Genomic DNA, 56,733 nt, shown 5'->3' with positions numbered 1-56,733 from the left:
GCAGGCGATTTGCGCCGCTTCGATCGGGATGGTGCCGCTGCCGCAGCAGGGGTCGTACAGGGGCACGGTGGCGTCCCAGCCGCTGGCCGCGATCATGGCGGCGGCCAGGGTTTCTTTCAAAGGCGCATCGCCCTTGTCGGTGCGCCAGCCGCGCTTGAACAGCGGCTCGCCCGAGGTGTCGATGTAGAGCGTGGCCGTTTCGGGGGTCAGGTGCGCGTAGATGCGCACGTCGGGCCAGCTGGTGTCGACGCTGGGACGCTCGCCGCGCTTGGCGCGAAAGCGGTCGGCTACCGCGTCTTTGATTTTGAGCGCCGCAAAGTTCAGGCTGGTCAGTGGGCTGTGCTGCGCCGTGATGTCGATCTTGAAGGTTTGCTTGGGCGTGAACCAGATTTCCCAAGCCACTTCGCTGGCTGCGCGGTACAGGTCGTTTTCGTTGCGGTAATCGGTGACCGACAGCTGCACCAGCACGCGCTGGGTCAGGCGGCTGTGCAGGTTGATGCGCAGGGCGTCGCGCCACGAGGCGCGGGCCATCACGCCGCCGCGCCCGGTCATCAGGTCGTGGCCCGTGAGGCCGGTGATGGCGTGGACCTCGTCGGCCAAAAAGCCCTCAACGCCAGCGGCGCAGGGCATGAACAGGTTCAATGAATTCACGGGGAAAGTCTTCTCAAAGGGTTTTGCGCAGGTTGGCGGGCGCGATCTTCAGGGCTTCGCGGTACTTGGCCACCGTGCGACGTGCGCAGTCGATGCCTTGCTCTTTCAGCATCTCGGAAATTTGGTTGTCCGACAGGGGTTTGGCGGGTTTTTCAGCCGCAACAAACTGCTTGATGAGCGCCCGCACGGCGGTGCTCGACGCGGCGCTGCCGCTGTCGGTGCCCAGGCCCGAGCCAAAGAAATACTTCAACTCAAACGTGCCTTGCGGCGTGGACATGTATTTGGCCGTGGTCACACGGCTGATGGTGGACTCGTGCATGCCCAGCTCGTCGGCAATTTCGCGCAGCACCAGTGGGCGCATGGCCAGAGCGCCGTGCGTCAAAAAGTTCTTTTGTCGCTCGACGATGGCGGTGGACACGCGCAAGATGGTGTCAAAGCGCTGCTGGATGTTCTTGATGAACCAGCGGGCTTCTTGCAGACGTTGCTGCAAGCCCGCGTGGCTGTCGCCCTTGCCGCCGCGCAGGGCGTTGGCATAGATGTCGTGTACACGCAGCTTGGGCATCACGTCGGGGTTGAGCTGGATTCGAAATTTGGGTGTGCCGGTTTTGCTGGTGTTGACCACCAGCACATCGGGAATGATGATGTTGCGCTCGGCCTGCACAAAGGGCCGGCCCGGTTTGGGTTCAAGCCGGGCAATGAAGGGAATGGCGGCTTTGACCACGGCTTCGCTCAAGCCACAGGCCAGCGCCAAACGCTTGTAGTCGCGCTTGGCCAGCATGTCCAGCGGCTGGGCGCAGATGGCCAGTGCCGCTTGGGCCACTTCGTCGTCGGGGGAGTCCTGCAGACAGGCTTTGACCTGGATGCGCAGGCATTCGGCCAAGTCGCGTGCACCCACGCCCACGGGTTCGAGCGATTGCAGCAAGCCCAGCGCCACCGTGAATCGGTGCACCAGCTCGTCGATTTGTTCAAGGTCGTCAGTGCCGGCCAGGCTGGCGGCCAGTTCGGGCAGGGTGTCGGTCAGGTAGCCATCGTCGTTGAGCGACTCGATCAAAAAGCGCAGCGCAGCGCGGTCAATCTCGGACAAGCGCAACGACAAGGCCTGGCGGTGCAAAAAGTCGGTCAGAGAGCCGCTGCTGCCGGCCAGGTCGATGGCGTCGGCGGTTTCTTCGCCGTTGTTTTGGCGTGGGGTGGCGTCGCCGCCCCATTCGCTGTCGTCGGGGCGCATGTCCACGCTGCCGTCGCCGTCCCAGCTTTCGGCCACATCGGTCACGGCTTCGTCACGGGCTTCGTTGGCGTTGTCCTCGCTGCTGCTGGCGCTGCTGGCGCTTTCGCTCACGCGGTCGCCCAAACTGACGTGGGTGTCGGCCTGGTCCAGACCAAAGGCTTCGGCAGGCGCTTCTTCCTCGGTGCGTTCAAGAAACGGGTTCTCGTCCAGCATCTGGTCCACCTCTTGCGACAGCTCCAGCGTGGACAGTTGCAGCAGGCGGATCGATTGTTGCAGCTGGGGCGTGAGCGCCAAGTGCTGGGACATGCGCAGCGACAGGCCGGGCTTCATGGCTGTGCTTTCGTGTCAAGGCGTTGGGATGGGTGCATCACATGCGGAAGTGTTCGCCCAGGTACACCCGGCGCACATCGGCATTGGCCACGATTTCCTCGGGTGTGCCTTCGGCCAGCACGCGGCCTTCACTGATGATGAACGCGTGATCGCAAATGCCCAGGGTCTCGCGCACATTGTGGTCGGTGATGAGCACGCCAATGCCGCGTTGCTTGAGGAAGGCGATGATGCGCTGGATCTCGATCACGGCGATCGGGTCGATGCCGGCAAAAGGCTCATCCAGCAAAATAAAGCGCGGGTCGGTGGCCAAGGCGCGGGCAATTTCGACGCGGCGGCGCTCGCCGCCCGACAGCGCCACCGAGGGGGAGTCGCGCAGGTGGTCCACCCGCAAATCGGCCAGCAGTTCGCTCAGGCGTTTTTCGATTTCGGCATGGGCCAAAGGGCGGCCTTGGCCATCGGTTTGCAGCTCAAGAATGGCCCGCACGTTGTCGGCCACGGACAGTTTTCTAAAAATCGAGGCTTCTTGTGGCAAATAAGACAAGCCCATGCGTGAGCGCTTGTGAATCGGCATGCGCGTGACGTCTTGCCCATCGATCAGAATTTGCCCCCCGTCGGCGCTGACCAAGCCCACGATCATGTAAAACGAAGTGGTTTTGCCTGCGCCATTGGGGCCCAGCAAACCGACCACTTCACCTTTGTCGACTTGCACCGACACGTCGTGCACCACTTTGCGACTGCCGTAAGCTTTTTTGAGGTGCCGGGCTTCCAGGCGGCTGGTGAACGGGGCCTGGCTCATGGTTTGGATGGCGTGGCAAGGCCAGGGCTGTTGCGCAAAACGGGACGCGGTGCGGTCTGGGCTGGAGCGGCCGCAGGGGCCGATGGGTTTTGACGAGGCGTCAAGGTGGCCCGCACACGCTGGTCCCGGGCGTTCGGGCTGTCTTGTGTCCGGCCATCCACCTGAATCACTTCGGTGGTGTTGTTGAACACAATGGTTTGCCCCTGAATTTGGTCTGCCACCACGGTGCCACGAAGCATGCGCACTTCGGCGCGTTTGACCAGGGTGACCACATCGGCTTGGTTGTCATAGGTGAGGGTTTCGGCCTCGCCTTCGGTGAATTCCTCCAGACCTTCGCGTTTTTGACGAAAGAACACCCGTTCATTGGGGGCCGCCCACAAGCGGGCCACTTGTTTGCCTTGGCTGTCTTGCTGAACTTCCATGCGGTCGGCCCGCAACACCAGGGTGCCTTTGGTGGCGACCACTTGGCCGTTGAATTGCGTCAGTTGTTTGTTGTCGTCGTGCCGCATGCTGTCGGCTTCAATGTGCATGGGCTTGTCGCGGTCAGCTTTCTCAGCCCATGCAGGCAGGCTCAACCCGCCCAGGCCCATGAGCATGGCGCTCAAGACGACGGTCAAAAAAGGGGTGTGGAATGTGGAGGGCATGAATCTTGCTGGACAATCGTTCGATTGTAGGCCCAAGCCTTGACGATCGGCTGCCAGCACGCCCGTGGCCCAAGAAAAACCCGGGATGGATGCTGTGCGAGCACCCATCCTCAGGCTGGGGGCGGCCTCAGCGTGCCGTGCGGGTTTGGGCGATGAGGGATTCGGCCACCTTCAGGGCGCGGTCCATGCTGCCAGCCAAGGTGCCATCAACGTAATAGCGACCCGCTACGCCCAAAGAGGGCACGCCTTCGATTTTGAAGTCGTTTTGCAGTTGCACCGCCCGTTTGCATTTGGTCGCCACGCCAAATGATTTGTAAATTTCATTGAACTTGGCTTTGTCGATGCCTTGCTTTTCAATCCAGGACAGCACCGCCGCGTCGGTGTTCAGCATGAGTTTTTCGCCGTGGATGGCGGTGAACACGCGCACATGCATTTTTTCAACCAAATCCATGGCCTCGAGCGTGAAGTAAAGGCGTTGTTGCGGGGCGAAGTCTTCGCGAAAGGCCACTGGAATGCGACGCACGGCCACGTCTTTGGGGGCATTTTTTGCCCATTGCGCAAATTGGGGCTCAAAAGCGTTGCAGTGAGGGCAGCTGTACCAGAAGAATTCAAGCACTTCAATTTTGCCGGCACCCGCATCGGTGGCCAATGGCTTGTCGAGCGTGATGTAGTCCTTGCCCGATTTGAAAGCTTGCTGCGCCCAGGCAGGCAAGCTGCCCAAGAACGCGGCTGTGGACAGCAAGGCGGTGGAAAAAAAGCGACGTTTCATCAAGGCTCCTTGGGTTTCAGCGACCCTTTGGGCGCTGGTGTTCATGTCATGTCAACGCTGCAATCGCACAAGCGTGTTGTCAATGCCGTTGGCATCCATTTTGGCCCGTGCGCGTTCTGCAGCATTTTTGTCTTCAAAAGGCCCCATCCGGACGCGGTAAACGATGCGTCCGCCTTGATCGCGCTCAGACACTTTGGCATCCATGCCCAACATGGCGAGTTTGGCTTTTTGCGCATCGGCGTCGGCACTGGTGCGGTAGGCCCCGGCCTGGACCAAGTAGTCAAAAGGTTCATTGGCACTGGCTTTGGTGACGGGGGTGCTCAAGGTGGTTTTGGCTTTGGCCAGATCACCCAGGGGGTCGGCAGTCACGGCGGCAGGGCGGGGCTCGGCTTTGGGCGTGTCTGCGGGAGCTTTGTCGGCAGGTTTTTCGGCCAGCTTGTCTTTGGGCTGGTCGTCCACCACAGGTGCTTTGGTTTCAGGCAGGGGCGCAATCTCTTCGGCGGCTTTGGGCTGCAACACGCTGTTGGGGTTCCAGTCCTTGTTTTTGCGCGTTTCCTGCACGTCCTGGTCGCTGGTGCGTGGTTGGTTTTTGTTGGAAAACGGTGTGGGCACCTTGGTCACGTAAATGGCCACAGCCATGGCCACGGACAAGCCCAGGACCAATCCGATGATGAAACCCAGAAAAGTACCGCCGCGTTGAGATTGAGCAATCATGGCAAATCCATTCACATTTTTTGGGGGGCAGACACGCCCAAAACCTTCAAACCATTGCGCAGCACCTGAGCGGTGGCCGCCACCAGTGCCAGACGTGCTTTTTTAACCGCTTCGTCGTCGACCAAAATGCGCTCGGCGTCGTAGTAGCTGTGGTACTGCGAGGCCAGGTCGCGCAAATAGAAGGTCACGTCGTGCGGCGCGAAGTCGTTGGCGGCCGAGGTCAACATCTCGGGGTACTTGGCCAGGGCCAGCATCAGCGCGTGGGCTTGCGGGCTTTGCAGGGCCGAAAGGTCGGCGTGCGTCAGGCTGGCGGTGTCACCACCGTCTTTTTCTTTCCAGGCTGCCAGCACCGAGCAGATGCGGGCGTGGGCGTATTGCACGTAGTACACCGGGTTGTCGTTGTTTTGCGCCAGCGCCAGGTCGATGTCGAAGATGTATTCGGTGTCGGGCTTGCGCGAGAGCAAAAAGAACCGCACCGCGTCTTTGCTGGTCCACTCGATCAGGTCGCGCAGGGTGACGTAGCTGCCCGCACGCTTGGAGATCTTGACCTCTTCACCGCCGCGCATCACGCGCACCATGGTGTGCAGCACGTAGTCGGGATAGCCCTCGGGAATGCCCACGTTGGCCGCTTGCAAGCCCGCACGCACGCGGGCAATGGTGCCGTGGTGGTCGGTGCCCTGGATGTTCACCACGCGCGAAAAGCCTCGCTCCCATTTGGCGATGTGGTACGCCACATCGGGCACAAAGTAGGTGTAGGTGCCGTCGCCCTTGCGCATGACGCGGTCTTTGTCGTCGCCGTAATCGGTCGATTTGAGCCACAGGGCACCGTCTTGTTCGTAGGTTTTGCCTGCGTCCTTGAGTTTTTGCACGGCGGCGTCGACCTTGCCGCTGGTGTACAGGCTCGACTCCAGGTAGTAGTTGTCAAAGCGCACGTCAAATGCCTTCAAGTCCAGGTCTTGTTCGCGGCGCAAATAGGCCACGGCGAACTCGCGCATGCCGTCCAGGTCGTTCACATTGCCGCTGGCCGTGCAGCTGCGGTCGTCGGACTGCACGGTTTTGCCCGCTAGAAAGTCGTTGGCAATGTCCTGGATGTAGTCGCCGTTGTAGAAAGCCTTGCTTTCGGGGTTGTCGGGGTCGGTGGGCCAAGTGGCATCACCGGGTTTGACGCCCTGCGCCCGCATGTGCGTGCTCTTGGCCAGCGTGCCAATCTGCACGCCTGCGTCGTTGTAGTAGAACTCGCGGTAGACCTGCTGGCCTTGTGTGGCCAGCAAGTTGCAGATGGCGTCGCCCAGTGCGGCCTGGCGGCCGTGGCCCACATGCAGTGGGCCTGTGGGGTTGGCCGAAACGAATTCGACCAGCACCTTGCCCGCTTGTGCGGGCTGCTGACCAAAGCAGTCGGCCGCTTGCAAGACTTCGTGCACCACGGCTTGTTTGGCGGTGTCTTTGAGGCGGATGTTGATGAAGCCCGGCCCCGCCAGCTCGATGGCGTCCACCCAACGCTCAAAGGCGGGGGTGGTCAGCAAGGCGGCTCGCAGCGTTTCACCCAGTTGCCGGGGGTTTTGTTTGAGGGCCTTGGCCAGCTGCATGGCAGCGGTGCAGGCCAGGTCGCCGTGGGCGGCGACCTTGGGGGATTCAAAGGCCGCCCGTGCGCCTGCGCCGGGTTGGAGTTTGTCGAGCTCAGTGGCCAAGGCCGCGAGCAAATGTTGTTTGGCAGAAAGCATAGGGCGCGATTTTACGGGGATGGGGGCATGACTGGCTTTGAACAGGCCCTGTGCGTGTTTTGAGGGGCCGCAATTACAGTTGGTCACAACTGCTGTCGCCGGGTGGTCACCATGGCGCGTTAATCTGAGAACTGCACAGTTCTGTGCGGTGTTTTTTGTCCTTGCATCATTTATTGGGAGTTCACACATGCGCCACACCATTTCTATCACTGCTTTGGGTTTTGCCTTGGTTTGCGGCTCGGCTTTCGCTGCCGACCCCGTCAAACCCGCTGCTGCAGCCCCTGCCGCGGCCGCCCCAACCCCCGCAGCGTCTGCGCCTGCGGCTGAAAAAACAGCTCAACAAAGCAAAATGGCCACTTGCAACAAAGAAGCCGAAGGCAAAAAAGGCGATGAGCGCAAAGCTTTCATGAAAGACTGCCTGAGCGCCAGCAAGCAAGAAAAGCAGCAAAACAAAATGAAGACCTGCAACGCAGACGCTGCTGGCAAAAAAGGCGATGAGCGCAAGGCCTTCATGTCGGAATGCCTCAAGAAGTAATCCGAAAGCGAGCTCCTGTGGGAGCTCACCCCGTGGGCGATTGGGCGTCGCCCACGCCCACGCCCCCAAAGCCTTGACCGAGCGCTAAACCTTGGCCGCTTGCCAGTAACCCGGTTGTGCGTAGTGGTGTTTGAGGTGGTCAATCCACAAGCGCACGCGCAAGGGCAAGTGTTTGCGCTGCGGAAACACCACAAAAATCCCGTTGGGTGGTGCGGCAAAGTCTTCCAGCACCGCCACCAATTGCCCGGAATGAATTTCGCTTTCCACCTCCCAAGTGCTGCGCCAGGCAATGCCGTAGCCGGCCAGGCACCAGTCGTGCAGCACCTGTCCATCCGAGCAGTCGAGGGGGCCGCCTGGCCGAAGGTGCGTCACCTCGTGGCCGATGTCCGTGGGGGTGCGAAAGGCCCAGCCTCTTGTTTGTGAGGCGTCGCTCGACAAAGTCAGGCAATCGTGTTGAAGCAAGTCCGACGGCTGTTTGGGGGCGCCCCGCCGCGCCAAATAGCCGGGTGTGGCCACGCACAAACGCCGGTTGTCAGCCATGCGCACACTCACCAAAGAAGAGTCAGGCAGGTCGCCCACGCGCACGGCGCAGTCAAAGCCTTCTGCCGCCAGATCGACGACCCGGTCGCTCAGATTCAGGGAAATGGTCACATCGGGGTGCAGTTCGCGAAAGCGCGGCACCAAGGGTGCCACATGGCGGCGACCAAAACCGGCTGGGGCGGTGATGCGCAAATGGCCGCTGGCCTTGACACCGCCCGCCGAGACACTGGCCTCGGCGTTGGCCACATCGGACAGCAAGCGTTGGCAATCTTCCAAAAATGCGCTGCCTTCATGCGTGAGGGTGATGCGCCGTGTGGTGCGCACCAGCAGTTTTACCCCCAAGCTTTCCTCCAGTGCATCCAGCCTGCGGCCGATGATGGCCGGGGCCACGCCCTCGGCCCGGGCTGCGGCGGTCAGGCTGCCTTTGGTGGCAACCGCGACAAAGGTTTCAAAGGCTTTGAGCTTGTCCATGCGGCCCGATTATGCGGGTTCAAGGTTGGAATTTTTGCAGATTTTGCTGAATTGATGTTGTTTTTGTGGGTGCCTACAAAACCGAGGGCCAGCCCTTGGGCAGTCCCGCCTCAGGGGTCATGCCATACAGCGGCTCGCCGGGCAGCCCGGCTTTGAGCGGCTCGCGGGCGGCCATGAGGCGGTTCAGATCGACCCCGGTGGACACGCCCATGGCCTCGAACATGAACACCAGATCTTCGGTGACCACATTGCCCGATGCACCCGGCGCATAAGGGCAGCCGCCCAGGCCACCCAGCGAGCTGTCGAAGGTGCGCACCCCCACCTCGTAAGCGGCCAGGCAATTGGCCAAGCCCAGGCCTCGGGTGTTGTGCATGTGGGCTGCGCCCGTCAAGGTGCCAATTTCGCTGAACAGCGCCTTGAACAAGCGGCTAACCTGTGCCGGGTTGCCCATGCCGGTCGTGTCCGACAGGCCGATTTCGTCTACCCCCGCTTGTGCCAGTTGCGCCGCCAGACGCAGCACATCGTCCTCGGGCACCAAGCCCTGCAAAGTGCAGCCAAAGGCGGTGGACATGCCCACCTCGACCGGCACATGGGGCGCGATGTCGTCCCGCAGGCGCAAAACGGCATGCACCTCATCCACCATGGCTTGGGGTGTTTTGCGCACATTGGCCAGCGAATGGGCAGGGCTGGCCGAGACGGGCAGGGTGAGCTTTTGAGCGCCTGCAGCCAGCGCGGCTTGGGCACCGCGCAAGTTGGGCACCAGCGCCATCACCCGCACACCGCTGTGGCGCAGCGCGTGCTGCACCACCTGCGCGGCGTCGGCCATTTGCGGCAACAGTTGGGCTGGCACAAACGAGGCCACTTCGATTTCGCGCAGACCGGCCACGGCCAGCGCGTCGATCCAGCGCAGTTTGTTCGCCGTGGGCATGGTGGCTTTGACCGATTGCAGGCCATCGCGCGGGCCGACTTCGCTGATCAAAACGGATGGAGTAAGGGCAGGTGTCATGGCTGAATTAAACCGCAGTGCTCAGAGCGGCTGATGCGCTCAATCCCGACTTGTATTTGTGTTTAAAAGTCATGGGTCTATGCAGTTTGGGCAGGTTTATCTGCGTCTAAATTTAGAATAGAGTGCTTGACGATGTTGGCCGACCGTTGTCGCTGTGGATGCGCATGGCGGCCTTCCCCCATTTTTTGACTTGACCCCAGAGGTTTTTATGACTGAACGCACCGCGATCCACAACCTGCAAGTGGCCAACCCACTGCTGAGTTTCATCAACGACCAGATGCTGCCCGCCACCGGCGTGGACCAGGACAAGTTCTGGAAAGGCTTCAACGACATCGTGGCCGACTTGGCCCCGAAAAACATCGCCCTGCTGGCCGAGCGTGACCGCATCCAGACCGCCATGGACGAGTGGCACACCGCCAACCCTGGCCCTGTGGCTGAGGGCAAGGCCATGAAGGCCTACCGCAAATACCTGAGCCAAATCGGCTACCTGGTGCCCGAGCCCCGCAACGCGCAAGCCACCACCGCCAACGTGGACGCCGAACTGGCCAAGCTGGCGGGCCCTCAGTTGGTCGTGCCGATCTTGAACGCCCGCTACGCCCTGAATGCGGCCAACGCCCGTTGGGGCAGCTTGTATGACGCGTTGTACGGAACCGACGCGATCAGCGAGGCCGACGGCTGCGAAAAAGGCTCGGGCTACAACCCCAAGCGCGGCGCCAAAGTCATCGACTACTGCCGCCATGTGCTCGACCGCACGGCCCCTCTGAAAACCGGCTCACACGTCGGCAGCAAGGGCTACATCGTCAAAGCGGGCAAGCTGGTCGTGACCCTGGCCAACGGCAAAAACTCCACCTTGGCCGATGCCAAGCAGTTCGTGGGCTACACCGGCGATGCCAAGGCCCCAGCCTCGGTGCTGTTCGTGCACAACGGCATCCACCTCGACCTGCAAATCAACAAGACCACCCCCATCGGCAAGACCGACCCCGCTGGTGTGTCCGACCTGATCGCTGAAAGCGCGCTGTCCACCATCCTTGATTTGGAAGACTCGGTGGCCGCGGTGGACGCCGACGACAAAGTGCTGGCCTATGCCAACTGGTTGGGCATTTTGCAAGGCACCCTGAGCGAAGAAGTGCAAAAGGGCGGCAAAACGTTCACCCGCACCATGAACGGTGACCGCGAATACACCAAGCCCACTGGCAAAGGCACCGTCAAGCTGCACGGCCGCTCACTCATGTTTGTGCGCAACGTCGGTCACCTGATGACCAACCCCGCCATCCTCTACAAAGCCGCCGACGGCAGCACCCAAGAGATCCCAGAAGGCATCCTGGACGCCATGGTCACCGTGACCTGCGCCCTGGTCGACTTGCAGAAAAAGTCTTCGCACCCCCTGCGCAATAGCCGCACCGGCAGCGTCTACATCGTCAAGCCCAAGATGCACGGTCCCAAAGAAGTCGCCTTTGCCGACGAGCTGTTTGGCCGTGTCGAAAAAGTCATCGGCATGAAGCCTTCCACCGTCAAGCTGGGAATCATGGACGAAGAACGCCGCACCAGCGCCAACTTGAAAGCCTGTATCGCTGCCGCCAAGAGCCGCGTGGCCTTCATCAACACCGGTTTCCTGGACCGCACAGGCGACGAAATGCACACCTGCATGCTTGCCGGCCCCGTCATGCGCAAGGGCGACATCAAGAACAGCACTTGGCTGGCCGCTTACGAAAAGAACAACGTCAACGTGGGCCTGGCCTGCGGCTTGCGCGGTCGCGCCCAGATTGGCAAAGGCATGTGGGCCATGCCCGACCTGATGGCCGACATGCTCAAGGCCAAAATCGGCCACCCCCTGGCCGGTGCCAACACCGCTTGGGTGCCCAGCCCCACCGCCGCCACGCTGCACGCCATGCACTACCACCAGGTGGACGTGCCTGCCTTGCAAAAGCAGATGGAAAAGGCTGTGGCCAAGCAGGACCCCAAAGAACTGCGCGAAACCACCCTTAACGCTTTGCTGCAGTTCCCTGTGGTGGCCCCCGACGCGGCCAATTGGTCTGAAGAAGACAAGCAAAAAGAACTCGACAACAACGCCCAAGGCATCTTGGGTTATGTGGTGCGCTGGGTTGACCAAGGCGTGGGCTGCTCCAAAGTGCCCGACATCAACGGCGTGGGCCTGATGGAAGACCGCGCCACCTTGCGCATCAGCAGCCAGCACATGGCCAACTGGATGCAGCACGGCGTGGTGACCGAAGCGCAAGTGCAAGCCACCATGGAGCGCATGGCCGCTGTGGTGGACGCGCAAAACGCGGGCGACGCGGCTTACCAGCCCATGGCTGGCAACTTCGCCAAGTCGGCAGCGTACCAAGCGGCTTGCGACCTGGTCTTCAAGGGCAAGGCGCAACCTTCCGGTTACACCGAGCCGCTGCTGCACGCTTGGCGTTTGAAGGTCAAGGCGGCCTGATTTTGGGCAGTTCTGGCACTTGAAAAGACGGCTCCTTCGGGAGCCGTTTTTGCTGGGCAATGTGCTTTGCCCGTGATCCGACCCGATGGGTTTTGCGTGAACGTTTTTTTGTGGGAGCGACGCCCTCGTAGCGATAGCGCCTTGCAGACCACCGACCTTGCCTCCAAGGCGTGGCTCCCACAAAAGAGAAGATGTTTGCTGTGCTGGTGTGGCTTTCAAGCTGCCCAGGCTGGCATGCCCGAAAATAGAGGTTTTCAGGAGGTGTGAAATGCGCTGGATTGACCGGATTCCGATGTTGTGGCTGGTGGGCATTGCCCTTTACCTGGCTGGAGCCCCGTTTGTGCCCGAGCCGCACTTGACCGAAAAATGGCGCATGCTGTTGGACGGCGCCTTGAGCAAACCCATCGACATCTTTGATTTCTTCTTGCACACCGTGCCCATGGTGGTGCTGGCCATTCGCCTGTGGCGTGACGCGCAGCGGCGTCGCCAAGGCAAAAACTGAGGTTTCACCTTCATGACGCAGCTTGTGCTTGACCCCTGCCGTTGTCCCTTGTGTGGGCAGCCCAATGCCTGCGCCATGGCCACGCCCAACACCGGGGCCGCAGCGCCCGGGCCGTGCTGGTGCACGCTGGTTCAGTTCAGCGCCGATTTGCTGAAGCAAGTGCCCGAAGCGGCACGCAACAAAGCTTGCATTTGCGCAGCCTGTGTGGCGGCGTCCGAGCAGCCATCCCAAGGCACAAGCCAAGGCCAAAACGAAGGCCAAAACGAAGGCGAACACGCATGAGCCTGGCCCAAGGCCCCCACAGCCTGCAGGCGCTGCAAGCGCGTTATGGCGAGCGGCACCGTTGGTTGTTGCTGTTGTCGGTGATGCTGGGCTCCATGGCGGCGGTCATGTCGTCCACCATCATGAACGTGGCCATCCCGGACATGAGCCAACACTTCACTTTGGGGCAAAGCCGGGTGCAGTGGGTCACCTCGGGCTTCATGGTCGCCATGACCGTGTCCATGCTCACCACGCCTTGGCTGCTCTCGCGTTACGGCTACCGCCGGGTGTACGAGGTGTGCATGTGGCTGCTGCTGGGCGGTGGGGTGGTGGGCGGTTTGGCCAATGACTTTCCGCTGGTCATGGCCGCACGCGTGGCCGAGGGCTTGGCCGCAGGTGTGGTGCAGCCCATCCCGGCGATCATCATCTTGCGGGCTTTTGCTTCAGAAGAGCAGGGCCGCGCCAGTGGGCTGTTTGGCATGGGTGTGGTGCTGGCCCCGGCCATTGGCCCCAGCATTGGCGGGGTGCTTGTCGATGTGTTCGGCTGGCGTTCCATCTTTTTCATGGTGGTGCCGCTGGCCATGGTGGCGCTGTGGCTGTCGCGCCGCTATGTGCCCACTTCGGCCCCGGGCGGTGTGCAGGCCGATGCCGACAGCCCGGGCCTGGACTGGATCGGGCTGGCGCTGGCCAGCGCTTCTACGCTGATGCTGCTCAACGGCCTGGTGCAGCTGCGTGGCGATGACAGCACGGTGGCTGTAGCCCTGCTGGTGCTGGCAGGCTTGGGCATGGCGGTGTTTGTGGCTTGGCAGCGGCATTTGTTGCAGCCGGGGCGGCGCTCGCGCCGCGCCTCTTCGGGCCGAAAAGGCCAAGTTCGCCAAGCCCACCAAGCCCACCAAGCCCGGCGTGGTCCGCTCATGAACCTGCAGGTGTTTGGTCACCGCCATTTCGCCATGGGGGCTCTGGTGTCTTTCACTTACGGCATTGCGCTGTTTGGCTCCACCTATTTGCTGCCGGTTTACATGCAGATGGGCCTGGGCCTGTCGCCGTCCTACATCGGCGCAGCCTTGTTGCCGGCGGGCATTTTGCTGGCCGTGACCATCGCGGCCGTGGGGCGTTTGTCGCACCACATGCCACCCGCCCGTTGGGTGAGCTGTGGCCTGGCTTTGCTGGCGCTGTCGTTTGCGCTCATGCCCTTGGTTCACCCGGCGGCGGGCTTGGCGCTGCTGTGGATTTTGGTGATCCTCGGGCGCATTGGCCTGGGCTTCATCTTGCCTTCGCTCAACCTGGGCGCCATGCGGGGCTTGCCCAAAGACTTGATCCCGCAGGCGTCGAGCGTGATTGGTTTTGTGCGCATGCTGGGCGGTGCGGCAGGCGTGAGCATTTGCGCCATCGTGCTGGAGTGGCGTTTGGCAGTGTACGCCTTGGCTTCAAGCAGCCCGGGCAGCGCCGATTTGCGGGCCTTCAATGAGACCTTTGTGTTTCTGGCCACCATGACCGCCTTGGCCTTGTTGGCCGCCTGGAAAATGGGTGGGGCCGAAGAGCCCCCCAAGAAAGACTGAACCATGTGCCAACTGCTCGGCATGAACTGCAACACCCCCACCGATGTGACCTTCAGCTTCAGCGGCTTTGCGCAGCGTGGTGGCATCACTGACCACCACAGTGACGGTTGGGGCATTGCCTTTTTTGAAGGGCAGGGCGTGCGCCACTTTGTGGACCACCAAAGCGCCAGCACCTCACCCATTGCCGACCTGATTCGGCGCTACCCGATCCAAAGCCAGAACGTCATCGCCCACATCCGCAAAGCCACGCAGGGCGAGGTGACCCTGGAAAACTGTCACCCCTTTGTGCGTGAGCTGTGGGGCCGCTACTGGGTGTTTGCGCACAACGGCAATTTGGTGGACTACGCGCCGCGCCTGCACGGCAGCTTCAAGCCCGTGGGGCAGACCGACAGCGAGCGGGCGTTTTGCTGGCTCATGCAGGAGCTGGCCAAGTCACACGCCAGCGTGCCCAGTGTGCAAGAGCTGTCATTGACGCTGCGCGAGCTGGTGCCGCAGATCGCCCGCTTTGGCACCTTCAATTTCTTGCTGTCCAACGGCCAGGCCTTGTGGGCGCACGCCAGCACAAACCTGCACTACGTGCTGCGCAAGCACCCCTTCAACCGAGCGACCTTGAGCGATGAGGACTTGAGTGTGAACTTTGCCGAGCACACCCGAGAGACCGACCGGGTGGCGGTGGTGGTGACCGCGCCCTTGACCACCGACGAGGTCTGGGTGGCGTTCGAGCCGGGGCGCTTGTACACCTTTGAGGGCGGAGATTTGACCGTGAGCCGTTGATGCTGCGCTGCGCTGCGATCAATCTGGGAGCCCCGCCCTCGGGGCGATGAGTGGTGGTCTGCGAGGCTGATCGCGACGAGGGCGTCGCTCCTGCAGGGGGAATGCCTGCATTTTGTAGGAGCCCCGCCCTTGGGGCGATGGGTCGTGGTCTGCGAGGCTTTTCGCGACGGGGGCGTCGCTCCTACAGGGGGAATGCCTGCATTTTGTAGGAGCCCCGCCCTTGGGGCGATGGGTCGTGGTCTGCGAGGCTTTTCGCGACGAGGGCGTCGCTCCTACAGGGGGGGATGCCTGCATTTTGTGGGAGCCCCGCCCTCGGGGCGATGATTGGTGGTCTGCGAGGCTGATCGCGACGGGGGCGTCGCTCCTACAGGGGGAATGCCTGCATTTTGTAGGAGCCCCGCCCTCGGGGCGATGGGTCGTGGTCTGCGAAGCTTGATCGCGACGGGGGCGTCGCTCCTACAGGGGGAATGCCTGCATTTTGTAGGAGCCCCGCCCTCGGGGCGATGGGTGGTGGTCTGCGAGGCTTTTCGCGACGAGGGCGTCGCTCCTACAGGGGGAATGCCTGCATTTTGTGGGAGCCCCGCCCTCGGGGCGATGAGTGGTGGTCTGCGAGGCTGATTGCGACGGGGGCGTCGCTCCCACAAAAAAGCTGGAAGCCAACTTCATCGGGCCGGATCAACAGTTTGGCACATTCAGGTCCGACGTTTGCAGGCTGAAGCCGCTGATTGACAGAGCGTTCTTAAAGCGCCGCTTCCACCGCGTCCATGAACAGCGCGGCCACGTCACAGCCCATCTGGTCGGTGATTTCTTGAAAGCAGGTGGGGCTGGTCACGTTGATCTCGGTCAGGTTGTCGCCAATGATGTCCAGGCCCACCAGCATCAAGCCGCGTGCAAACAAAATCGGACCCAGCGCTTCGGCGATTTCGCGGTCACGCGCCGAAATCGGTTGCGCCACGCCCTTGCCCCCTGCGGCCAGGTTGCCGCGCACTTCACCACCTTGGGGAATGCGGGCCAAGCAAAAGGGCACGGGCTTGCCGCCGATCAAAAGCACACGCTTGTCGCCTTGTGCGATGCCGGGCAAAAACTTTTGCACCATCACGGTTTGTGCACCGCCCCGGTTCAGTGTCTCGATGATCACGCCCAAATTCAGGCCGTCGGCCCCCACCTTGAAGATGCCTGTGCCGCCCATGCCGTCCAGCGGTTTCAAGATGATGGTGCCGTGCGTGGCGTGGAACTCGCGGATGTCCGCTTCGTTGCGCGTGACCAGCGTGGGCGCGATGAACTGGGGAAACTCCAGAATGGCCAGCTTCTCGGGGTGGTTGCGCAAGGCAGCTGGGCTGTTGAAGACCTTGGCACCTTCGCGCTCGGCTTGGCTCAGCAGGTGCGTGGCGTAAAAGTATTCGCTGTCAAAGGGCGGGTCGGTACGCATGATGACCGCGCCAAAGTCCTTGAGATTGGCGCGGCGCGTGGCGGTCTGGGTGAACCAGGTGTCGGGCTGGCCCGTGAGCGTGATGTCGCGCACCTGGGCCGACACGGCTTCGCCCTGCTGCCAGCGCACATCGGTCATCTGACAGGCCGTGACTTGGTGGCCGCGCTTTTGCGCTTCGCGCATCATCGAAAACGTGGTGTCCTTGTAAATCTTGAAGGACTCGAGGGGGTCGGCAATGAAGAGGATGTTCATAAGAGGGCAGTGTTCAGATTCAATGGGCGCACTGTGACACAGAACGACCCAAAAGGGTGGCATCCAGCAGACATCAATGGCACACCACTTGCAGGCTGGCGGCCTGGCAGCGCACGGACGCGTGCTGTGCTTGACCCAAGTATTCTCCATCAGCGGCCAGGGGCACGCCCTGCGGGCAATCAATCGCCAAGTGCCCATAAGGCCAACTGTTCACGCGTGGGTGGCTCAGGTGCTGGCCGACCAACAGTCTGGGCAGCATGAGCAAGACGCCCAGACGGTCAAACGTGCCCGCCAGCAGGGCGTCAAGCTGGCCGTCGTTCAACTGCGCGTGGGGAACGGCCGGCATGCCCGAGCCGAAGGTGGGTGTGTTCAGGCTGGAGGCAAAGAGGCAGGGGCCTTGGTGTTGGAGTTGCCCATCGCTGTGCACGGTCAGGTGCCAGGTGCGCAGGTGCATCAGCTCGCCCAATGTGGCCCACAGGTAGCGGGGCAAGCCGCGCAGCCACGTTGGCCCATTCAGGGCGCGCCATCCGACGGCGGAGTCAAAGCCCGCCGTCAGGCTGGACAAAAATGGCGTTTCATGGGTCCGGCCCTGCAAGTCGCGCCAGCAGGCCCATCCTGTGTCGATGCTTTGCGCGGGAGCATTCAGTGCCAGGCTCAGGGCTTGCGCCCAGGGCAGACCTAATAGGCCCCAGGCTCGCGCACTGTCGTTGCCGCTGCCCATGGGCACCAGACCCACCGTCAGACGCCGCGCCAGCAAGCTGGGCAGCCAGCGGTTGAGCGTGCCGTCGCCACCCACCACCACCACGCGGCTGCCTTCGGGCAGTGATTGCAGCAGGGTCAGGCTGTCGTTCAAGTTGGTGGGGGCTGCCAAGTGCACGCCCGGGGCATGTGCTGCCAGCCATGCCCGAAGGGCTGGAACGCGTCGTGCCGCACGGCCGCCTTGCGCGTGGGGGTTGAGCAGGACCAGCGTCATGGCTTACTGAAACGCCACTTCGGCAAAGCTGCGCAGCTTGCGGCTGTGCAGTTGTTCGGGGCCTGCGTCGCGCAGCAGCGTCACGGCGCGGATGCCGATTTGCAGGTGCTGGTTGACGCGTTCGCGGTAAAAGTGGTTGGCCATGCCGGGCAGCTTGATCTCGCCGTGCAGCGGCTTGTCGCTCACGCACAGCAAGGTGCCGTAGGGCACCCGAAAGCGAAAACCGTTGGCGGCAATGGTGGCGCTTTCCATGTCGAGGGCCACGGCGCGGCTTTGGCTAAAACGCCTTTGCGGTTTGTTGTCCGGCAGCAGTTCCCAGTTCCGGTTGTCGGTGCTGGCCACGGTGCCGGTGCGCATCAGGCGTTTGAGGTCTGCACCATGACAGCCCGTGACCTCGGACACGGCCTGCTCCAACGCCACCTGCACCTCGGCCAGCGCCGGGATGGGCACCCACAGCGGCAGCTCTTCGTCCAGCACATGGTCTTCGCGCACATAGGCGTGGGCCAGCACGTAGTCGCCCAGCTGCTGCGTGGTGCGCAGGCCCGCGCAGTGGCCCAGCATCAGCCAGGCGTGCGGGCGCAGCACGGCAATGTGGTCGGTGATGGTTTTGGCGTTGGCCGGACCCACACCGATGTTGACCATGGTGATGCCGCTGTGGCCCTTGCGCACCAGGTGGTAGCCGGGCATTTGCGGCAGGCGCGGTGGGGTCTGACCCTGCGCGTCCACGTCCTCGGGTGTCAGGCCCACACGGCGCGTGACCATGTTGCCGGGCTCGACAAAGGCGACGTATTCACTGTCCGGGTTGTGCATCTCGGCACGGCCCAGCGCGATGAACTCGTCGATGTAGAACTGGTAATTGGTGAACAGCACGTAGTTCTGAAACCAGCGGGGTGAGGTGCCGGTGTAGTGGCGCAGGCGTTGCAACGAATAGTCGATGCGTGGCGCGGTGAACAGCGACAGCGGCCGCGCCTCGCTGGCTGCAGGCTCGTGTGTGCCGTTGGCAATGCCGTCGTCCATGGCGGCCAGGTCCGGCAGGTCAAAGACCTCGCGCATCAGGGCCTGGCGCTCGGGGCTCAGGCTGCCTTCCATGTGCTCGTCGTCGGCCCAGGAAAAGTGAATCGGAATCGGTTGGTTGCTGGTGCCCACCTGCAGGCTCACGCCGTGGTTTTGCAGCAGCAGCGCCAGTTGCTGGCGGATGTAGAAAGCAAACAGGTCTGGCCGGGTGAGGGTGGTTTCAAAGCGGCCCGGCTCGGCCACAAAGCCGTAGCTCAGGCGACTGTCCAGCCCCGCGCTTTTGCGGCTGGCGCTGCTGACCTGCACCCGCACAAAGGGGTAAAACGCCCGCACCCGGGTGTCGGTCATGTCCGCGCCCGCCACAAACTCGCGCATGGCCTGGCGCAGGTGGTTCACGCTGTGCTGGTAGATGTGCTGAATTTGCGCCAAGGCGCTGTCGGCATCGTGGTGCTCGGAAGGGGCAATGAAGGGCGGCAGAAGCTGCATGGGGTGTCCTGAAAGGGTCCGTTGAGTTGAGTGGCTCACTGGACATTCTCGGACAGATTCATGACGGGGGTGTGGCCGGCCTCCAATGCCTGTCAGAACTGTCCTGGAGCGCCGCGTGTTGCCTTGGTGGCCCCAAGAGGCCGAGGGCTTGGGCAAGCTGAGGCGCCTCCAAGGGGGTTTCGCTCAACATGGGCTCCAACGTGCTTGTGGGCTTCGAGGACTCGTTGTGGATGGGACCAAGCCAACTGGTCCAGTCGAGCGCACAGCAAGTGCAGCGCATCTGCACCGTGCTGGCGCTCAAGGGCGGGGATCGGGTGAACTTTTGAGGTTCAGTGGGCGTTGACCCAGTTTTCGATGCGAAGGCCGTTAAATCCTCGGAAATCGGCCTCGTTGTTGGTAACAAGGGTTGTGCCCAGCGACAGGGCATGCGCAGCGATCAGTTTGTCCAGCGCGTCTTTTTGGCGTTCTTTGTGGGCGGCACGCAGCGGCCCATAAATGCGTGCAGCGTGGCCTTCAAAAGGGGCTGCTGGAATGTCTTCGAGCAGGCTGTCCAATAAAGCTTGGTTGTGGGCTTTAGCGTCGCCAGAGCAAGCCACACCGAATTCCAATTCAGCCAGCGTGATGGCTGACATCACCACGTCACCCACAAAGCATTCGGCAAATCGGGCTTGCACTTGCGGGGGCTGGTGCTTCATCAAGTAGATGCAGATGTTGGTGTCCAGCATGTATTTGGGTTTCATAAGGCCTCGCGTTGGCCTTCGGTGCTGATGCCTCGACCCTCAGTCATGAAATCTGGTGAAAACCGTGCCAGCTTGCCCAGCACGTCGCCCATGCGCTTGCGGGCCGGGCGAATGCGCAATTCGTCACCGATGCGCTCAATGTCCAAGTCGATGTCCCAACTCCCATAAGCCAGTTCGGCTGGAATGCGCACGGCTTGGGAGTTGCCGTTTTTGAAGAGTTTGGTGTTGGCCATATTTTCCTTTTGTTAGGATGTACAGGTACATCTTAGCAAAAAAGAAACGGCTTGTACATCCGTGGATGTACAAGCCGTTGGGCCTAAGCGGTGATCAAACCGCCGAGCACCTCACATATTGCGTCGGTACTGCCCACCCACCTCGAACAGCGCGTTGGTGATCTGACCGAGCGAGCACACGCGCACCGCGTCCATCAGCACTTCAAACACGTTGCCGTTGTCGATCACGGCTTGTTGCAGGCGTTTGAGCATGGCGGGCGATTCCTTCGCGTGCAGGGCGTGGAAGTCGTTCAGGCGCTTGAGTTGGCTCTGCTTTTCTTCCTCGGTCGAGCGGGCCAGCTCCAGCGTTTCTATGACTTCGTCGCCCTTGGGGTTGCGGAAGGTGTTGACGCCGATGATGGGCAGCTCGCCGGTGTGCTTGAGCATCTCGTAGTGCATGGATTCGTCTTGGATCTTGCCGCGTTGGTAGCCGGTTTCCATCGCGCCCAGCACGCCGCCGCGCTCGGCGATTTTTTCGAACTCGGCCAGAACGGCTTCTTCCAGCAACTCGGTCAACTCTTCGATGATGAAGGCGCCTTGGCTCGGGTTCTCGTTCTTGGCCAGGCCCCACTCGCGGTTGATGATCATCTGGATCGCCATGGCGCGGCGCACCGAGTCTTCGGTGGGCGTGGTGATGGCTTCGTCAAACGCGTTCGTATGGAGTGAGTTGCAGTTGTCGTAGATCGCGATCAGCGCTTGCAGCGTGGTGCGGATGTCGTTGAACTGGATCTCTTGCGCGTGAAGCGAGCGGCCCGAAGTCTGGATGTGGTACTTGAGCTTTTGGCTGCGCTCGTTCGCGCCGTATTTTTCTTTCATGGCCACAGCCCAGATGCGACGTGCTACGCGGCCGAGCACGGTGTATTCCGGGTCCATGCCGTTGCTGAAGAAGAAGCTCAAGTTCGGCGCGAAGTCGTCGATGTGCATGCCACGCGCCAGGTACGCTTCCACAAAGGTGAAGCCGTTGGACAGCGTGAAGGCCAGCTGGCTGATCGGGTTGGCCCCGGCTTCGGCGATGTGGTAACCCGAGATGGACACCGAGTAGAAGTTGCGCACGTCGTGGTGCACAAAATACTGTGCGATGTCGCCCATCACTTTGAGTGAAAACTCGGTCGAGAAGATGCAGGTGTTCTGGCCCTGGTCTTCTTTCAAGATGTCGGCCTGCACCGTGCCACGCACATTGGCCAACACCCATTCGCGGATCTTGGCGGCTTCGGTCTCGGTCGGCTCGCGGCCGTTGTCGGCTGTGAATTTGTCGAGGTTCTGGTCGATGGCCGTGTTCATGAACATGGCCAGGATGGACGGCGCGGGGCCGTTGATGGTCATCGACACGCTGGTGGTCGGGTTGCACAGGTCAAAGCCCGAGTACAGCACCTTCATATCGTCCAGCGTGGCCACGTTCACGCCCGAGTTGCCGATCTTGCCGTAGATGTCGGGGCGCAGGTCGGGGTCGTTGCCGTACAGCGTGACCGAGTCGAACGCGGTGGACAAGCGCTTGGCAGGCAGACCTTCGCTCACCAACTTGAAGCGGCGGTTGGTGCGGAAGGGGTCGCCTTCACCGGCAAACATGCGAGTGGGGTCTTCGCCCTCGCGCTTGAAGGCGAAGGTGCCTGCGGTGTAGGGGTAGCTGCCCGGCACGTTGTCCAGCATCAACCACTTGAGCACTTCGCCGTCGTCTTCGTACTTGGGCAGTGCGACCTTACGGATGGTGGTGCCACTCAGGGATTTGGTGGTGAGCGCCGTGCGAATCTCTTTGTCGCGGATTTTCACCACGTATTCATCGCCTGCGTAGGCTTTTTGCATGTCGGGCCACTGGGCCAGCAACTTGCGGGCGGTGGGATCTTGCGTTTGTTCGCGGCTCACGGCCAGGTCAATGGCGGCTTCGGCGGCTTTGGCGCGGCCGGACTTGCCCACTTCGAGCATGCGGGCCGCAGCGCGCAGTTGCTGGATTTCGCGAGCCAAGCGCGACTGGTCAATGGCGCGTTTTTTGTAGCCGCGCACGGTGTCGCTGATCTCGGCCAAATAGCGGGTGCGCGAGGAGGGCACCACCGGGTTCTGGTGGGTGCTGTAGCGCACGCTGACCACCGGCAAACGGCCTTCGGTGGTCTGCATGCCCAGTTCTGCCAGGCGCGTTTTGAGTGCTTGGTACAGGGCCGTCACGCCGTCGTCGTTGAAGCGCGCCGCCATGGTGCCAAACACCGGCATCTGCTCGGTCGGCACGGTCCAGGCTTCTTTGTTGCGCTGCACCTGTTTGGCCACGTCGCGCAGGGCGTCAGACGCGCCTTTGCGGTCGAACTTGTTGATGGCCACGAACTCGGCAAAGTCCAGCATGTCGATTTTTTCGAGCTGGCTGGCCGCGCCAAATTCGGGCGTCATCACGTACATGGGCACGTCCACATGCGGCACGATGGCCGCGTCGCCTTGGCCAATGCCCGAGGTTTCGACCACGATCACGTCAAAGCCGGCCACCTTGCAGGCCGCCACCACGTCGGGCAGGGCGGCAGAAATTTCACTGCCAAAGTCACGCGTGGCCAGCGAGCGCATGAACACGCGCGGGCCTTGTGACCAAGGCGAGATGGCATTCATGCGGATGCGGTCGCCCAGCAGGGCACCACCGCTCTTGCGGCGCGAGGGGTCGATCGAGATGACCGCCACGCGCAGCGCATCGTCCTGGTCCAGACGCAAGCGGCGGATCAGCTCGTCGGTGAGCGAAGACTTGCCCGCACCGCCGGTGCCGGTGATGCCCAACACGGGCACTTTCTTTTGTGCAGCTTGCTCGCGTACAGCCGCCACCACGCTGGCATCGGCTTTGTCGTTTTCCAAAGCGGTGATCAACTGTGCCAGTGCCCGCCAATTCATCTCGTCGTGACCCTGAATCGCGTCCACGGTTTTGGGGGCCAAGGGGCTCACGTCTTGGTCGCAGCGCATGACCATCTCACCGATCATCCCGGCCAGGCCCATTTTTTGGCCGTCTTCGGGGCTGAAAATCCGCACGCCTTTGTCGGCCAAAGCGCGAATCTCGGCCGGCACGATCACGCCGCCGCCACCGCCAAACACCTTGATGTGCTCGCCGCCACGGGCCTTGAGCAAATCGACCATGTAGCTGAAGTATTCGTTGTGCCCGCCTTGGTAAGAGCTGATGGCGATGCCTTGGGCGTCTTCTTGCAGGGCGGCGGTCACCACCTCGTCGACCGAGCGGTTGTGGCCCAGGTGGATGACTTCGGCGCCCATGCTTTGCAAGATGCGGCGCATGATGTTGATGGCGGCGTCGTGGCCATCAAACAGAGAAGCGGCGGTGACAAAACGCACCTTGTTCGTGGGGCGGTATTCGGCCAGGGCTTTGAATTCGGCGGACAGGTCGGTCATGGGGTCTCCGTTGGCGGGCGATCTGAATGGCTTTGACGTTGACGTAAACGTCAACCAAAACCCGCATCTTAGCCGCTGCAGCCTGTCCTGTCACTGACACCGGAGAAGCTTGGCCAAAAGCTATGATTCCAGCCCGATCTGGGACTCAGCCCGAGGCCCATGCACAGACTCCATGCCCATCATGACCGAACCATCTACCTCTATTGCTCAAGACGTTCAACCTGCCGCTGGCTACGCAGGCGACATTTCACCGCAGTTGGCCTGGGCCTGGGTGCAGTCGGGCGAGGCCGAACTGGTGGATGTGCGCACCGACGCGGAACGCGCCTGGGTGGGCTTTGTGCCAGGGGCCCATGCCGTGGCCTGGAAACAGTGGCCCGGCATGGCCATGAACCCGGGGTTTGACGCAGGCGTGCAGGCTTTGGGTGCGGGCGGCAAAAAGCTGGTGCTGCTGTGCCGCAGCGGTGTGCGTTCGATCGCCGCCGCCCAGCGTGCCACCGAGCTGGGCCTGTTGGCCTACAACATCCTTGAAGGCTTTGAGGGCGATCCCGACGAGCAGGCCCACCGGGGCCTCAAGGGTGGCTGGCGCTTGCGCGGCCTGCCTTGGCAACAAAACTGAGCCTGTCCTTGGTTTCAAGCAGTGACCGTGGCTTAAGAATGATGGATCCAGGATCGAGTCCGGGATGACGAGCATTTGTCACCCCGGGCGAAGACCCGGGGTCCATGGATTCAAACGCCAGGCGGGCGGCGGTTGATCATCTCTTGGTTGGCCATTTCATAGGCATGGGCCAGTTTCAACAGCGCCAAATCCCCTTGTGGTTTGCCAATCAGGGCCAGGCCCATGGGCAGGCCGTTCTCGCCAAAGCCTGCGGGCACGCTGATCGAGGGCAAGCCTGCAAATGTGGCGTAAATCACCACCTCCATCCAGCGGTGGTAGGTGTCCATGCTCTGGCCCGCCACGCTCTGTGGCCAGCGCTGGCTCACATCAAAAGGCCAAACCTGGGCAACGGGAATGGCCAGCATGTCGAATTTTTCAAACAAGGCCAGCATGCTCATGTAAAACCGTGTGCGGCTGGCGCTGGCAGACATCAATTGGGCACCGGTCAGGTTGAGCGATTGGTCATGCTCCCACAGGGCCTCAGGTTTGATGTGGGCGCGGTTGGCCGGGTTGATCAGGAACGGTGCAATGCGTGGCCCCACCAAAGCCTGACGCCACACCAGCCAGGCTTGCCAAATTTGCTCAGGTGGCATGCCCAGCCGCGCTTCGTCCACGGTGCAGCCCATGCCCGACAAGCTGTTCAGCGCCGATTCGCACACATCCAAAACGCCTTCTTCCATGGGCAGGTAGCCCTGCAGGTTGCCCAGCCAGCCGATGCGCTGGCCCTTGGGGTCCATGTCCAGCGTGCCCGCAAACACAGCCGGGTCATCGCTCAGACTCAAGGGGCTGGAGGGGTGCGCTCCGGCCTGCACCGACAGCAGCATGGCCAGATCGGCCACATGGCGAGCCATGGGCCCTTCGGTGGCCAGTTGGGCAATGAACACGTCTTGCGCGGGGGACATGGGCACGCGGCCTTGCGAGGGGCGCAGGCCAAACACATGGTTCCAGCCCGCCGGGTTGCGCAAGCTGCCCATGAAGTCCGAGCCATCGGCAACGGGCAGGAGGCGTTGCGCCAGCGCCACAGCCGCACCGCCGCTGCTGCCGCCGGCCGATTTGCTCGGGTCCCAGGCGTTGCGGGTCGGGCCAAAGACTTCGTTGAAGGTGTGAGAGCCCAGGCCAAATTCGGGGGTGTTGGTTTTGCCGATGACGATGGCACCGGCCGCTTTGGTGCGCTGGACCATGAGCCCGTCCTCGCTGGCCACAAAGTCTTTCATGAGGGGGCTGCCCAAAGTGGTGCGCAGGCCTTGTGCATTGGCCAAATCCTTGATGGCTTGGGGCATGCCGTGCATCCAGCCCATGGATTCACCCCGGGCCAACTGGGCATCGCGCTCGCGTGCTTGTGCCATCAAAAGTTCGGGTTCTTGCAGGCTGACGATGGCATTGGACTGCGGATTGAGTCGTGCAATGCGATCGAGGGTGGCCTGCATCACTTCCTGGCACGACACCTGCTTGAGATGAATGGCGCGGGACAAATTCAGTGCAGAGGTATCAGGGTTGACCATGTGGTAAATCTCTCGGTTGAACTTGTATTATGAATTTGGCAAGGGGCCTTGCAACCACTGGTAAAAACCCCGACCCCGATTTGCGCAAAGGTGACGCCCGATCTTTTTGAAAGCTGTCATCATGAAATTTCAACTGTTCCATTTGGAGATCTGACCATGAAGAGACGTGTTCTGTTTGCCGCCACCGGCTTGTTGGGTTTGAGCATGCTGGCCCCCGTGGTGGCCCAAGCTCAAGACAACAAGGTGTTCCGCTTTGTGCCGCACGCCAACTTGGCCGTGTTGGACCCCATCTGGACCACAGCCTATGTGACGCGCAACCACGCTTACATGATTTACGACACCCTGTTCTCGGAAGACGCTCAGGGCAACATCAAGCCCCAGATGGTGGACACCTACACCAACTCGCCCGACCGTAAGACTTGGACTTTCAAGCTGCGCAGTGGTCTGGAGTTCCACGACGGCAAACCGGTCACCAGTGAAGACGTGGTGGCCTCGCTCAAGCGCTGGGCCAGCCGTGACGCCATGGGCGGCATTTTGAACACCTTCATCGACCGCTACGAAACCCCCGACGCCAGCACCTTCCGCATGATCCTCAAGGAGCCCAGCGGCATCGTGATCGACGCCTTGGGCAAGGCCTCGTCCAACGTGCCCTTCATCATGCCTGCACGCATTGCGGCCACGCCCGGCGCTGAGCAAATCAAGGAGCACATTGGTTCGGGCCCCTTCATCTTCAAGGCCGACGAGTTCAAGCCCGGTGCCCTGGCCGTGTACACGCGCAATGCCAAATACAAGCCCCGCGCAGAAGCCCCCAGTGGCATGGCCGGTGGCCGTCCGGTCAACTTTGACCGTGTGGAGTGGGTCATCATCCGCGATCCACAAACCCAGTTCAACGCCATCAAAGCCGGTGAAGTGGACATGGTCGAGCAGCCCAGCTTCGAGCAGTACGAGACCCTCAAGAAAACCGAAGGTTTGAAGGTCGATGACTTCTCGCCAGCGGGCTTGCAGTTCATCATGCGCTTTAACCACCTGCACAAGCCTTTTGACAACCCCAAAATCCGTCAGGCCGCCATGGTGGCGATGGGCCAGCAGGCCTACATCAACACCCAGATTGGCGTGCCCGAGTTGGGCAAGCTGTGCCGCAGCATTTTCCCTTGCGGCACCACCTATGCGGATGAAAACACCGGTTACTTCACAGGCATTGCCAACCCGGCCAAAGCCCGCGAAATGCTCAAAGAAGCGGGTTACGACAACACCCCTGTGCTCTTGATGCGCCCCACCGATCTGGCCTCGATCGCCAAGATCCCTTTGGTGGCCAAGCAGCAACTCGAAGCCGCAGGTTTTAAGGTGGACTTCCAGCAAATGGACTGGGCGTCCTTGTTGGCACGCCGTGCCAAGAAAGACGCACCTGCAGCGGGTGGCTGGAACGCTTTCCTGACCGCTTGGACAGCGGGCGACATCTCCAACCCGCTGGCCATGGCCATGCTGAACGCCAAGGGCGACACCGGTTGGTTCGGCTGGCAGAACGAGCCGCGCATTGAGACCTTGAAGGCCAGCTTCGCCCGTGCAGGCACCACCGAGGAGAAAAAGAAAATCGCCAGCCAGATCCAGGCCGTTGCCTTCGAAACGGCCACCCATGCACCTTTGGGGCAGTACCGTTCGCCCACGGTGATCCGCAGCAATGTGAGCGGCATTTTGCAAACGCCCGGTATCCCGGTCATGTGGAACATCAAGAAAAACTGATCAGGTTCTGAGCGATGTTTCAATTCGTCCTGCGCCGCTTGCTGGCGGTGCTGCCGGTCCTGCTCGTCGTGTCGTTGGTGGTCTTCCTCATCTTGAGGTTGGCCCCCGGTGACCCGGCGGCGGTCATTGCTGGCAACAGCGCCACCAACGAAGACATCAACCGCATCCGTGAACAACTGGGTCTGGATCGCTCGATCCTGTCCCAGTACTTCATCTGGATCGGGCGGGTGTTCCAGGGCGATCTGGGGTATTCGTATTACCTGAGCAAGCCCGTCACCGAGCTGATCGCGCAGCGCATCGAGCCCACCTTGTCGCTGGCGGCTGGCACTTTGGTGCTGGCCATCGCGGTGGCCATTCCCTTGGGAACCATCGCTGCTTGGCGCATGGGCGGCTGGCTCGACAAAATCCTGTCCGGTTTTTCCGTGGCCGGGTTTTCGGTGCCGGTGTTTGTGGTCGGCTACTTGCTGATTTACCTGTTTGCCATTCGTCTGGACTGGTTGCCGGTGCAAGGTTACAAGGCCTTGTTCGGGCCGCGCAGTGTCGGGGTGTGGGACTGGATGCGGCAACTGATCTTGCCCTGGATGACGCTGGCCATGATTTATGTGGCGCTGATTGCACGGGTGACCCGAGCCAGCGTCTCCGAAGCCCTGACCGAAGACTACATCCGCACGGCTCGGGCCAAAGGGTTGACCGAAAGCGTGGTGTTGCTGCGTCACGCCCTGAGCAATGCAGCGGTGCCCATCGTCACCGTGATCGGCATTGGCGTGGCTTTGCTCATTGGCGGGGTGGTGGTGACCGAGACGGTGTACGCCATTCCGGGCCTGGGCATGCTCACGGTGGATGCGGTGCTCAACCGCGACTTCCCGGTGATCCAGGGACTGGTCCTGCTGTTTTCATGCGCCTACGTGTTCATCAACCTCATGGTCGATTTGAGCTACCTCTTTCTTGATCCGAGGATCCGTTACTGATGTCAGTCTCTCATCGTTTGTGGGCCAATGGCTCAATCCGGTTTGGTGCCGTGGTGCTCGGGTTCATGGTGCTGGTGTCCTTGCTGGCACCTTGGCTGGGCACGGTCGACCCGTCCGCCATGGACTCCAACTTCATCAACAAACCCGCAGGGCTCAAGGGCGACTTCACCTTGCTCGACGGCAGCACGGTGGCCCACACCTTCTGGTTGGGCACCGACAGCTTTGGCCGCGACCTGTACAGCCGTGTGGTGTATGGGGCCCAAGTGTCTTTGCTGGTGGGCGGTTTCACCGCTGCGCTGGCGCTGGCTTTGGGCGGCTTTCTGGGCATGATGGCGGGCTACTTCCGGCAAGTCGATGCGGTGCTCATGCGCTTCATGGACGGCCTGATGGCCATTCCCGCCATCTTGCTGGCCATTGCGCTGGTGGCCGCACTGGGGGCGCAGGTGGCCACGGTGGTGGTGGCCATCGCCATCCCCGAGGTGCCGCGTGTGACGCGCCTGGTGCGCTCTTTGGTGCTGAGTTTGCGTGAAGAGCCTTTTGTGGAAGCAGCCCGTGCGCTGGCCACGCCCACGCCGGTCATTTTGTGGCGGCACATCTTGCCCAATGCCTTGGCGCCGCTGATTGTGCAGGGCACCTTTGTGGCCGCATCTGCGGTGCTGACCGAAGCGATTTTGAGTTTTCTGGGCCTGGGTCTGCCGCCTGACATCCCCACATGGGGCAACATCATGGCCGAGGGGCGTGTGCAGTTCAGCCAGTACCCCGGCAACGTGCTCTACCCCGCTTTGTTTTTGGTGCCCACGGTGCTGGCTGTGAATTTGTTGGGAGATGGTTTGCGCGACGTGCTCGATCCCAAGTTTGCGAAAAGGGGAGCGTGATGAGCGCTGTATCTGCTCAACCTGTCCTGACCATCCGCCAACTCTCGGTGGCCCTGCCTGCGGGTGGTGACCGGGCGCACGCGGTGCACCAGGTGTCGCTCAGCATCCTGCCTGGCCAGACCTTGTGTGTGGTGGGCGAGTCGGGCTCGGGCAAGTCGGTCATGGCCACCACCGTGATGGGCTTGCTGGCCAAAGAGCTGCGCCCCAGCGAGGGTGAAATTTTGTTGCAAGGCGAGTCCTTGCTCGGTGCCTCGGCCACGCGTTTGCGGGCCTTGCGTGGGCGCAGCATGGGCATGGTGTTCCAAGAGCCCATGACCGCGCTCAACCCGGTCATGACCTGCGGCGACCAGGTCGACGAGTTGCTCTCGACCCACACCGACTGGCCCCGCGACCAGCGTCGCGCCGAAATTTTGCGCATCTTTGAAAGGGTGCGTCTGCCTGATCCTGAGCGCATGCTGCGCAGCTACCCGCACCAGCTCAGCGGTGGGCAGCGTCAACGCATCGTGATCGCCATGGCCGTGGTGCTCAAGCCCGCCCTGATCATTTGCGACGAGCCGACCACGGCCCTGGATGTGACCACGCAAAAGGAAATTTTGCGTTTGATTGCCGACCTGCAGCGCGAGCAAGGCAGCGCGGTGCTGTTCATCACCCACGACATGGGTGTGGTGGCCGAAATTGCCAACGATGTGCTGGTGATGAACCAAGGCGAAGCCGTGGAAGGCGGGCCCTGTGAGCAGGTCTTGCGTCGCCCCAAGGCCGAGTACACGCGCCAGTTGCTCGCAGCCGTGCCGGGCATGACACCGCCTGCCGCCAAACCCGCCTTCAGTGGCCCGGCATTGCTGTCGGGCCAAGGCGTGGGCAAAACCTACGCCAGCCGCGACTGGATGGGCCGCAACCGCGCCAATGCAGCCTTGCAAAACGCGCATGTGGCGGTGCACGCGGGCGAGACCGTGGGCATTGTGGGCGAGTCCGGTTCGGGCAAGTCCACCTTTGCCCGTTGCCTGATCCGCCTGATCGATCCGACCGAGGGCCGCATCTTGTGGGGCGACGACGAGGTGGCCACTTTGCCCGAGGGACGCTTGCGTCCCTTGCGCAACCGGGTGCAAGTGGTCTTCCAGGACCCGAACCGCTCGCTCAACCCGCGCCGCACGGTGGGCCAGTCCATGGTCGAAGGGGCCATGAACTTTGGCCAGTCACGCGCCGAGGCCGAAGCCTTGGCTGCCGAGCTGATGACGCAGGTGCGTTTGCCGGTCGAGGCGCTGCAGCGCTACCCCAGTCAATTCAGCGGCGGTCAACGGCAACGCCTGGCCATTGCGCGAGCGCTGGCTTGTCGGCCCCAAGTGTTGGTGGCCGACGAGGCGGTGAGCGCCCTCGATGTGAGCGTGCAGGCACAGATTCTGAATTTGCTGCGCGAAATCCAGGGCCGTCTGGGTCTGGGTTTACTTTTTATCACCCACGACCTGCGTGTGGCCGCCCAGTTGTGCGACCGCGTGATCGTGATGCACCAAGGCCTCATTGTCGAAGAAGGCCCCACCGCCGCGCTTTACGCCAACCCTCAACAAGACTACACGCGCCGCCTGCTCCAAGCTGCGCCTGCCGCTTTGCCGCCGCTCGAATCGGCTTGATCTGTCACACCCAACGCGCACATGACCCGTATCCTGATCGCTGGTTACCAGCACGAGACCAATACCTTTGCCCCCAGCCTGGCCGATTGGGCCGCCTTCCAAAGCGGCGAGGCCTTTCCGGCCTATGTGCGTGGGCAGGCCATGATCGACCAGATGACGGGCGTGAACATCCCGGCGGGCGGTTTCATTGACGCGGCGCGGCGCGAAGGCTGGCAACTGCTGCCCTCGGCCTGGGCCGGGGCCACGCCCTCTTCTTATGTGACCCAAGACGCGTTTGAGCGCATCTGCGCGGCCATTGTCGAAGACGTTCGTGCGGCTTTGGTTCAGGGCTTGGACGGGGTGTACCTCGATCTGCATGGCGCGGCCGTGGCCGAAAACGCCGACGACAGCGAAGGCGAACTGATCGCCCGGATCCGCGCGGTGGTTGGCCCCAAGCTGCCCATTGTGGCCAGCTTGGACCTTCACGCCAATGTGACCGAGCGCATGCTGCAGCTGTCCGATGGCCTGGTCGCCTACCGCACCTACCCGCACATCGACATGGCCGAGACCGGCGAGCGCGCAGCCATCTTGCTGCGCGAGCATTTGCGAGCAGGCGGCAAGCGCCCCATGCAAGCGCGTCGCCTGCCATTCTTGATTCCCCTCAACGCACAAAGCACCTGGATGGCCCCGGCCAAAGACCTGTACGACGAGATGATCGCGCTGGAGTCTCAAACCGGTTGCATGCTCAGTTTTTGCATGGGCTTTCCGGCGTCTGACTTTGACGAATGCGGTCCCGTGGTTTGGGGCCATGGACCGCAGGCTGACATGGCGGTGCAGCGCTTGTTTGAGCGCGTGGCCGAACCCGGTCAGTGGCGTCCCGATGTGCTGCCTGCCCGCGAGGCGGTGACCCAAGCCCTGGCCACGGCCGAGGTGTCGGCCGCCCCCGTGGTCATGGCCGACACACAAGACAACCCGGGCGCAGGCGGTGACAGCAACACCACCGGCATGCTGCATGCCTTGTTGCAACAAGGTGCAGGCCAGCGCTGGCCTGGCCAGGTGGCGCTGGGCTTGTTGTACGACCCCGAAGCCGCCCGCATGGCCCATGCTGCTGGGGTGGGGGCCAGCTTGCAGCTGGCTTTGGGCAAAGCGGTGCCCACTTTCACGGGCGAGGCGAGTGACCCGCCCTTGCAGGGGCGCTTCACGGTGCGGGCTTTGGGGCCGGATTATTGCGAGCTCAAAGGCCCGATGATGACCGGCATGAAAGCCCACATCGGCCCTTGTGCATGCCTCGAAATCGACGGCGTGCTGATCGCCGTGGCCAGCGGCAAGATGCAGATGCTCGACCGCGAACTGTTTCGCGCCGTGGGCATCCACCCCGAGCAGATGAAGCTGCTGGTGGTCAAAAGCTCCAACCATTTCCGGGCCGACTTCACCCCCATCGCCAGCCGCGTGCTGGTGGCCAAAGCGGCCGGCCCCATGGCTGCCGATCCGGGCGACTTGCCCTGGAAAAAACTCAGTCCCAACACCCGCACTCGGCCTTGATGCGATTTGACAGCCAGGCTTTTGAATTTTCTTGAAGAGGCACACCCCATGAGCGAGACACCCCAAGACCTGACCCAAGCCCCCGCCCACGAACTGCTGGCGCTGTACCGCAGTGGCCAGGCCTCACCGGTGGAAGTCACCCAGGCGGTGCTCTCGCGCATCGAGCGTGTCAACCCGCAAATCAACGCCTTCTGTTTGGTGGACGAAAAAGCTGCACTGACCAGCGCCCGTGCCAGCGAAGCCCGTTGGCAAGCGCACCGCCAGCAAGGCACGCCCGTGGGCGCATTGGACGGTGTGCCCACCTCCATCAAAGATCTGATCCTCACCCAAGGCTGGCCTACTCTGCGCGGCAGCCGCACCATTGACCCGAACCAGCCCTGGGATGTGGACGCCCCGGCCACCGCCCGCCTGCGAGAAGCGGGAGCGGTCTTGCTGGGCAAAACCACCACGCCCGAGTTTGGCTGCAAGGGCGAGACCAATTCGCCGGCCACTGGCATCACCCGCAACCCCTGGAACCTGAACCACACCCCTGGCGGCTCTTCAGGCGGCACAGCTGCCGCTGTGGCCGCAGGCCTGGGGCCCATTGGTGTGGGCACTGACGGTGCGGGCAGCGTGCGCATTCCGGCGGCTTTTTGCGGCAACGTGGGCTTGAAACCCAGCTTTGGCCGCGTGCCGGCCTACCCTTTGTCACCCTTTGGCTCGGTGGCCCACTTGGGCCCGCACACCATGAGCGTGCGCGACGCCGCCTTGATGACCAACGTGCTCAAGCAGCCCGATGCCCGCGACTGGACATCGCTGCCCCCAGATGCCAGCGACTACACCGTGGGCCTGGAAGACGGCATCCGAGGCCTGCGCATCGCCTATTCACCCACTTTGGGTTATGCGAAGAACGTGCACCCTGAGATCGCTGCGGCGGTCGATGCCGCTGTGCAGCAACTGCAAGCGCTGGGCGCTCATGTGGAGCAGATCGATCCCGGATTTGAAGACCCGCTCGAGATCACCACGGGCCTGTGGTTTTTGGGGGCTTACACCGTGTGGAAGGGCTTGAGTGCCGAGCAGCAGGCCGTGGCCGACCCCGACTTCCAAGCCGAGGCCGAGTTCGGGGCGCAATTGAGCGCCTTGCAAATCCAGCAACTCAACCAACGCCGTGGCGTGCTGGGCTCACACATGCGTCAGTTCATGCAGCGTTATGACCTGCTGGTCACCCCCGCTGTGTCGATCCCGGCGTTCGAGGCGCGTGCGGCCGGCACGGTGGCCATGAATCCTGTGTCCATGCTCGGCTGGACGCCCTTCAGCTACCCCTTCAACCTCACCCAGCAGCCCGCCATCACCGTCCCCTGCGGCCTGACCCGCAGCGGCCTGCCCATGGGCTTGCAGATTGTGGGTCCGATGTTTGGCGACGCCTTGGTGCTGCGTGCAGCCCGCGCTTACGAGTCGGTGATGCCCGTTGCCCGACCTGTGATTTGAGCGGGTCACAAGCCAGTCGCTGTGCCAGTTAGAGGGAATCCAGGCAGCAAGGTCTCAGGGGTCTTGCTGACTTGGCGCTGAATTGTTTGAACTGTTTTTTTAACGCTCAATATTCGTTTATCGGTAAATTCAAAGTCTAAATATTATTCAGTAATGATTACATTTTGAATATTTTATGATCTAATTTGAAGAGCTTTTGTCTGCAGTGCAGACCTTGGAGTTCTTATGCAATTGATTTGGGTGGCTGGCCCTGCGGCCCAAGTGGTGACTGTCTCCATCACGGCACGCAAAGTGTTGATGGCCCTGTTTGCTGTGTCCAGTTTTTTGTTGATTCTTGGATTTGTTTTTAACTTTGTCGGTCTCAGGGTCGCCATTGAGTACGCCCCTGAGTTGGCCCACCGCATGGGCGGTGTGACCAGTCAAACCGAGCAAATGAAAACAGAAGCGCTCTATCGAACCAAATTGGACAGTTTGAATCAGCAGTTGGGCTTGGTCACCCGGCAACTCGGTGAAATGGAACGCATCAAAAACGATGTGCTGGGTCGATTGGGGGTTGAAAAACTCTTGCCAGTCTCCGGTGCACCCAAGAGCAACAACTCTTGGGGAAGAGGGGGGCCATTGAATTTGTTGCCCGTTTGGGGGTCTAAAACCTTGCTGAGCCAGCAATTGGATGCCACCGAAGAGCTGTTGGTTCAATATGAAAAAATCTTGAGCAACATGCAGGCGAATTGGCAAAAAGACTTGGATCGCCTCGACTTGGTCCCGACCCAGTTGCCCTTGTCCGGTGAGTTTTTGTTGACCAGCTCGTTTGGGGTGCGTGCCGACCCCATGACCCACTTGCCCAGCATGCACGAAGGCATTGATTTTGTGGCACCTGTCGGAACACCCGTGTTGGCCACGGCACCGGGGCAAGTCTTGCGGGCAGAGTACTCGGGGGCCTACGGCAACATGGTGGAGGTGAGTCATCAAGATGGCTTTGTCACGCGCTATGCGCATTTGAAAACCATCTTTGTCAAACCGGGTCAATTCATTCGTCGTGAAGAGACATTGGGAACCTTGGGCAATACCGGTCGGTCCACTGGGCCGCATTTGCATTACGAAGTCTTGTTGCGTGGTCAGCCCATGCATCCCGCCAAGGCCTTGGCCGCTTGGTCGCGCCATTCAGTTCAATGAAATTTTGAAACGCAAGGAGACAATATGTTTGGAAAAAAAAAGACGAACAACACGCCTTTAGTCATGAGTCAGGAAAAGTTTGACACCCTGATTGGGCGTCACGCCGAAATACACGGATGTTTGCGTTTGCAAGAAAGTGTTCGCATCGATGGCAAGGTGGTGGGCAACATCGAAGCCCCCAAAGACTCTGCCATCTCGGTGGTGATCGGGCCCATGGGGGAAATTTTGGGCGATGTGATGGCCAGTCGGATCATTGTGGCGGGCAAAGTCGCTGGCAACATCCATGCGTATGAACGGGTGGAATTGATGTCGAGCGCCTTGGTTCAAGGCGACATCAAATACGCATCGATTGCGGTCGAGCACGGTGCCAAGCTGCTGGGATTGTTGTTGCAGGTGGACACGTCGTCCGAGGCCCCGTCCAAATCGGACCGCGACGCACAGGACGCGATTCGCAAAGCACAGAACGCAGGACAAGGTCACTGAAGCTTTCTGCGGGCACCGGATGAAATTCATTATCATCGGTGCATGACCTTTTTAGCCCTTGATGTTGGCAACACCCGCCTGAAATGGGCGTTGTATGACCGACCCCATCCGCAAGCCAGTTTGCTGGCCCATGGTGCCGAATTTCTGGAAAACATCGACCGATTGTCAGAGGGGCCATGGGCTCAACTGCCTGAACCAGACCAGATGTTGGGCTGTGTTGTTGCGGGTGATGCGATCAAGCGCCGTGTTCAAGAACAGATGGATTTATGGGATTTCACGCCCCACTGGGTGGTGCCGGGCTTGCATGAAGCGGGTTTGACCAATGGTTATGACCACCCCTCACGCCTGGGGGCTGACCGTTGGGTCGCCATGATTGGTGCCCGTCAGCGCATGTGGGAAAAGGGGCCCCAGCGCCCCTTGGTGGTCGTTATGGTTGGCACCGCTGTGACGGTCGAAGCCATTGACGAGGAAGGACGCTTTTTGGGCGGTCTGATTTTGCCGGGTCACGGCATCATGCTGCGGGCGCTGGAATCGGGAACGGCCGGTTTGCATGTGCCGACCGGGGAAGTTCGCCCTTTTCCGACCAACACCAGCGATGCCCTGACCAGTGGTGGCACCTATGCCATCGCCGGAGCTTGTGAACGCATGGTGCAGCACCTGCGTGAATACACCGGGCAAGAGCCCATGTGCGTGATGACCGGCGGTGCAGGCTGGAAAATGGCCCCCAGCATGTCGGTCCAGTTTGAGTTGGTGGATAACCTGATTTTTGATGGTTTGCTGACCATTGCCGCTCAGCGCTTTGGCTGACGTGAGGCGCTTTCTTGGGCCTCAGGTCGCAGGCAGGCTGTAGGCGGCCGTCAGGCTTTGCAAGTGTGAGCGCAGTTCTGCACTGGCCATGTAGGGGGTCAACAAGGCCAAAACATGGCGTGCACCCCGTGTCAAAGCCAGGTCTGCACTGGCCGGCTCCATGGCTTGTCTGGGGTTGCGAACATATTCAAAGCTGAGCCAATAAGTGACCATGACCGACATGCTGGCCGACAAGGTTTCAATGCTGTCGGGATCGATGTGCATCAGGCCTGCCGCAGCCATTGATTCAAGCATCAAGCGCAAAGCGTGGGTTTTGCGTTCGAGCACTTGGTGAAAGTGCGTCTCAAGATGCCGGTTACCCGACAAGAGGTTGTTCAAGTCGCGGTACAAAAACCGGAAAGCCCAGATTTGTTCAAACAAAGAATGCAAAAAGAACCAAGCCCCTTCGGTGTCTTGAACATCGGGAGCGGCTTCCAGCAGTTCCAGCATCGCCGTTTCGTATTGGTCAAACAAATGGTTGACCAAAGCATCCTTGGAGGGGAAATGGTAATAAAGGTTGCCAGGGCTGATGTTCAATTCGGCTGAAATCACCGTGGTGGAGACATTGGGCTCACCATAGCGGTTGAACAAGTCCAGTGTGACCTCCGCGATGCGCAAGGCCGTGCGACGGGGGGCTTTTTTGGCCATGACGCGCCCTGATGGGGGTTAGTCCGCAGCGCGGCGCGAAGATTTGACAGGGGCACGCTGCGGTTTGGTTTTGGCACTCGCAGTCAAGCCTGACTTGGCGGCTTGTTTTTTCGCCGGTGCAGCTTTGCTTTTGGGCGCATCGGTGCCGTTGGCCTGCAAAATTTGGTTCAGCTGTTCTTGCAATTGGTCTACACGGGCCTGCAGCAGCTGCATGTCGCCCATGGTGGGCATGCCCAGTCGGTGCAGCGCTTTGGCCACGCGTTCTTCAAACAAGTGTTCCAGACGGTCGACGCGCACAACGCTTTGCTGCCCCAAATCACTGGCCATGTGGGTCAGCCGCTCGGTGGCTTCGTGCAGACGTTGTTGTGCCTCGGCTTGGCTCTTGCGCTGAAAGGCCAGCCCATCGTTGACCAGGGCCTCAATCGCTTTGGTGCCTTGTTCTTGGGCTTTGGCCATGGCCCCCAGGCCTGCCAGCCAGATGTGCTGGGCAGGTGGGGTTGGGGTGTCGGTGAGGGGTGAAGAGGCCGGATTTTTGGAGGTATCGAACGATTTGACCATGGCGTATTTCCTGCAGAAGCAAACACTTTAACCTGCACACAAAAAGTACGCATGAATGTTCAGAGCCTGATGACCTGGGTCTGCGTTCAATGGTTCTAAAATCAAGGCTTTGTAGCGCATGACTTCCGTTCTTTGGGGTGTGCGGCCATTGCAATGACTCACATCTCGATACGACCATGACCTTACTTGTTACCGGCGGTGCCGGATTCATCGGTGCCAATTTTGTGCTGGACTGGCTCGCCCAGAGCCCAGAGCCTGTTGTCAACCTCGACAAACTCACTTACGCAGGCAACCCTGAAACATTGGCCAGTTTGCAAGGCGATGCCCGACACCAGTTGGTGCAAGGTGATATTGGTGACGTCGATTTGGTGCGGCAGTTGTTGGCCGAGCATCGGCCACGGGCGGTGGTCAACTTTGCCGCTGAAAGCCATGTGGACCGCTCCATTCATGGGCCCGGTGATTTCATCCATACCAACATCGTGGGCACCTTCAATTTGCTCGAATCGGTGCGGGGTTATTGGAGCGCGTTGCCACAAGCCGATCAGCAGGCTTTTCGCTTTTTGCATGTCTCGACCGATGAGGTCTATGGGTCTTTGGGGCACGCGGACCCGGCCTTTACCGAAAACCATCGCTACGAACCCAACAGCCCTTACAGCGCGAGCAAAGCGGCATCTGACCATTTGGTGCGGGCCTGGCACCACACCTATGGCTTGCCGGTGGTGACCACCAACTGCAGCAACAACTATGGGCCTTACCATTTTCCTGAAAAACTCATCCCCTTGATGATCGTGAACGCCTTGGCTGGCAAACCCTTGCCTGTCTATGGTGACGGCATGCAAATTCGGGATTGGCTGTATGTCAAAGACCATTGCAGCGCCATTCGCCGGGTTTTGGAGGCGGGTCGTTTGGGCGAAACCTACAACGTGGGGGGGTGGAACGAAAAACCCAACATCGACATTGTGAAAACCATTTGCCAGCTGCTCGACGAGATGCGCCCCAAAGCCGATGGCAGCAGCTATGCCAGCCAGATCAGTTATGTGACCGATCGGCCAGGTCACGACCGCCGATACGCGATTGACGCCCGCAAACTTGAAGCCGAATTGGGCTGGAAGCCTGCCGAGACCTTTGAAACCGGCATTCGCAAAACAGTGCAGTGGTACCTTGCCCACCCTGAATGGGTGAGCAATGTGCAAAGTGGGGCCTACCGCGAGTGGGTGCAAAAACAGTACAGCGCCTCATGAGAGTTCTGCTTTTGGGCAAAAACGGCCAAGTGGGTTGGGAGTTGCAACGCAGCTTGGCCCCGCTGGGCGAGGTGTTGGCGCTGGACAGGCACAGCCGTGATTTTTGTGGTGACCTCAGTCAACCCGAGCGTTTGGCGCAAACCGTGTTGGCTTACCGACCCGATGTGATCGTGAACGCGGGCGCGCACACGGCGGTAGACAAAGCCGAGTCCGAAACCCCTTTGGCACGTTGCCTCAATGCCACGGCACCGGCCGCGCTGGCGCAGGCGGCCGCCGATACGGGCGCTTGGCTGGTGCATTATTCGACCGACTATGTGTTCAATGGGCAAGGTGGCCAGGCTTGGCAAGAAGACGATGCCACGGGCCCGCTCAGCGTCTATGGACAAACCAAACTGGAAGGCGAGCAGGCCATTGCGCAGCGCTGCGCCAAGCACCTGATTTTTCGCACCAGTTGGGTGTACGGCGCACGCGGGGGCAATTTTGCCCGCACCATGCTGCGTTTGGCCGGTGAGCGTGAGCGCCTGACGGTCATCGATGACCAGCATGGCGCACCCACAGGCGCCGATTTGATCGCCGATGTCACGGCCCATGCCATTCGGCAGGTCTTGGCGGCACCCCATGAGTCCCTGGCCGGCATTTACCATCTGGTGGCCAGCGGTGAAACCACATGGCACGGCTACGCCAGTCATGTGGTGGCCCAAGCCCGTGGCATGAAGCCTGAGCTGGATTTGAAGGTCAAGGAGATCGTGGCGGTGCCCACTTCAGCGTTTGTGACACCTGCTCAGCGCCCACTCAATTCGAGGCTCAGCACGCGCAAGCTGCAGCAGACCTTTGGTTTGGTGTTGCCGCCTTGGCAGCAAGGGGTCGATCGGCTGCTGACCGAGATCCTCTGAAGCGCGACAGGCTTGGGGCACAATTCCCCCAAATTTTGCCCATTTGATCAACCCTCAAGGCTTACCATGACCGAATCGACTGCCGCCAACACCGTTGCTCCCCACGACCAGGCCCAGATCCTGGCGCAGGCCATGCCCTATATCCGCAAGTTCCATGGCAAGACCTTGGTCATCAAATACGGCGGTAACGCCATGACCGACCCCGCCCTGCAGCAAGCTTTTGCCGAAGACGTGGTGCTGCTCAAGTTGGTGGGCATGAACCCGGTGGTGGTGCACGGCGGTGGCCCGCAAATTGAAACGGCCTTGAAGCGTTTGGGCAAAACCGGCGAATTCATCCAAGGCATGCGTGTGACCGATGCTGAGACCATGGAAGTGGTCGAGTGGGTGCTGGGCGGCGAAGTTCAGCAAGACATTGTGGGCATGATCAACCGCGCAGGCGGCAAAGCCGTGGGCTTGACGGGGCGTGATGGCGGCTTGATTCGGGCCAAAAAACTGCGTCTGGTGGACAGCCAAGACCCGAGCAAAGAACACGATGTGGGCCAGGTCGGCGAGATCGAAAGCATTGACCCCTCGATCCTGACTTGCCTGCAAGACGACGCCTTCATCCCGGTGGTCAGCCCCATCGGCTTTGGTGCCAACAACGAAAGTTACAACATCAACGCCGACGTGGTGGCTGCCAAGCTGGCCACGGTCTTGCAAGCTGAAAAGCTGCTCATGCTCACCAATATCCGTGGTGTGCTTGACAAACAAGGCCAGTTGCTGACCGAGCTGACGCCCAACCGCATTGACGAGTTGTGCGCCGATGGCACCATCAGCGGCGGCATGATCCCCAAAATTGCGGGCGCACTGGATGCGGCCAAAAGTGGGGTGAATGCGGTGCACATCATCGATGGTCGCGTGCCCCATGCCATGCTGTTGGAAGTGCTGTCCGAGCAGGCCTTTGGCACCATGATTCGCAGCCGTTGAGCTTTTGGGGGATGGTCGTGGGGTGAGTTGAATTAAAAAAGGGGGAGAGATGACAGACCAAGAAAAACCAAGTGAGCGCTACTCTGACGAGGAAGCATCACCCGTGCGCAAACGACCACGCCCGGGCGAGCGGCGATTGCAAATTTTGCAAACCCTGGCCGCCATGCTGGAGCAACCAGGCACAGAGCGCGTGACCACCGCTGGCCTGGCCGCCAAAATTGGTGTGAGCGAAGCGGCTTTGTACCGGCACTTTGCCAGCAAAGCGCAGATGTTCGAAGGACTGATTGATTTTGTGGACCAGTCCGTCATTGGCCTCATCCGACAAGTGACCGACCGTGAGCCTGCAGGGACTCAGCAGGCTGGTCGCATCGTGGCCCTGTTGCTGCAATTTGCCGAGAAAAACCCGGGCATGAGCCGGGTGATGATTGGCGATGCGCTGGTGTTGGAGCACGAACGCTTGCAAGAGCGCATCAATTTGCTGTTTGACAAGATCGAGGCGCAGTTGCGTCAGTCGCTCAAAGGCATCGAATCGGCCACCCCCACGGCCGACGCACAAGTCACCGCCTCTTTGCTGGTGGCTTTCATGCAAGGGCGCTTGCAGCGCTTCGCCCGCTCGGGCTTCAAACGCTTGCCATCAGAGCATTTGCAGGCGGCGCTGGCACGGGTGCTCTAGCCACAAGCAGGGGCGCTGCCCTGCGCTGCTTGTGCTGTGATTTATTTTCCGAACCACTGGCCCACATGTTGCCATGCACGCAACAGCCAGGTGGATTGTTCCACTTCGGTTTGCGCCACCAATGGGGCTTCGCCCACTGGCTTGCCATTGGCGGAGGCCACCACCTTGCCGATCACCGCTCCCTTGGCCAAGGGGGCTTTCAGGTCTGGCTTGAGTTCCACCACGGTTTGCACTTTTGTGCCGCGCGGTACGGTCAACAACCAAGGCGTGCCCAAACCCGCGTCCACTTTGTCGGCTTTGCCAAAGCTGACCTTGGCCGTGGCGACCACCGCATTCGTCGCAAACGGGGTCACCTTTTCGAAACTGCCAAAACCCCAGCCCAGCAGCGTGCGGGTTTGATCGGCCCGGGCCTGGGGGCTGTGTGTGTTGAGGATGACCGAAATCAGGCGTGTGTCGTTGCGCTTGGACGATGTGACCAAGCAGTAACCGGCCTCGGCGGTGTGGCCGGTTTTCAGACCGTCCACGGTGGGGTCGGTATAGAGCAGGGCGTTGCGGTTGCCTTGCTTGATGCCGTTGTATTTGAAATCGCGCTCGGCGTAGAGGGGGTAGTACTCGGCACCATCTCGGATGATGGCCCGCGCCAGAATGGCCAAATCTCGCGCCGATGATTTGTGCGTCGGATCGGGCAGACCTGTGGGGTTCACAAAGTGGGTGTGTGTCATTCCCAAGCGCTGGGCTTCGGCGTTCATCAGTTTGGCAAAGCCCGCTTCGGAGCTGGCCATGTGCTCGGCAATCGCTTTGGAGGCATCGTTGCCCGACTGGATGATGATGCCGCGCAGGAGGTCGATCACCGTGGCCTGGCTGTTCAAAGGCAGGTACATGCATGACTCGGCGCTGGTGCCCCGGCACCAGGCGTTTTCGCTGACGGTGACCAGGTCGGTGGGCTTGAGCTTGCCTGAACGCAGCGCTTGCTCGACGATGTAGCTGGTCATCATCTTGGTCAGCGAGGCTGGCGGCAGGGCTTCATCCGCATTGGCCGAGGCCAGTACTTCACCCGAGTCAAAGTCCATCAACAACCAAGCTTTGGACTGCAATGCGGGGGCGTTGGGGGCCAAGGCCACTTGCGCTGCCAACGGGGGCAAGGCATTGGCCGCCGCCGCCTTTTTTGAAGCCGAGGGCTTGGCTGCGGCAGATTTGGCGGCGCTGGTTTTGGCTTTGTGGGATGGTGCTGCGAAAACGCCAGAGCTGGGAAGCAAAGCACCCACGGCAATGGCCACGGCGACGGAGAGGACGGTGTAGTTCTTAGTGTTCATGGTGTTCATCGAAAGAGCGCCGATTGTCGCGGATTCCTGGCCGTCTTTTGCCATGTTGGACGCACGCAACTCCAGGGTTCTGTGCAGCAGAACACAATGTGTCAAAAAGGACTGGATTTTTCATGGTGACAAGGGCCTTGGGCAGACCGGCGACAGGTCGATCGTGCAAAGGGTCTGGATCGCCGCTGATTGACCCGTCATGAGATTGGCTTGGATTGTCTTCAGTCTGTGCTGTTAAATCGGTAGCCAACGCCATAAACAGAGACGATGCAATCCTGATCATGATCAACGGCATGCACCTTTTTGCGAATGTTTTTGATGTGGGTGTCGATGGCGCGGTCACTGATGTCGCGCTGGCTGTCATGGACAGCCGCTAGCAACTGGTCACGCGAATAGACCTGATTGGGGCGACTCAGGAGCAGCCGAAACATCATGAACTCGATGCGTGTCAACGGCAGCCATTGACCACGCCAGCTGATGCGAAAGCTTGCCTCATGTATCTCCCATGATTTGGTTGAACTTTTGACTTTTCCATTTGCTCGGCGCAACAGGGCGCGAATACGGGCGATGACTTCACGGGGGGCAAAGGGTTTGCAAACATAATCATCTGCACCGATATCGAGACCCATTAGGCGATCTGCCTCATCGATGCGTGCGGTCAACATCAGGATAGGAACATCGCTGAATGCACGAACCGCCTTGCATACATTGATACCGTCCAGCCCAGGCAGCATCCAGTCCAGAATCACAGCGTCAGGTACTTGCCGCTTGATGTGAGCCAAAGCGTTGCAACCCTCGTACTCAGCTTCAGTCTCATAGCCGCTGGCACGCAGATAGTTTTGCAGTAAGTTGGAGATTTTTCGGTCGTCTTCAACAACAAGCACACGTTGCGGCTTGGTTTCAATCATATGGCGGAGTCTCCAAGGTGCGGCAATTCAAGCTGAAACAAGACACCGCCCAATACCGAAGCCTCAGCGCGAATCACACCCTGATGTGCTTTGGCAATCTGCTCGCAAATCGCAAGTCCAAGTCCGCTGCCTCCGGTTGAGCGTCCCCTTGCCACATCGGCCCGATACAAGGGCTCGAAGATGCGCAGCAAGTCACTCTCTGACACACCGGGCGCAGAATCTTGCACCTGAATGACCACCTTGTTCTCATTGCACATGTCAAGCCTCACCTGCACTTCTCCCGGGGAATCGGTATAGCGCAGGCTGTTGTCCAGTAAATTGCCCACGAGTTGCTCCAAGCGTCTGGCATCCCAGCGAACGATCACGGGGGTCTTGTCTTCAAGGCTGAGGGTCAGCTTGAGGCCCAACTGAGCTGCCCGCAAAGAAAATTTTTGAACAATGCCCTCAAGTAGAAGTGCAGCATCTACATCTTCAAAATAGCAAGGCAGCGCCTTGAGATCGGACATGGCCAATAAATGCAGGTCATCGACCAGGGCATTGAGTTGCAAGACTTCTTCGCGCAAGGACAACATGGCTTTAGGGGTCAGTGGGAAAATGCCGTCGATGAGCGCGTCAATCTCGCCGCGCAACACCGTCAGCGGCGTGCGCAGTTCGTGGGACATGTCTGCAATCCACTGCCGCCTTGCACCCTCGAGTTGTTTTAAACCCTCAGCCATTTGATTGATGTTGCGCATGGCATCACCAATTTCATCGCTGCGCGTGACGTCCAATCGGGTGTCAAAGTCACCTTGTGCAATTTTTTCGGTCGCAGTTTGCACAGCGATCAATGGGCGAACCCAATGCGCAGAAATCCAGAATGCGCCAATCAGTGCCAGCAAGAGCAAAACGCAAGCGACGGCCACGATGCTTTGGTACTGTGTTTTCAGAAATCGAACCTCAACTTCAGACGGTACAGATTTGAGTTTCATCATCCGCACGACACCCACCAATTCATGGTCCAGGTGCACCGGTCGCTCAACCGTTTCTTGAACATTTTTCGGCAGGCCACGGCCAAATCTTGGACGACCGTCCAGGCCATAAATGGCGACCCGGTCTTTGAAGGCGTCAATGCTGTCGATGGGCCTTGGTGGTGGTGTTCTGCTGAATAATCCTCGATCTTCAGGGGATGGAAGCGCATCGCGCAACACCCTGATTGGGGGCAGTCCTTGACCTCTGCCAAATTCTTGAAAAAGTTCTTGCAAGCCCACGCCTGTGGCTTCGAGTGGTGCAATGCCTCCCGCACGCTGCACATTTTCTGAAACAAGTTGTGCAAATTGCTCCAGTCGTTCTGTATCCCTGGTGGCCAGATAGTCTGAAAAACCGTTGCGCAAATTCCAAGCGCTGAGTGCGCCCATGGCCAGCACAGCCATTAAAACAGCACAAAGGAGCAGAAGTGCCTGAGTATGTACGAGTCGAATTCGCATGGCCTGCTATTGGACTCCGAAATTGTGAGGAGATTGTGAGGTTTTGCCCATATTTTCACCACGGTGTTTTTCCATAATTCAGTCGCGACAGCACAGGTGTTTGTTGAAACTAAGAGCGTGATTGGATCGAAGACAACAACACAAACGACCACCTTGTTGCCCACCCTGATGCAGCGGTGCCTTTGACACTGCTGTGGCCATGACCTCAATCAATACAAACACATCAGTGATCATGAATGCATTAAAAACTCCTTTCGCCAGCTTATGCCAAGTACGCTTTTTGCTGCTCGTTGCCACCGTTCTGACAGGGGCGGGATTGACGGCCTGCGGCGGCGGTGACGATGCCACGGCAACAACAACTGCAGCGACCACGGATACCAGCACGACCGCCACCAGCACGGCTGGCGTGCTCTGCGACTACGCCACCAGTGCGTTCAATGGCTCGGCGTCGGTCAATGCCACCGCCACGGCAACTTGGTCCTGCAGCAGCGCATTGCGTTCGCTGACCGCCAACGGCCTGCCAGACCACGATGTGGGCACATTCCCCAACAACGACAACCCCAACCCCATTTCTGCACAATCCATCGCCGCCTCTGTCACCGTGACACCTGTCGCGACAGCGGTCGTCACGCCGCGTGTCGGTGCCAAGGACAAGCCTGGCGTGGCTTTGAATGGCATCACCTTTGACCCGGGCACAGCGGGCACTTGCAGTGACGCTGGCAATTGCCAACAAGGCGGCCAGCCTTTGGGCGCATGGAGTCTGGAGGCTTTGGGTCAGACATTCTTTAAATGGGGAACCGACAGCAGCAACGCGCACGTTCAGCCCAACGGGATGTACCACTACCACGGTGTTCCAGAGGGCTTGCTGACCAAACTGAGCAAGGGAAACAAGGCCATGACCCTGATTGGTTGGGCTGCGGATGGTTTTCCAATCTACGCACGCTATGGCTATACAGTCGCAAGCGACGCCAGCTCTGCGGTCAAGACGGTCACATCCAGCTACCGCACCAAAGCGACGCCTGATGTCAATCGCCCTGCCAACACCTCAACCTATGCCATGGGCACCTTCACGCAAGACTATGAATACGTGGCCGGTTTGGGCGATCTGGACGAATGCAATGGTCGGACCGGCGTCACACCTGAATTTCCCAAGGGCATTTACCACTACTACGCCACCGATACCTTCCCTCACCTGCAACGCTGCGTCAAAGGCAAGCTGTGACGAGCATGAACTCATGGTTGCGGGCATCGGTTTTGACATGCCTGCTGGCAGTCTTTGCCATGTCGACAGCCCATGCGCATTGGGTGGTGTCGCAACGGGGGACCTTGAACATTGTGGGGGATGGTGCATACATGGTGCTGTCACTGCCCGTGTCCTCATTGACAGGATTTGATGACGACCAAGATGGCCTGCTTTCCATCCAGGAACTGCGAGCCCATGGCGCGAGCATTGAGTCGCAAATCAAGCGGGGCGTTACATTGGACAGTGACCAAGGGCGCAGTGTGCTGGAAGGCATCCTGCTCAACACGGCACCGCCTGACAGCACCCCCTTTGCACCATCCACCCACTTGGTGGTGCTGGGACGATTTGCGATACCAGCGCTGGCCACTGACCTCCAGCTTGGATTGCGCTTGTTTGGCACAAATGCCGATGAGCAAACGGAGCACATCGCCGTCACGCGGGGGGCGCAATCTCAGCTCATGACATTGACACCCGAGCATCCACAGGGGGCTGTCTTGCCCTCGGCCTGGGCCAGCTTGGCGCAGCAAGTGCAGCAGGGGGCTTGGCATGTGCTTTCGGGTGCCGATCATTTGTTGTTTTTGCTGGTGGTGCTGGCAGCAGCATGGAGCTTGCGCCAAGTGGTGCTGGTGCTCACCTGTTTCACGGCAGGTCACGCGGTGACGCTGGTGGCCTGTGCTGTGTATGGCTTGGACGTGCCCGGCGCTTGGGTTGAGCCCGCCATTGCCGCCACCATCGTGGGCATGGCCGTGTTTGACCGCTGGTCAGCTCATCGCAGTTTGACGGGTGCGGTTGCTGTGCGTTTGACATTGGTTTTTGTCTGCGCCTTGATTCATGGATTGGGTCTGGCCGGTGCTTTGACCGACCTGGGTGTGGGCGGGATGGGCAAGGCCATGAGCTTGCTTGGCTTTAACGTGGGCATTGAACTGGGACAGTTGGTCGTTGCTTTCAGCGCTGCGCTGGTGATGTGGCTTATTCGGCAATTGAGTGGACCGGTTGTCCTGACCCAAACCACCCGTTTGGCCTCGTATCTTTCGATGGCTGTGGGCACCTTCTGGTTTTTTCAAAGAGTTTTGGGTGACTGAGCAACCAGTCACGCCACACACATTGATCAATCGCGACACCCTCGGGATATTGGATGATGACATCCTCCACAGCTTGGAGAGCCTGCATCAAAAGGGCATTGGCCAAGTGCGCTCTTGTCGCGAAAGGTGGAATGATGACATTGATATCGACAAAGTGTCGCCATACTTTTATCGCGACATTGTTGTTCTGTGAAAAGGATTTGAGGAAATATGGCGTCATCCAACACGCCTGAACCCTAAAGCGCAGCGCCCAAGCCACGCACCGCAGCATGGAAGAAGCCAAAAGCGGACCCGCCTGTGCCCAAGGCGCTGGGGGCGCAGAGGGCGCAGCCAAGCAGTCATTGATCATGGCCTGCGGCGGTCGGCCGGTTCCTACCGTTCGATGCACGGAAATGAGCGAGAGGACAGTGCGCATAGCGGAAGTTAAGCTGCAGCCAACACAAGCGTCGAAGGCTGGTGGAGTGCCTCATAATCAAAACCTGCCCCTCTCTTGGCGATGTGCCGACCTTTCATCATGGATAAATTCTTGCTCCAGCAGCAGGTGCTGGACCGGCTCGCCGAGGACCTTCTGCAAGCAGAACAGGCCGTGCGTGCGGCCCATGAAGCGGCGACTCACGAAGAAAACATTGCCGAAAACAAATACGACACACTTGGACTCGAAGCCGCCTACCTTGCCACCGGCCAGGCTCGGCGCGCTGAAGACATTCGCCAGGCGATTGCCAATTGGCGCCAATTCCGCCCGCGCCCCTATGACGCCAGCAAAGGTATACAGCTCGGCGCGCTGGTCTTCTTAGTCGATTCCGCCGACAAGCAGCAACTGCTCTTTCTCGGGCCGGATGGGGGCAGCATGAAGTTGGTCAGCGGCGCACAGCTCATTCAGGTCATCAGCAGCGAAGCCCCTTTGGGTAGGGCCATGCTGGGTAAATACGAGGGTGATGAGGTGTGGATACAGGTTGCTTCAATTCGACAGCAATTTGAGGTGCTGCGGGTCAATTAATCAGCAAGCAAGCCCAAGCCAAATTGGCATACTGGCCCAGGGCCTGGCACCAAAGCCAAGTGACTACTGTTGGCCGATATTTGCCCCCCTGCGGACCAACGCCAATGTCCGCTCCCGCTGCAAACCAGCCCATCCACGTTCAGCTCAACTCACCAACTCCACAGCGTCCCGTCATGCTGCAGCCGGTTCACAGGCAAATAAGCCCTTTGGTAGGGGTACTTGGCCGCCAGCTTTTCGTCGATGTCCGACCCGTGGCCGGGTGACTCGCCGCAGTGCATCATGCCGCGCTCGAAACGGTAGTCGTGCGGAAAGACCGACAGCATTTCTTCGCTGTGGGGCATGAACTCTTGCACACCGAAGTTGGGCACCCAGGTGTCAAAGTGCAGGGCTGCGCCCATGCATACGGGTGACAAGTCGGTTGCGCCGTGGCAGCCGGTGCGCACTTGGTAGAGGCTCGCCAAGTCGGCGATGCGGCGCAGGTGCGTGATACCGCCCGCGTGGACCACGGTGGTTCGGATGTAGTCGATCAGCTGTTTTTCGATCAGGGTTTTGCAGTCCCAGATGCTGTTGAAAATCTCGCCCACCGCAATCGGCGTGGTGGTGTGGTGGCGTATCCACTGAAAGGCGTCCTGGTTCTCGGCCGGGGTCGGGTCTTCCATCCAGAACAGGCGCATGGGCTCCAGCGCTTTGCCCAGTTGGCCCGCCTCAATGGGCGTCAGGCGGTGGTGCACGTCGTGCAGCAAATGGATGTCGGGGCCCACGGCTTCGCGCACGGCTTCAAACAGGCCGGGGGTGTGGCGCAAATACTTCTCGGTGCTCCAGTCGTGTTCGCTGGGCAGGTTGCCGTCTGCGGGTTCGTACATGCGGCTGGCACCATGGTGGCCACTCACGCCATAGACCTTGTTCAGGCCCGGCACGCCGCTTTGGGCGCGGATGGCCAAGTAGCCTTCTTCTTTGTGGCGCAAGACTTCGTCCACCGTCTCGGCCGTGTCGCGGCCATTGGCGTGGCCGTAGACCATCACCCCGGTGCGGCTGCGCCCGCCCAGCAGCTGGTACAGCGGCATGTTCGCCATCTTGGCCTTGATGTCCCACAGCGCGGTGTCCACGGCGGCAATGGCGCTCATGGTCACTGGGCCGCGCCGCCAGTACGCGCCTTTGTAGAGGTATTGCCAGATGTCTTCGATCTGCTGCGGGTCGCGCCCGATCAGGCAAGGGATGAGGTGGTCTTCCAGATAGCTAACCACCGCCAATTCGCGGCCGTTGAGTGTGGCGTCGCCCACGCCGTACACGCCCTGGTCGGTTTCAATTTTGAGGGTGACGAAGTTGCGGCCGGGGCTGCAGACGATGACGCGGGCGGCGGTGATTTTCATGGTTCAGATTTGTTCGGTGGGCGCAAGTTCAGGCGTTGGCAATAGGTGTTGTCGACGGTTTTCGCCTCGGCAAGGACCTGTGGTCAACCGGTCATGTCGGAGCTGAAGCTGCCGACCTACGGGGCGGCTCGTTTTGTAGGTCAGCGGCTTTAGCCCCGACATGAGTCCTTGGCAAACGGGTAAACGTCGGAGCTGAAGCTGCCGACCTACGGGACGGCTCGTTTTGTAGGTCGGCGGCTTTAGCCCCGACATGAGTCCTTGGCAAACGGGTAAACGTCGGACCTGAAGGTGCCGACCTACGGGGCGGCTCGTTTTGTAGGTCGGCGGCTTTAGCCCCGACATGAGTCCTTGGCAAACGGGTAAACGTCGGAGCTGAAGCTGCCGACCTACGGGGCGGTTCGTTTTGTAGGTCGGTGGCTTTAGCCCCGACATGAGTCCTTGGCAAACGGGTAAACGTCGGAGCTGAAGGTGCCGACCTACAGGAAGCCGTGGCGGCTTTTGTCATGGTGTTGTGGTCAACAGTTGCTGGACTGCGGCGTCCACACCGTGCAGCAGCACTTGCTGGTGCCAGTGCGTGACGCGGGCGATCCATGCGGCGTGTTGGGGCAGGGCGCTGCCCCACAGGTCTTCACGGGCCAGCAGTGCGCGCACGCAGGCTTCAGGCTCGGTGCGCTGGGCAGCGCCCAGGGCCATCAGGCTCTGGGCTTGCGGATCGTTCAGGGCATAGGCTTGGCCTTGCTCGTCCACAGCCAGCGTGTAGCGCACGAACACGGCTGCGGCCAGGGCGTGGTGTTCAAACGAAGCGCCTTGCGCGATTTGCCCGAGCACCGAGGGCGGCCAGCGCTGCGGAATTTTTTGCGAGCTGTCGGTGGCGATCTGGTGAACGCTGTGCTTCAAGTACGGGTTGCCAAAACGCTCAATCAGCGCGTCGCGGTAATCTGCCCAGTCGGTGCGACTCAGGTGCGGTGAGACTTCGTGGCCCATCAGTTGGTGCACAAATTCTCGGATGTGCGGCACGCCAATGCAGCTGGCAATGAAGGGTCTGCCGGTGATGGCCCCCATGAGCGCCATGGCCGTGTGGCTGCCGTTGAGCATACGCAGCTTGGCCTCTTCGTAGCTGTGCACATCGCCCGTCACGCGCACACCGGCGCTTTGCAGCAGGGCCGCGTCGGCAGGGTCGGCAAAGCGGTCTTCGATCACCCATTCCCAAAAACCTTCGGTGCTCAGGGCGCAGTGGTCTTGCAAGCCCAGCGCCTCTTGCGCGGCGGCCATCACCTCGGGGGTGGCGGCAGGCACGATGCGGTCGACCATGCTGCACGGGAAAGCGCATTGCGCGTCCAGCCAGCGCAGCAGCTCGGCGTCTTGCGTTGTCATGTCTTTGGCTGGAATCTCGGCCTTGACCAAGGCTTGTAGCTTGTGGCCATTGCCTTGCAGGTTGTCGCACGAAGCGACGGTGACGCCGGGCAAGCCCTTTTGCTGGCGCAGGCGCAAGCCTTCCAGCAGCAGCTGGCCTAAAGCGGGGGTGTAGCCTTTTTCTGTCACGGTGAGCGTGACCCAGCGGGTGGTGGGTGCGGCGATGGCTTGCACCACCGCATCGCGCTCGGTGGCGGCCACATTCATGCGCCAAAGTGCGCCGGGCACTTGCCACCTGACGCCTTGCCCATCGGCCACACGCACGGCGTACAAGCCATCTTGCGCACGCAGTTGTTTCACCAAGTCAGGACGTGTCATGCCCACACCGTGAATGCCCCAGCGTGTGTCGCCACTGGCCAGCAGTTGGTCAAACACCATGGCCTGGTGGGCGCGGTGAAAAGCGCCCAGACCCAAGTGCACCACGCCAGGGGCGTGGGCCGTGCGGCCATAGGTGGGGGTGTGCACGGACTCGGGCAGGGCGCGGAGTGTGGCAGCAGACAGGATCATGGTGTGAGGTGTGTAGACCTTGAGCGCAGGGCCAGCGGCCATGCGCTCAACGCTGTTGGAGTTTCTGTTCAGACGCCTCAATCTCTGCCCAGGTCGCGTCGTCGATCCAGATGCCGTTTTGTTCGCGGTCGGCGCGTGCCGTGCGTTCGGGCTCACCTGCGAGCTTGACGCCATCGCTGCCGGGGGCATCGGGGCTTTGGCGCAGCCAGTCGGCAAAGGCCAGGGCTTCTTGCTCGAACATGGCTTGTGTGCCCAGGCGCACAGGGTCGATGAGCATGGTCAGCATGCTGTTGAGCACGGCGCGTTGGTTATCCGCCTCGCGGTGCCATGTCCCGCCGCCGGTCAGCGCACCACCCAGCAGTTCGCAGGCCATGGCCATGCCAAAGCCTTTGTGGTCACCAAAGGTCATGAGTGCGCCAAACAAACCGTTGGATTGCGGCACCACCACCACGCCCGGGTCGGTGGTGGGATGGCCGTGTTCGTCGATCAAATAACCGGGTGGGACCTGTTCGCCCTTGTTGTGCGCCACGCGCATCTTGCCTTGCGCCACACGGCTGGTGGCAAAGTCCAGCACAAACGGGGGCCGGTCGCCCATGGGCACGCCAATGCAGCAGGGGTTGGTGCCAAAGCGGCCGTCGCCCCCGCCAAAGGGCGCGACCACGGGGCGTGAGAGCACGTTCACAAAATGCACCGACACGAGGCCTTGCGCCACAGCCATTTCGGCAAAGTGGCCAATGCGGCCCAAGTGGTGCGAGCGGCTCAGCGCCACGGTGCACACGCCGTGTTGCTTGGCGCGTTCAATGCCCATCTGCATGGCCTGCACGCCGGTGATCTGGCCGTAGCCGCGCTGGCCGTCCAGGTTGAGCAAGGGGCCGGTGTCGAGCAGCACTTTAACGCCCGTGTTGGGCGACAGGCCGCCTTCGAGCACCGCGTCCACATAGCGCGGCACCATGCCCACGCCGTGTGAATCGTGACCACTCAAGTTGGCCATGACCAGGTTGTCGGCCACCTGGGCGGCCTCGGCGGGGGCGCTGCCCGCTTGTTCAATGATGCGGGCGACTTTGGCGCGCAGTTCTGCGGCGGAAATGGTGTGGCTCATAGAGGTCTTGTCGTCTGTCAAAAAATCATCAGAACGGTTTGCACCGATGGTTTGAGTAGGTCGGTGGCTTTAGCCCCGACATGAGGCCTTTGGCGAGGCGGACAAACGTCGGACCTGAAGGTGCCGACCTACAGCAGCCCGCCTGTCTGCCCGATGTCCAAACGCGAATCACGACAGGGCTTACATCACCGCGCCCACTTGCCAGGGCACAAACTCGTTTTGCCCGTAGCCGTGTCGTTCGCTCTTGGTGGGCTCGCCCGAGGCGGCGGCGAGGATCATCTCGAAGATGCGCTGGCCCATGTCGGCGATGCTCACGCCGCCGTCTACGATCTCGCCGCAGTTCAGGTCCATGTCTTCTTCCTGCTTTTTCCAAAGGGCGGTGTTGGTCGAGAACTTGAGGCTGGGCGAAGGGGCGCAGCCATAAGCGCTGCCGCGCCCGGTGGTGAAGCAAATCAGGTTGGCGCCACCCGCCACCTGGCCCGTGGCGCTGACGGGGTCGTAGCCGGGCGTGTCCATGTAAACAAAGCCTTTGGCGGTGACGGGCTCGGCGTATTCGTACACCGCTTGCAGGTTGCTGGTGCCGCCCTTGGCCACCGCACCCAAAGACTTCTCCAGAATGGTGGTCAGGCCACCGGCCTTGTTGCCGGGCGAGGGGTTGTTGTTCATTTCGCCACCGTTGATGGCGGTGTAGTTTTCCCACCAGCGGATGCGCTCGATCAGTTTGTGTGCCACTTCGGGCTTCACAGCACGGCGCGTGAGCAAATGCTCTGCGCCATAAATCTCGGGCGTTTCGCTGAGGATCGCGGTGCCGCCGTGCTGCACCAGCAAGTCCACCGCCGCGCCCAGGGCGGGGTTGGCGCTGATGCCCGAATAACCGTCCGAGCCGCCGCACTGCAAGCCCACCGTGATGTGCTCGGCGCTGCAAGGCTCGCGGGTGATGGCGTTGGCGCGGGGTAGCATTTCTTCGATCAAGGCAATGCCTTTTTCGACCGTGAGGCGCGTGCCGCCCGAGTCCTGGATGTTGAAGACCTTGAGCGTGTCGCCCACGCGCAGGCTGCTGTGCGCCAGCCAGGTGCTGAGCTGATTGGCCTCGCAGCCCAGGCCCACCACCACCACGCCCCAGAAGTTGGCGTGTGTCGCGTAACCGGCCAGCGTGCGCTCGAGCAACTGGATGCCCAGCCCTTCGGTGTCCATGCCGCAGCCGGTGCCGTGCGTCAAGGCGACCACGCCATCGACATTTGGAAAATCGGCCAGTGCAGCCGGGTTGTTGCGTTTGGAAAAGTGGTCGGCAATCGCGCGTGCGGCGGTGGCCGAGCAGTTCACGCTCGACAGCACGCCGATGTAGTTGCGTGTGGCCACGCGGCCGTCGCTGCGCTTGTAGCCCATGAAGCTCGCTTGTTGGCGCACCGGCTCGGGCTTCACATCTTGGCCAATGGCGTAGTCACGCTCGAAGTTGCCTTTTTCGGCACCCATGTTCAGGTTGTGCGTGTGCACATGCTCGCCCGGCGCAATGGCTTGGTGCGCAAAGCCAATGATCTGGTTGTAGCGGCGTACCGGTTCGCCCACGGCGATGGCGCGGGTGGCCACCTTGTGGCCCGGCGGGATCAGGCCGCGCACGGGCACGCCCTCGACGGCGCTGCCGCTCATGAGTTGGCTGCGAGCGATGACCACGTCATCGGCTGGATGCAAACGGATGAAACTGCTCATGAAATGTCCTCAATAAAACTGCTTGGGCAACCACAGCACCAAGCTGGGGAAGTAGGTGATGACCGCCAGGCTGCCCAACAAGGGGAACAGCCAAGGCAAGATGGCCATGGTGGTGCGTTCGACGCTGAGCTTGGCCACGCGGGCCAGCACAAACAGCACCATGCCCATGGGCGGGTGCAACAAACCGATCATGAGGTTCAGCACCATGACCAGACCAAAGTGAACCAGGTCAATGCCCAGTTGCTGGCAAATCGGCACCAGGATGGGCACTAGGATGGTGATCGCAGCGGTGGGCTCCAGGAAGCAACCCACAAACAGCATCAGCGCATTGGCCAGCAGCAAGAACACCCAAGGCTCTTGGGTGAAGCCCAGTACCCAAGCGGAGATGGCGGTGGTCACGCCCGTGGCGGTGAGCATCCAGCCAAAAATGCTGGCTGCGGCCACGATGAACAGCACGGTGGCAGTGGTTTCCACCGTGTCCAGGCAGATCTTCACGAACATCTTGAAGTTGAGCGTGCGGTACCAGAAGAAGCCCAGTGCAATCGCCCAAACGCAAGCGGCAATCGCGCCTTCGGTGGGGGTGAACACGCCGGTGGTCATGCCGCCAATCAGGATCACGGGGGTCATGATGGGCAGCACGGCCTGGAAGTCAAAAAACTTGTCGGCGGCGAACAAAACGATCAGGGCCACAAACACCGTGAGTTGAGGGGGTGTACCCATGGCCGTGACCAGCCACCAAATCGCGAGAGGCCAGCCCACCACCACAGCGGTTTCGGCCAAGGCCTTGATGACTTTGGGCCATTCGAATTTCACATCGGCGCCCCAGCCGTTTTTGTGCGCGAAATAGGCCACCGTCAGCATCATGAGCAGCGCCATCAAGATGCCGGGCAGGATGCCCGCGAGGAACAGCGCACCCACCGACACGTTGGCCATCATGCCGTAGATCACAAAGGGCAGGCTGGGTGGAATGATGGGCCCCAGCGTGGCTGAAGCAGCCGTGACGCCCACCGCAAACTCGGTGCTGTAGCCATGGTCTTTCATGGCCTTGATCTCGATGGTGCCCAGGCCTGCCGCGTCGGCAATGGCCGTGCCGCTCATGCCCGCAAACACGACCGAGCCCACCACGTTGACGTGGCCGAGGCCCCCTTTGAGCCAGCCCACCAAGGCCAGCGCGTAGTTGTAAATGCGGTTGGTGATGCCCGCGTTGTTCATCAGGTTGCCGGCCAAAATGAAGAAGGGCACGGCCAGCAGCGGAAAGCTGTCGATGCCAGAGACCATGCGGTGGATCACCACAAAAGGCGGCGAGCTTTCAGCAAACAAGAGGTAAATCAGCGACGCGCCCGCCATGGCAATGGCCACCGGGATGCCGCCGCTCATGAGGATGAGAAAAAGGATCTTCAACATGGAGAACTTTCTAAAGGCGTTTCAGCGGTCGGTCATTTCGGATTCGGGGCGTTGCAGCACGGTGTAACCGCGCTGCCAATGCACCTTGGCCACCCACACGGCGCGCAGGCACATGGCTGCAAAACCGGCCATCACCACGCCATAAACCAGGTTCATGGGCAAGTCGATGATGGTCATCTTGTAGCTGCCCAGTTTCTCCATCATCTGGCCCGTGAGGAAGGTGGCGGCAGCAAAAAAAGCGATGCGCATCACATCGACCACCGTGCCCATGGCGCGACCCATCCAGTCGGGCATGAAGCGAAAGAAAAAGTCCACTTGGATGTGGTTGTTTTTGGCCACCCCAATCGTGGCCCCCGTGAAGACGGTGGCAATGAGCAGATAGCGTGCAATCTCCTCGGTCCACGAGGCTGAGTTGTTCATCACGTAGCGCGTGAAAAATTGGTAAAAAACCGTGAGGCCCAAAGCCCAGAAGAAGGCCAGAGCCACCCAGGCTTCGATGGGTGTGCCCGACAGATCGACGTCGTCGTCGGTCGCGTGAAACTGGCCATCGTCGCCCATGACTTTGGGCATGGCGTCGAGGTCGGGGAGATTGCTCATGGTGTGTCCTTGGGATCGAAAACTTGGCCAGATGAGCAGACCGAACTCGGTGAGTTCGGTCTGCAAGGAATAGCCAAAGCATCAGACCTGTGCCATCGGCACAAAACCTGATGCGTGAGCGCCTTATTTGGCGGCCTGGATCTTGTCGAAGTCAGACTGCGTGAAACCCATGCCGGTCAAGGGCTTGTTTTTCAGGACAGCATCCTGGAAAGACTTGCGGTCCACCTGCACCACTTGCAGGCCTTTTTTCTTGAACTCGTCCACCAACTCGGCTTCGCGGGCCTTGACTTTGGACGATGCGCGGACAGCGGCTTCCTGGGTCACATCGG

51 protein-coding genes and 1 pseudogene (2 of these 52 only partly in view) are annotated in these 56,733 nt (G+C 60.7%); 24 read left to right on the top strand and 28 right to left on the bottom strand.

What is annotated here, in order from left to right; all coding sequences use genetic code 11:
- From AMM41_RS08375 to argS, 7 genes are all read right to left on the bottom strand, one after another.
- Positions 1-651 carry the 5' end (the start) of a THUMP domain-containing class I SAM-dependent RNA methyltransferase gene (locus AMM41_RS08375; RefSeq protein WP_228769165.1) on the bottom strand. It extends 669 nt beyond the left edge of the window, so 651 of the gene's 1,320 nt are visible here — the first part of the coding sequence; the start codon lies at positions 649-651; its stop codon lies beyond the left edge, outside the window.
- 13 nt (positions 652-664) lie between these two features.
- A complete protein-coding gene (locus AMM41_RS08370; RefSeq protein ID WP_089956143.1) occupies positions 665-2,206 on the bottom strand; it encodes an RNA polymerase factor sigma-54 in 1,542 nt (513 codons plus the stop codon).
- Between the two features lie 37 nt (positions 2,207-2,243).
- Entirely contained in the window at positions 2,244-3,002 is a 759-nt protein-coding gene (gene lptB / locus AMM41_RS08365) for an LPS export ABC transporter ATP-binding protein (protein WP_089956139.1), read from the bottom strand.
- On the bottom strand, positions 2,999-3,646 hold the full coding sequence (gene lptA, locus AMM41_RS08360; RefSeq protein ID WP_194944668.1) for a lipopolysaccharide transport periplasmic protein LptA: 648 nt from the start codon (positions 3,644-3,646) through the stop codon (positions 2,999-3,001). Before lptA ends, lptB begins: the two co-directional genes overlap by 4 nt.
- Positions 3,647-3,773: 127 nt before the next feature.
- Positions 3,774-4,415, bottom strand: coding sequence for a thiol:disulfide interchange protein DsbA/DsbL (locus tag AMM41_RS08355; protein WP_089956372.1), 642 nt, complete (start codon positions 4,413-4,415; stop codon positions 3,774-3,776).
- A 51-nt stretch (positions 4,416-4,466) separates the two neighbouring features.
- Positions 4,467-5,129, bottom strand: a complete 663-nt coding sequence (locus AMM41_RS08350) for an SPOR domain-containing protein (RefSeq protein ID WP_089956369.1) — start codon at positions 5,127-5,129, stop codon at positions 4,467-4,469.
- An 11-nt stretch (positions 5,130-5,140) separates the two neighbouring features.
- Positions 5,141-6,850, bottom strand: a complete 1,710-nt coding sequence (argS, locus tag AMM41_RS08345; RefSeq protein ID WP_089956131.1) for an arginine--tRNA ligase — start codon at positions 6,848-6,850, stop codon at positions 5,141-5,143.
- Between the two features lie 187 nt (positions 6,851-7,037).
- Between argS and AMM41_RS08340 the strand changes: the two genes are divergently transcribed.
- Positions 7,038-7,385, top strand: coding sequence for a PsiF family protein (locus tag AMM41_RS08340; RefSeq protein ID WP_089956129.1), 348 nt, complete (start codon positions 7,038-7,040; stop codon positions 7,383-7,385).
- Between the two features lie 84 nt (positions 7,386-7,469).
- On the opposite strand, the gene AMM41_RS08335 is transcribed toward AMM41_RS08340, so the two are convergent.
- A complete protein-coding gene (locus tag AMM41_RS08335; protein ID WP_089956128.1) occupies positions 7,470-8,396 on the bottom strand; it encodes a LysR family transcriptional regulator in 927 nt (308 codons plus the stop codon).
- Between the two features lie 73 nt (positions 8,397-8,469).
- Entirely contained in the window at positions 8,470-9,402 is a 933-nt protein-coding gene (locus AMM41_RS08330) for a hydroxymethylglutaryl-CoA lyase (protein ID WP_089956124.1), read from the bottom strand.
- A 208-nt stretch (positions 9,403-9,610) separates the two neighbouring features.
- Here AMM41_RS08330 and AMM41_RS08325 point away from each other — a divergent pair, with 208 nt between their 5' ends.
- The 5 genes from AMM41_RS08325 (at position 9,611) to AMM41_RS08305 (ending at position 14,938) form a co-directional block, all read left to right on the top strand.
- Complete coding sequence (locus AMM41_RS08325; RefSeq protein ID WP_089956120.1) at positions 9,611-11,842, top strand: malate synthase G; 2,232 nt, start codon at positions 9,611-9,613, stop codon at positions 11,840-11,842.
- 268 nt (positions 11,843-12,110) lie between these two features.
- A complete protein-coding gene (locus AMM41_RS08320) occupies positions 12,111-12,344 on the top strand; it encodes a hypothetical protein (RefSeq protein ID WP_089956116.1) in 234 nt (77 codons plus the stop codon).
- Between the two features lie 12 nt (positions 12,345-12,356).
- Positions 12,357-12,626 carry a cysteine-rich CWC family protein gene (locus AMM41_RS08315; RefSeq protein WP_089956113.1) on the top strand — a complete coding sequence of 90 codons (270 nt, stop codon included), beginning with the start codon at positions 12,357-12,359 and terminating at the stop codon, positions 12,624-12,626.
- Complete coding sequence (locus tag AMM41_RS08310) at positions 12,623-14,164, top strand: MFS transporter (RefSeq protein WP_089956109.1); 1,542 nt, start codon at positions 12,623-12,625, stop codon at positions 14,162-14,164. Before AMM41_RS08315 ends, AMM41_RS08310 begins: the two co-directional genes overlap by 4 nt.
- 3 nt (positions 14,165-14,167) lie before the next feature.
- Positions 14,168-14,938: a class II glutamine amidotransferase gene (locus tag AMM41_RS08305; RefSeq protein WP_089956106.1), complete on the top strand. Its 771-nt coding sequence runs from the start codon at positions 14,168-14,170 to the stop codon at positions 14,936-14,938.
- 739 nt (positions 14,939-15,677) lie between these two features.
- Here the strand turns inward: AMM41_RS08305 and gshB are convergent.
- The 3 genes from gshB to AMM41_RS08290 all read right to left on the bottom strand — a co-directional run bounded on the left by gshB (position 15,678) and on the right by AMM41_RS08290 (position 19,092).
- Positions 15,678-16,619, bottom strand: coding sequence for a glutathione synthase (gene gshB / locus AMM41_RS08300; protein ID WP_089956103.1), 942 nt, complete (start codon positions 16,617-16,619; stop codon positions 15,678-15,680).
- Between the two features lie 73 nt (positions 16,620-16,692).
- Positions 16,693-17,592 (bottom strand): diacylglycerol/lipid kinase family protein, encoded by a 900-nt coding sequence (locus AMM41_RS08295; RefSeq protein WP_089956099.1) that lies wholly within the window; start codon positions 17,590-17,592, stop codon positions 16,693-16,695.
- Positions 17,593-17,595: 3 nt separating this feature from the next.
- Positions 17,596-19,092, bottom strand: coding sequence for an AMP nucleosidase (locus AMM41_RS08290; protein WP_089956095.1), 1,497 nt, complete (start codon positions 19,090-19,092; stop codon positions 17,596-17,598).
- Between the two features lie 188 nt (positions 19,093-19,280).
- Between AMM41_RS08290 and AMM41_RS21825 the strand changes: the two are divergent.
- Positions 19,281-19,382: pseudogene (locus AMM41_RS21825) on the top strand (3-keto-5-aminohexanoate cleavage protein); the annotation flags it as partial.
- Positions 19,383-19,421: 39 nt separating this feature from the next.
- Here the strand turns inward: AMM41_RS21825 and AMM41_RS08285 are convergent.
- The 3 genes from AMM41_RS08285 to icmF form a co-directional block, all read right to left on the bottom strand.
- Positions 19,422-19,832, bottom strand: a complete 411-nt coding sequence (locus AMM41_RS08285; protein WP_089956092.1) for a type II toxin-antitoxin system VapC family toxin — start codon at positions 19,830-19,832, stop codon at positions 19,422-19,424.
- Positions 19,829-20,065 carry a type II toxin-antitoxin system VapB family antitoxin gene (gene vapB / locus AMM41_RS08280; protein WP_089956087.1) on the bottom strand — a complete coding sequence of 79 codons (237 nt, stop codon included), beginning with the start codon at positions 20,063-20,065 and terminating at the stop codon, positions 19,829-19,831. Before vapB ends, AMM41_RS08285 begins: the two co-directional genes overlap by 4 nt.
- A gap of 111 nt (positions 20,066-20,176) precedes the next feature.
- Positions 20,177-23,467 carry a fused isobutyryl-CoA mutase/GTPase IcmF gene (gene icmF, locus AMM41_RS08275; protein WP_089956083.1) on the bottom strand — a complete coding sequence of 1,097 codons (3,291 nt, stop codon included), beginning with the start codon at positions 23,465-23,467 and terminating at the stop codon, positions 20,177-20,179.
- A 181-nt stretch (positions 23,468-23,648) separates the two neighbouring features.
- Here icmF and AMM41_RS08270 point away from each other — a divergent pair, with 181 nt between their 5' ends.
- Entirely contained in the window at positions 23,649-24,083 is a 435-nt protein-coding gene (locus AMM41_RS08270; RefSeq protein ID WP_089956367.1) for a rhodanese-like domain-containing protein, read from the top strand.
- 110 nt (positions 24,084-24,193) lie between these two features.
- Here AMM41_RS08270 and AMM41_RS08265 read toward each other — a convergent pair whose 3' ends face one another.
- On the bottom strand, positions 24,194-25,624 hold the full coding sequence (locus AMM41_RS08265) for an amidase (RefSeq protein WP_089956079.1): 1,431 nt from the start codon (positions 25,622-25,624) through the stop codon (positions 24,194-24,196).
- A gap of 156 nt (positions 25,625-25,780) precedes the next feature.
- On the opposite strand from AMM41_RS08265, the gene AMM41_RS08260 reads away from it, so the two are divergent.
- The 9 genes from AMM41_RS08260 to AMM41_RS08220 all read left to right on the top strand — a co-directional run bounded on the left by AMM41_RS08260 (position 25,781) and on the right by AMM41_RS08220 (position 36,283).
- Positions 25,781-27,364 (top strand): ABC transporter substrate-binding protein, encoded by a 1,584-nt coding sequence (locus AMM41_RS08260; RefSeq protein WP_089956076.1) that lies wholly within the window; start codon positions 25,781-25,783, stop codon positions 27,362-27,364.
- A 14-nt stretch (positions 27,365-27,378) separates the two neighbouring features.
- Positions 27,379-28,332, top strand: a complete 954-nt coding sequence (locus tag AMM41_RS08255) for an ABC transporter permease (protein ID WP_089956072.1) — start codon at positions 27,379-27,381, stop codon at positions 28,330-28,332.
- Positions 28,332-29,207: an ABC transporter permease gene (locus AMM41_RS08250; protein ID WP_089956068.1), complete on the top strand. Its 876-nt coding sequence runs from the start codon at positions 28,332-28,334 to the stop codon at positions 29,205-29,207. Before AMM41_RS08255 ends, AMM41_RS08250 begins: the two co-directional genes overlap by 1 nt.
- The gene (locus tag AMM41_RS08245) at positions 29,207-30,832 is read left to right on the top strand and encodes a dipeptide ABC transporter ATP-binding protein (protein WP_089956064.1); all 1,626 of its coding nucleotides are present in this window, start codon (positions 29,207-29,209) and stop codon (positions 30,830-30,832) included. The genes AMM41_RS08250 and AMM41_RS08245 overlap by 1 nt, the downstream gene beginning before the upstream one ends.
- A gap of 21 nt (positions 30,833-30,853) precedes the next feature.
- The gene (locus AMM41_RS08240; protein WP_089956061.1) at positions 30,854-32,353 is read left to right on the top strand and encodes a M81 family metallopeptidase; all 1,500 of its coding nucleotides are present in this window, start codon (positions 30,854-30,856) and stop codon (positions 32,351-32,353) included.
- 48 nt (positions 32,354-32,401) lie between these two features.
- Positions 32,402-33,820: an amidase gene (locus tag AMM41_RS08235; protein ID WP_089956056.1), complete on the top strand. Its 1,419-nt coding sequence runs from the start codon at positions 32,402-32,404 to the stop codon at positions 33,818-33,820.
- Between the two features lie 225 nt (positions 33,821-34,045).
- Positions 34,046-34,993, top strand: a complete 948-nt coding sequence (locus AMM41_RS08230; protein ID WP_089956053.1) for a M23 family metallopeptidase — start codon at positions 34,046-34,048, stop codon at positions 34,991-34,993.
- A 63-nt stretch (positions 34,994-35,056) separates the two neighbouring features.
- On the top strand, positions 35,057-35,476 hold the full coding sequence (locus tag AMM41_RS08225) for a bactofilin family protein (protein WP_158273323.1): 420 nt from the start codon (positions 35,057-35,059) through the stop codon (positions 35,474-35,476).
- 42 nt (positions 35,477-35,518) lie between these two features.
- Positions 35,519-36,283 carry a type III pantothenate kinase gene (locus AMM41_RS08220; protein WP_089956047.1) on the top strand — a complete coding sequence of 255 codons (765 nt, stop codon included), beginning with the start codon at positions 35,519-35,521 and terminating at the stop codon, positions 36,281-36,283.
- 21 nt (positions 36,284-36,304) lie between these two features.
- Here the strand turns inward: AMM41_RS08220 and AMM41_RS08215 are convergent, their stop codons facing one another.
- Together AMM41_RS08215 and AMM41_RS08210 are read right to left on the bottom strand one after the other, a co-directional pair.
- The gene (locus AMM41_RS08215) at positions 36,305-36,970 is read right to left on the bottom strand and encodes a TetR/AcrR family transcriptional regulator (protein ID WP_089956043.1); all 666 of its coding nucleotides are present in this window, start codon (positions 36,968-36,970) and stop codon (positions 36,305-36,307) included.
- 18 nt (positions 36,971-36,988) lie between these two features.
- Positions 36,989-37,528 carry a phasin family protein gene (locus AMM41_RS08210; protein WP_089956040.1) on the bottom strand — a complete coding sequence of 180 codons (540 nt, stop codon included), beginning with the start codon at positions 37,526-37,528 and terminating at the stop codon, positions 36,989-36,991.
- Positions 37,529-37,704: 176 nt separating this feature from the next.
- On the opposite strand from AMM41_RS08210, the gene rfbB reads away from it, so the two are divergent.
- From rfbB to slmA, 4 genes are all read left to right on the top strand, one after another.
- Positions 37,705-38,769: a dTDP-glucose 4,6-dehydratase gene (rfbB, locus tag AMM41_RS08205; RefSeq protein WP_089956036.1), complete on the top strand. Its 1,065-nt coding sequence runs from the start codon at positions 37,705-37,707 to the stop codon at positions 38,767-38,769.
- Entirely contained in the window at positions 38,766-39,662 is an 897-nt protein-coding gene (gene rfbD / locus AMM41_RS08200) for a dTDP-4-dehydrorhamnose reductase (RefSeq protein WP_089956033.1), read from the top strand. The genes rfbB and rfbD overlap by 4 nt, the downstream gene beginning before the upstream one ends.
- A 66-nt stretch (positions 39,663-39,728) precedes the next feature.
- Positions 39,729-40,628 carry an acetylglutamate kinase gene (gene argB, locus AMM41_RS08195; RefSeq protein WP_089956029.1) on the top strand — a complete coding sequence of 300 codons (900 nt, stop codon included), beginning with the start codon at positions 39,729-39,731 and terminating at the stop codon, positions 40,626-40,628.
- 49 nt (positions 40,629-40,677) lie between these two features.
- On the top strand, positions 40,678-41,301 hold the full coding sequence (gene slmA, locus AMM41_RS08190; RefSeq protein WP_089956025.1) for a nucleoid occlusion factor SlmA: 624 nt from the start codon (positions 40,678-40,680) through the stop codon (positions 41,299-41,301).
- Between the two features lie 41 nt (positions 41,302-41,342).
- Here slmA and AMM41_RS08185 read toward each other — a convergent pair whose 3' ends face one another.
- From AMM41_RS08185 to AMM41_RS08170, 3 genes are all read right to left on the bottom strand, one after another.
- Positions 41,343-42,614 carry a D-alanyl-D-alanine carboxypeptidase family protein gene (locus tag AMM41_RS08185; protein WP_089956022.1) on the bottom strand — a complete coding sequence of 424 codons (1,272 nt, stop codon included), beginning with the start codon at positions 42,612-42,614 and terminating at the stop codon, positions 41,343-41,345.
- Positions 42,615-42,835: 221 nt separating this feature from the next.
- Complete coding sequence (locus AMM41_RS08175; protein WP_089956015.1) at positions 42,836-43,522, bottom strand: response regulator; 687 nt, start codon at positions 43,520-43,522, stop codon at positions 42,836-42,838.
- Entirely contained in the window at positions 43,519-44,931 is a 1,413-nt protein-coding gene (locus AMM41_RS08170; RefSeq protein WP_194944667.1) for an ATP-binding protein, read from the bottom strand. Before AMM41_RS08170 ends, AMM41_RS08175 begins: the two co-directional genes overlap by 4 nt.
- 334 nt (positions 44,932-45,265) lie before the next feature.
- On the opposite strand from AMM41_RS08170, the gene AMM41_RS08165 reads away from it, so the two are divergent.
- The 3 genes from AMM41_RS08165 (at position 45,266) to AMM41_RS08150 (ending at position 48,307) form a co-directional block, all read left to right on the top strand.
- Complete coding sequence (locus AMM41_RS08165; RefSeq protein ID WP_228769164.1) at positions 45,266-46,207, top strand: YHYH protein; 942 nt, start codon at positions 45,266-45,268, stop codon at positions 46,205-46,207.
- A 59-nt stretch (positions 46,208-46,266) separates the two neighbouring features.
- On the top strand, positions 46,267-47,310 hold the full coding sequence (locus AMM41_RS08160; RefSeq protein WP_228769163.1) for a HupE/UreJ family protein: 1,044 nt from the start codon (positions 46,267-46,269) through the stop codon (positions 47,308-47,310).
- A 514-nt stretch (positions 47,311-47,824) separates the two neighbouring features.
- The gene (locus AMM41_RS08150; RefSeq protein WP_089956000.1) at positions 47,825-48,307 is read left to right on the top strand and encodes a GreA/GreB family elongation factor; all 483 of its coding nucleotides are present in this window, start codon (positions 47,825-47,827) and stop codon (positions 48,305-48,307) included.
- Positions 48,308-48,456: 149 nt separating this feature from the next.
- Here AMM41_RS08150 and manD read toward each other — a convergent pair whose 3' ends face one another.
- The 7 genes from manD to AMM41_RS08115 form a co-directional block, all read right to left on the bottom strand.
- Positions 48,457-49,677 carry a D-mannonate dehydratase ManD gene (gene manD, locus AMM41_RS08145; RefSeq protein WP_089955996.1) on the bottom strand — a complete coding sequence of 407 codons (1,221 nt, stop codon included), beginning with the start codon at positions 49,675-49,677 and terminating at the stop codon, positions 48,457-48,459.
- Between the two features lie 501 nt (positions 49,678-50,178).
- Positions 50,179-51,639 carry a mannitol dehydrogenase family protein gene (locus AMM41_RS08140; RefSeq protein ID WP_228769162.1) on the bottom strand — a complete coding sequence of 487 codons (1,461 nt, stop codon included), beginning with the start codon at positions 51,637-51,639 and terminating at the stop codon, positions 50,179-50,181.
- 4 nt (positions 51,640-51,643) lie between these two features.
- Positions 51,644-52,696: a malate/lactate/ureidoglycolate dehydrogenase gene (locus tag AMM41_RS08135; protein ID WP_089955991.1), complete on the bottom strand. Its 1,053-nt coding sequence runs from the start codon at positions 52,694-52,696 to the stop codon at positions 51,644-51,646.
- Positions 52,697-52,876: 180 nt separating this feature from the next.
- Complete coding sequence (locus tag AMM41_RS08130; RefSeq protein ID WP_089955987.1) at positions 52,877-54,403, bottom strand: UxaA family hydrolase; 1,527 nt, start codon at positions 54,401-54,403, stop codon at positions 52,877-52,879.
- Positions 54,404-54,412: 9 nt separating this feature from the next.
- The gene (locus AMM41_RS08125) at positions 54,413-55,807 is read right to left on the bottom strand and encodes a TRAP transporter large permease (protein ID WP_089955984.1); all 1,395 of its coding nucleotides are present in this window, start codon (positions 55,805-55,807) and stop codon (positions 54,413-54,415) included.
- Positions 55,808-55,828: 21 nt separating this feature from the next.
- A complete protein-coding gene (locus AMM41_RS08120) occupies positions 55,829-56,404 on the bottom strand; it encodes a TRAP transporter small permease (RefSeq protein ID WP_089956360.1) in 576 nt (191 codons plus the stop codon).
- A 123-nt stretch (positions 56,405-56,527) separates the two neighbouring features.
- Positions 56,528-56,733: the 3' end of a sialic acid TRAP transporter substrate-binding protein SiaP gene (locus tag AMM41_RS08115; protein WP_089955980.1), read on the bottom strand. 790 nt of this gene lie beyond the right edge of the window; 206 of the gene's 996 nt are visible here — the last part of the coding sequence; its start codon lies off the right edge, out of view; its stop codon occupies positions 56,528-56,530.

Origin of the sequence: Limnohabitans sp. 2KL-3 (assembly GCF_001269405.1) — a bacterium.
GTDB lineage: Bacteria > Pseudomonadota > Gammaproteobacteria > Burkholderiales > Burkholderiaceae_C > Limnohabitans_A.
The sequence above is the reverse complement of the archived record's forward strand: the minus strand, read 5'-3'. Positions and strand labels throughout refer to the sequence as shown.

Bases quoted from the DNA above. Each gene is read 5' to 3' on its own strand.
- AMM41_RS08370 (WP_089956143.1), bottom strand. From the start codon at position 2,206: ATGAAGCCCGGCCTGTCGCTGCGCATGTCCCAGCACTTGGCGCTCACG.
- lptB (WP_089956139.1), bottom strand. From the start codon at position 3,002: ATGAGCCAGGCCCCGTTCACCAGCCGCCTGGAAGCCCGGCACCTCAAA.
- lptA (WP_194944668.1), bottom strand. From the start codon at position 3,646: ATGCCCTCCACATTCCACACCCCTTTTTTGACCGTCGTCTTGAGCGCC.
- AMM41_RS08355 (WP_089956372.1), bottom strand. From the start codon at position 4,415: ATGAAACGTCGCTTTTTTTCCACCGCCTTGCTGTCCACAGCCGCGTTC.
- AMM41_RS08350 (WP_089956369.1), bottom strand. From the start codon at position 5,129: ATGATTGCTCAATCTCAACGCGGCGGTACTTTTCTGGGTTTCATCATC.
- argS (WP_089956131.1), bottom strand. From the start codon at position 6,850: ATGCTTTCTGCCAAACAACATTTGCTCGCGGCCTTGGCCACTGAGCTC.
- AMM41_RS08340 (WP_089956129.1), top strand. From the start codon at position 7,038: ATGCGCCACACCATTTCTATCACTGCTTTGGGTTTTGCCTTGGTTTGC.
- AMM41_RS08335 (WP_089956128.1), bottom strand. From the start codon at position 8,396: ATGGACAAGCTCAAAGCCTTTGAAACCTTTGTCGCGGTTGCCACCAAA.
- AMM41_RS08330 (WP_089956124.1), bottom strand. From the start codon at position 9,402: ATGACACCTGCCCTTACTCCATCCGTTTTGATCAGCGAAGTCGGCCCG.
- AMM41_RS08325 (WP_089956120.1), top strand. From the start codon at position 9,611: ATGACTGAACGCACCGCGATCCACAACCTGCAAGTGGCCAACCCACTG.
- AMM41_RS08320 (WP_089956116.1), top strand. From the start codon at position 12,111: ATGCGCTGGATTGACCGGATTCCGATGTTGTGGCTGGTGGGCATTGCC.
- AMM41_RS08315 (WP_089956113.1), top strand. From the start codon at position 12,357: ATGACGCAGCTTGTGCTTGACCCCTGCCGTTGTCCCTTGTGTGGGCAG.
- AMM41_RS08310 (WP_089956109.1), top strand. From the start codon at position 12,623: ATGAGCCTGGCCCAAGGCCCCCACAGCCTGCAGGCGCTGCAAGCGCGT.
- AMM41_RS08305 (WP_089956106.1), top strand. From the start codon at position 14,168: ATGTGCCAACTGCTCGGCATGAACTGCAACACCCCCACCGATGTGACC.
- gshB (WP_089956103.1), bottom strand. From the start codon at position 16,619: ATGAACATCCTCTTCATTGCCGACCCCCTCGAGTCCTTCAAGATTTAC.
- AMM41_RS08295 (WP_089956099.1), bottom strand. From the start codon at position 17,592: ATGACGCTGGTCCTGCTCAACCCCCACGCGCAAGGCGGCCGTGCGGCA.
- AMM41_RS08290 (WP_089956095.1), bottom strand. From the start codon at position 19,092: ATGCAGCTTCTGCCGCCCTTCATTGCCCCTTCCGAGCACCACGATGCC.
- AMM41_RS08285 (WP_089956092.1), bottom strand. From the start codon at position 19,832: ATGAAACCCAAATACATGCTGGACACCAACATCTGCATCTACTTGATG.
- vapB (WP_089956087.1), bottom strand. From the start codon at position 20,065: ATGGCCAACACCAAACTCTTCAAAAACGGCAACTCCCAAGCCGTGCGC.
- icmF (WP_089956083.1), bottom strand. From the start codon at position 23,467: ATGACCGACCTGTCCGCCGAATTCAAAGCCCTGGCCGAATACCGCCCC.
- AMM41_RS08270 (WP_089956367.1), top strand. From the start codon at position 23,649: ATGACCGAACCATCTACCTCTATTGCTCAAGACGTTCAACCTGCCGCT.
- AMM41_RS08265 (WP_089956079.1), bottom strand. From the start codon at position 25,624: ATGGTCAACCCTGATACCTCTGCACTGAATTTGTCCCGCGCCATTCAT.
- AMM41_RS08260 (WP_089956076.1), top strand. From the start codon at position 25,781: ATGAAGAGACGTGTTCTGTTTGCCGCCACCGGCTTGTTGGGTTTGAGC.
- AMM41_RS08255 (WP_089956072.1), top strand. From the start codon at position 27,379: ATGTTTCAATTCGTCCTGCGCCGCTTGCTGGCGGTGCTGCCGGTCCTG.
- AMM41_RS08250 (WP_089956068.1), top strand. From the start codon at position 28,332: ATGTCAGTCTCTCATCGTTTGTGGGCCAATGGCTCAATCCGGTTTGGT.
- AMM41_RS08245 (WP_089956064.1), top strand. From the start codon at position 29,207: ATGAGCGCTGTATCTGCTCAACCTGTCCTGACCATCCGCCAACTCTCG.
- AMM41_RS08240 (WP_089956061.1), top strand. From the start codon at position 30,854: ATGACCCGTATCCTGATCGCTGGTTACCAGCACGAGACCAATACCTTT.
- AMM41_RS08235 (WP_089956056.1), top strand. From the start codon at position 32,402: ATGAGCGAGACACCCCAAGACCTGACCCAAGCCCCCGCCCACGAACTG.
- AMM41_RS08230 (WP_089956053.1), top strand. From the start codon at position 34,046: ATGCAATTGATTTGGGTGGCTGGCCCTGCGGCCCAAGTGGTGACTGTC.
- AMM41_RS08225 (WP_158273323.1), top strand. From the start codon at position 35,057: ATGAGTCAGGAAAAGTTTGACACCCTGATTGGGCGTCACGCCGAAATA.
- AMM41_RS08220 (WP_089956047.1), top strand. From the start codon at position 35,519: ATGACCTTTTTAGCCCTTGATGTTGGCAACACCCGCCTGAAATGGGCG.
- AMM41_RS08215 (WP_089956043.1), bottom strand. From the start codon at position 36,970: ATGGCCAAAAAAGCCCCCCGTCGCACGGCCTTGCGCATCGCGGAGGTC.
- AMM41_RS08210 (WP_089956040.1), bottom strand. From the start codon at position 37,528: ATGGTCAAATCGTTCGATACCTCCAAAAATCCGGCCTCTTCACCCCTC.
- rfbB (WP_089956036.1), top strand. From the start codon at position 37,705: ATGACCTTACTTGTTACCGGCGGTGCCGGATTCATCGGTGCCAATTTT.
- rfbD (WP_089956033.1), top strand. From the start codon at position 38,766: ATGAGAGTTCTGCTTTTGGGCAAAAACGGCCAAGTGGGTTGGGAGTTG.
- argB (WP_089956029.1), top strand. From the start codon at position 39,729: ATGACCGAATCGACTGCCGCCAACACCGTTGCTCCCCACGACCAGGCC.
- slmA (WP_089956025.1), top strand. From the start codon at position 40,678: ATGACAGACCAAGAAAAACCAAGTGAGCGCTACTCTGACGAGGAAGCA.
- AMM41_RS08185 (WP_089956022.1), bottom strand. From the start codon at position 42,614: ATGAACACTAAGAACTACACCGTCCTCTCCGTCGCCGTGGCCATTGCC.
- AMM41_RS08175 (WP_089956015.1), bottom strand. From the start codon at position 43,522: ATGATTGAAACCAAGCCGCAACGTGTGCTTGTTGTTGAAGACGACCGA.
- AMM41_RS08170 (WP_194944667.1), bottom strand. From the start codon at position 44,931: ATGGCTGTGCTGGCCATGGGCGCACTCAGCGCTTGGAATTTGCGCAAC.
- AMM41_RS08160 (WP_228769163.1), top strand. From the start codon at position 46,267: ATGTCGACAGCCCATGCGCATTGGGTGGTGTCGCAACGGGGGACCTTG.
- AMM41_RS08150 (WP_089956000.1), top strand. From the start codon at position 47,825: ATGGATAAATTCTTGCTCCAGCAGCAGGTGCTGGACCGGCTCGCCGAG.
- manD (WP_089955996.1), bottom strand. From the start codon at position 49,677: ATGAAAATCACCGCCGCCCGCGTCATCGTCTGCAGCCCCGGCCGCAAC.
- AMM41_RS08140 (WP_228769162.1), bottom strand. From the start codon at position 51,639: ATGGCCGCTGGCCCTGCGCTCAAGGTCTACACACCTCACACCATGATC.
- AMM41_RS08135 (WP_089955991.1), bottom strand. From the start codon at position 52,696: ATGAGCCACACCATTTCCGCCGCAGAACTGCGCGCCAAAGTCGCCCGC.
- AMM41_RS08130 (WP_089955987.1), bottom strand. From the start codon at position 54,403: ATGAGCAGTTTCATCCGTTTGCATCCAGCCGATGACGTGGTCATCGCT.
- AMM41_RS08125 (WP_089955984.1), bottom strand. From the start codon at position 55,807: ATGTTGAAGATCCTTTTTCTCATCCTCATGAGCGGCGGCATCCCGGTG.
- AMM41_RS08120 (WP_089956360.1), bottom strand. From the start codon at position 56,404: ATGAGCAATCTCCCCGACCTCGACGCCATGCCCAAAGTCATGGGCGAC.